This is a genomic window from Pseudomonas silesiensis (assembly GCF_001661075.1).
In the GTDB taxonomy this organism is placed as follows: Bacteria; Pseudomonadota; Gammaproteobacteria; order Pseudomonadales; family Pseudomonadaceae; genus Aquipseudomonas; species Aquipseudomonas silesiensis.
Window position 1 is genome coordinate 689080 of the sequence record NZ_CP014870.1, and the last position, 56697, is coordinate 745776.

Below are 56697 nucleotides of genomic sequence, written 5' to 3' on the forward strand. Positions count from 1 at the left end.
GCCGATTGTTGGGCTGACTGAGCGGCCGCGACGGCGCGGGGAAACAGCGCGCTGGGCACGATGCTCGGCAACAGGGCCTGGGTAGTCGGCATTTCGAAGGACCGTGCGGCACCGAGCAGGAACGCGAGGATGAAGATCATTTCCCGGGTGACCTGGTCGGTCGCACTGCCGATGGCCAGGGACAGGGCGATCAAGGCTTGCAAGGACTGGCAGATTGCCGCGACCTTGCGCCGGTCATAACGGTCCGCGACATGCCCGGTGTGCAGCATGAACAGCACCCGCGGGGCAAATTCCACCAGGCCGACCAGGCCCAGGTCGAGCACATTGCCGGTCAGCTGATACAGGTTCCAGCCGATGGCCACGGTGAGCATCTGAAAGCCGCTGGCGGTAAACACCCGGGCCAGCCAGAACGCGATGAAAGGGCGGTGATGACGTAACAGCAGTGGCGCTTGGTCAGGCATCTGAAGACGAATCCGGGCGAGGGAGGTGTCGAGATTATCACCAACCTGTAACCAGAAGTTGCAGGGCCGGGGAAATTAGTTAGCTAGACACCGATCCGCTGGGCAACGTCAGTGAGGCAACCTGTCACGCGGCAAAAGACCACAGCGTCCATCGCCAAAAAGCGGACTACTCTTTCAACGTTGCTTGATCCAGATCAAGACCCTTGGTGGAAATGATCCGGCGGCCAGATGGCCAGACTCCCTACGTTGTGATGTTTGCAAAAAAAGAACGAATTCGAATTCGCCACACTCCATATCCGTGGGGGCAGTGGGTGCAGGCCGCAGGCCTTCAGCCGGTATTACCTGACAGAGGAAGACTTATGTTCGGTTTGGAGGCTCTTGATCTCGCCCGAATCCAATTCGCGTTCACCATCTCGTTCCACATTCTGTTCCCGGCCATCACCATCGGCCTGGCGAGTTACCTGGCGGTGCTCGAAGGGCTGTGGCTGAAAACCAACAACAACACGTATCGCGACCTGTACCACTTCTGGTCGAAGATCTTTGCCGTCAACTTCGGCATGGGGGTGGTTTCCGGGCTGGTCATGGCTTACCAGTTCGGTACCAACTGGAGCCGCTTCTCGGACTTCGCCGGTGCCGTGACCGGGCCGTTGCTGACGTACGAAGTGTTGACCGCGTTCTTCCTCGAGGCCGGTTTCCTGGGGGTCATGCTGTTCGGCTGGAACAAGGTCGGGCGCAACCTGCACTTCTTCTCGACGGTCATGGTCGCCATTGGCACCCTGATCTCGACCTTCTGGATTCTTGCCTCCAATAGCTGGATGCAGACGCCGCAGGGCTACGAAATCGTCAATGGCCAGGTGATTCCGGTGGACTGGCTGGCCGTGATCTTCAACCCGTCGTTCCCCTACCGCCTGATGCACATGGCGACGGCCGCATTCGTTGCGACCGCATTCTTCGTCGGCTCCTCGGCGGCCTGGCATTTGCTTCGCGGCAAGGACAACCCGGCGATCCGCACCATGCTCTCGATGGCCATGTGGATGGCCCTGATCGTGGCGCCTATCCAGGCGGTCATCGGTGATTTCCACGGGCTTAACACGCTCAAGCATCAGCCGGCGAAAATTGCCGCCATCGAAGGACACTGGGAAAACCACGGTGATGAGCCGACCCCGCTGATCCTGTTCGGCTGGCCGGACATGAAAGAAGAGAGGACCAAATTCGCCGTCGAGATTCCGTACCTGGGCAGCCTGATCCTGACGCACTCACTGGACAAGCAGGTGCCGGCGCTCAAGGAGTTCCCGCCGGAGGACCGGCCGAATTCGACCATTGTTTTCTGGTCGTTCCGGATCATGGTCGGCCTGGGTTTCCTGATGATCTTCACCGGTTTGTGGAGCCTGTGGCTGCGCAAGCGCGACAAGCTGTATACCTCGCGACCGTTCCTGTATCTGGCGTTGTGGATGGGGCCGTCCGGCCTGATCGCGATCCTCGCCGGTTGGTTCACCACTGAAATCGGCCGTCAGCCGTGGGTGGTCTATGGCCTGATGCGCACGGCGGATGCCTCTTCCAATCACAGCTTCATGCAGATGAGCATCACGCTGGTCCTGTTCGTGGTGGTGTATTTCGCGCTGTTCGGCGCCGGTCTGGGCTACATGATGCGCCTGGTGCGCAAAGGGCCGAAGATCGACGAAGGCAAGGAAACCAACGAAGGGGGGCCTGGCCAGAAACGCACGCCGGCCCGTCCGCTGTCCGCTGCCGACGAAGACAACGACGACACTGACAACCGCCCCAGCCTGACCAAGGAGATTTGAAGCATGGGTATCGATCTTCCGCTGATCTGGGCCGTGATCATCATCTTCGGCATCATGATGTACGTGGTCATGGACGGCTTCGATCTGGGCATCGGCATTCTCTTCCCGTTCATCAAGGGCAAGACCGACCGTGACGTCATGATGAACACCGTCGCGCCGGTCTGGGACGGCAACGAAACCTGGCTGGTTCTGGGGGGCGCGGCGTTGTTTGGCGCGTTCCCGCTGGCCTATTCGGTGGTGCTCTCGGCCTTGTATCTGCCGCTGATTTTCATGCTGATCGGGTTGATCTTCCGTGGCGTGGCCTTTGAGTTCCGCTTCAAGGCCAAGGACCACAAGCGCCACCTCTGGGACAAGGCGTTCATCGGTGGCTCGATTGCCGCCACGTTCTTCCAGGGGGTGGCCCTGGGTGCGTTCATCGATGGGTTTCCGGTAGTGAACCGCCAGTTCGCCGGCGGCTCGCTGGACTGGCTGACGCCGTTCACCCTGTTCTGTGGCGCGGCGCTGGTGGTGGCTTATGCGCTGCTCGGGTGCACCTGGCTGATCATGAAAACCGAAGGCAAGTTGCAAGAACAGATGCATGACCTGGCGCGACCATTGGCGTTTGTGGTGCTGGCGGTGATCGGTATCGTCAGCATCTGGACACCGTTGGCGCACACCGATATCGCCGCTCGGTGGTTCACCCTGCCAAACCTGTTCTGGTTCCTGCCGGTGCCGATCCTGGTGCTGGTGACCATGTACGGATTGATTCGCGCCGTGGCCCGCAATGCGCATTACACGCCGTTCCTGCTGACACTGGTGCTGATTTTCCTCGGCTACAGCGGTCTGGGCATCAGCTTGTGGCCGAACATCGTGCCGCCCTCGATCTCGATCTGGGACGCCGCAGCCCCGCCGCAAAGCCAGGGCTTCATGCTGGTGGGGACGTTGTTCATCATCCCGTTCATCCTGGGTTACACCTTCTGGAGCTACTACGTGTTCCGCGGCAAGGTCACCCACGAAGATGGCTACCATTAAAGAGCACGATAATGGCGCAGGCCTGATACCTGCGCCGTTTCAGAGGAGATCACGATGATGGCAGGCAAACATTCCTTGCAGGAAATCGAAGCAGCAGAGAAGAAGCCGCTGTGGCAGCGGCTGGGCTGGCTGGCGATGATCTGGACCGGCAGCGTCGTGGCGCTGTTTATCGTCGCCAGCCTGATGCGCATGTTCATGAACGCCGCGGGCTTGTCGACACACTGATTGCGCAACATCCCGTCCCGTTGCCTTGCGGCACGGATTTACGACCCTCCACCCGCGGAGGGTTTTTTTTCGGGATTATTTTCGGGCTTTGAGGATCACGAACTTGGGTGTGGCGGCCACTTGTTCGACGCCCCGGAACAGGCGCGCGAGCTTGCTGTGATAACCCAGGTGACGATTGCCGACGATGTACAGCGCGCCGCCGACCACCAAGGCTTCACGTGCCTGCTGAAACATCCGCCAGGCCAGGAAGTCGCCGACCACTTGTTGCTGGTGAAACGGCGGGTTGCACAGCACCACGTCCAGAGACTGGGGTTCCTGCCCGGCCAACCCATCCCCGGCACGCACGGTGACTGGCCGATCACCCAAGGCCTTGTGCCAGTTTTCGGCAGCCGATTGCACGGCCATGTACGACTCGTCCACCAGTGTGTACAGGGCTTGCGGGTTTTGCAGAGCGCTGGCGATGGCCAGCACACCGTTACCGCAACCGAGGTCGGCGACCCGTGCCGCGCCGAGGTTCCCGGGCAAGTGCGGCAGAAAGGCCCGCGTGCCGATATCCAGCCCTTCACGGCAGAATACGTTGGCATGGTTGAGCAGTTCGATCGCCGGCTCGTCGAGTCGATAGCGCGTCGGGTAGGGGGAGACGGCAGGCACTTTGGCCTCCGCGTCAGCGATCAACAGCCGGGCTTTCTTCACCGCCAGCGAGGCGTGCACCGGCCCGATGTAACGCTCCAGCAGGTCGCCCGCAGCGCGGGGCAAATGCTTGATCATGGCGCCGGCAATCACTTGGGCGCCCGGTGCCAGCTGACCTTGCAGACGAATCAGTTGCTCCTCCAGCAAGGCCAGGGTTTTCGGCACCCGGACCAATACCCGGTCAAAGGGCCCGGTGAGCGCTTCGCTGGCAGGTACGCTCGGCACCGCATCAAATGCCTGGCCGTTACGGATCAGGTTCTTTTCCAGCCCTTGAAAGGCCAGGAACGAATCGCCGCTGCTGATCACCCGGACCTTGCCCTGCAGGCTGGCGGCCAATGCGCCGAAACTGTCGTTCAGCACCAGCACTCGAGAGTCTGCGCCCGGTTGCTGTTCGGCCAGAAAAGTGAGCAGGTATTCATCCGCGGCATCAAACGCCTGCAGCGGTTCGTTCTGCTGTTCGGGCTGGCGGATCAGGTCAAGTCGGGCGAAAGGTGTTTCGAGCAAGGGCATGGCGCGGGAACTCTGTGAAATCAACAGGGGCAATCAACAGGTCTCCCGCGACCCGGGGGCTTTTGTAGCGCGCGAGACCATCCGAGCGTACTTCGTCGTGAGCTTCGCACGTCATCACTCAGGAAGGACCGCAAATGGTACGTTTTTTTCTTTTGGATTACTCGCAGGTTTTATCGATCATCGCATCGCATTGCTGTTCAGATAGCCTTCCTTGGCAGCGGTGATGACTGCCGCAATCTTGTTGTTGACGCCGAGTTTCACAATCGCGCTTTGCACATGAAAATTGATGGTGCGCGGGCTGAGGTTGAGAATTCTGGCGCTCTCATACGCGGTCTTGCCATCGGCTGCCAGTTTCAATACGTCGATTTCCCTGGCGGATAAATGCGAAGCAGGCGGTGTCTCGGCTTTTTTGGGCAAGTTCTGCGTGATCAACGCATGCAGATGGCGGCCCATGAACACTGAAAAGCCAAGATTCTCATACAGCTCGAACGCAGTGATCGGGCAGTGGCTTCTGGCCAGACTCAGGATGCTGCAGAACCCGCTTCTTTCGTCATGAATGGCCTGTGACCATCCGTGCTGCAGACCTTGGGTTTCAAGCGCTTCCCATAGCGTTGGAACATGAGCGAAGAGCTCTTCGCTCCAAAGAATCGGCAACATCGAATGATTGCAATGAGCCACTACCGGGTCTACGGCTTTCATTTGTTGTTGTTCATAATCCTTGTTCCAGGCAGCCGGGTAGTTGTTAAGTTTGATAGTTTCGTATTGATCGAGTTTCGTCTGATAAGTTGTTGAAAATGCGAAAAATTTGAATCCTATATTTTTCGCAAAGCCGAGTGCGATACGGTAGGCGGTATCTATCTCCGTAGTGCACGACAGTTGGTTTAATTGTGACTCCATCCACCTTTCCATCATGGGTCTCCATTATCTTTTCGTTTGGTGCCAAATTGGATCCGAGATCCGGCACGTCCCGAGTGTAGGACGAATCCTACTTTGTTGTGAGAATTTTTAGCTTGTCGGCGCATTAAAATCTAAATATCCAGTTCTAATACAACACGGAGTTTGAATGTCGGGTTTAATATGAATTGCCTGTTACGCGTGGATGCAGGTAGTTGTGAAAAAAATGTGAATTGAGCTAGTTGGTCATCCCTTGTAAAGGCACTACAAATCGTAGGTGTTAACTTCCCGTGCTTTGCGGGACACTGGACGCTATCAGTTGTATGGAGCGACCCATGACCGCCAGTGTAGAAAAATTCACGCGCCAGACATTGCTCGACGTTCAGCCGTTGACCCCGAACCTGTTTACCCTGCGGACCACCAGGGATCCGGGGTTTCGCTTTCGAGCAGGGCAATTCGCCCGGCTAGGCGTGACCAAAGCCGATGGCGGCACGGTATGGCGCGCTTACTCCATGGTTTCGTCACCTTATGACGAATTTCTCGAGTTCTTCTCAATCGTGGTGCCGGGGGGGGAATTCACCAGTGAGCTGAGCCGGCTGGAAGTCGGCGATACGCTGCTGGTGGACCGTCAGGCCTTCGGTTACCTGACACTGGATCGCTTTATCGACGGGCGTGATCTCTGGTTGTTGTCCACAGGCACCGGCGTGGCACCGTTCCTGTCGATTCTGCAGGATTTCGAGGTCTGGGAAAAATTCGAGCGAATCATCCTGGTCTACAGCGTGCGCGAAGCCCGGGAACTGGCTTACCAAGCGCTGCTTGCAGGCCTGGCGCAGCGTGACTATTTATCGGAGCACGCACACAAGTTGCGGTTCATCGCCACTGTCACGCGCGAACAACATCCTGGTGCGTTGAATGGCCGGATCACCACCCTGATTGAAAATGGTGAGCTGGAGCAGGCGGCCGGGGTGAACCTGACAGCCGAGCATTCCCGAGTCATGCTTTGCGGCAACCCGCAGATGATCGATGACACGCGAAAGCTGCTTAAACAGCGTCACATGCACTTGAGTCTCAGCCGGCGACCCGGCCAGGTCGCGGTGGAAAACTACTGGTAACAAACGGCGCCTGTAGGAGCGAGCTCCTACAGTGGGCCGCATTACGCCAGAGGCGTCATTTTTCAATACCCACATCCGAAGGTCGATTGTTCTGGGCCTTCAGCAGGTCGCGGATCTCGCCCAGCAGCACTTCTTCCTTGGTCGGAACCGGCGGCAGGGTCGGTGCGACGGCTTCTTCGCGCTTCAGGCGGTTGATGGCTTTGACGCCCATGAAGATCGCGAAGGCGACGATGACGAAGTCGATCAGGGTCTGGATGAATTTACCGTACGCCAGCACCACTGCCGGGATGTCCCCGTTGGCGGCCTTGAGCGTGATGGCCAGGTCGCTGAAATCCACCCCGCCGATCAACAGGCCGATGGGAGGCATGATCACGTCGCCGACGAACGACGAAACGATCTTGCCGAAGGCGGCGCCGATGATGATACCGACAGCCATGTCTATCACATTGCCTTTGACCGCGAAGGCCTTGAACTCACTGATCACGCCCATTGGATATTTCCTTGTTACAGATGAGGTAGGTGCCAGCAGTGTAATTCAGCAAAAAGCTTCTTGCTCGAAACACCTGCTAACAGTGTTCGTTTGCTATCGACCGGGGCATCGGTGAAAAGTTTACAAAACGCCATCATTTGTGCGCGAGCAGAACCCGTGGAGCGGATCGTCCCCAGTAGTTTGCCACCTGCCCATGCGGTCATCTGTCCTTCGGTCAATGGCATCTGCTGGCCGCAGCGGCTCGATAGATAGAACCTGATTATGTCGGGGTAAGTGCAAGTGATGTTTCACTGATTGCTTTGCACGGTTTCGATAAAGGATTCCTCGCAATGTTCACGAGGGTCGGAGATCAGGATTACTGTCATATACCGATTAACATTTATCAATTCGATATAGTGTGCCGAGATTGTACGCTCGGAATCGAGGGTGTCAGGGTTTGTATAAGTATGATGGGTGTTTTATGGATTAAGGCTGCGGTTTGTATTGGGCGCAAGCGCAATACTGTATAAGTTTTGCCGGGCTGTAATCGAATTGTAATATGGCACATGCATCCAGGATGCCTGCAACTTGCTGTAGCCAATCCGCTGGGCAACTGTATCGCGCTGATCCAGTCCAGCTGAGCTATCATCGCGGTTTTTGCCGGGAGTTCAGATGGCCAAGGCCAAGCGCATGTATGGCTGCACCGAGTGCGGCTCAACCTTTCCCAAGTGGGCCGGCCAGTGCGGAGAGTGCGGGGCCTGGAACACCCTGACGGAAACCATGGTCGAGAGCGGCGGCGCCGCGGCTCCCAGCGGTCGCACCGGCTGGACGGGTCAGCAGGCGCAGATCAGGACCCTGGCCGAAGTCAGTGTCGAAGAAATCCCGCGCTTCTCCACCGCTTCCGGCGAACTTGATCGTGTCCTGGGCGGGGGGCTGGTGGACGGTTCGGTGGTATTGATCGGCGGCGATCCCGGCATCGGCAAATCGACCATTCTGCTGCAGACCTTGTGCAATCTTGCCAAGAGCATGCCCGCCCTGTACGTCACGGGCGAAGAATCCCAGCAACAAGTGGCCATGCGTGCCCGACGTCTGGGCTTGCCTCAGGATCAATTGCGGGTCATGACCGAAACCTGCATCGAAACCATCATCGCCACGGCCCGGCAGGAAAAGCCCAAGGTCATGGTGATCGATTCGATCCAGACGATTTTCACGGAACAACTGCAATCGGCGCCGGGGGGTGTCTCCCAGGTTCGCGAAAGCGCAGCGTTGCTGGTGCGCTATGCCAAGCAGAGTGGCACGGCGATTTTCCTGGTGGGCCACGTGACCAAGGAAGGCGCATTGGCCGGGCCGCGCGTGCTGGAGCATATGGTCGACACCGTGTTGTATTTCGAAGGCGAATCCGACGGGCGCTTGCGTCTGCTGCGGGCGGTGAAGAACCGGTTCGGCGCGGTCAACGAGCTGGGGGTGTTCGGCATGACCGACAAGGGTTTGAAAGAAGTCTCCAACCCGTCGGCGATTTTCCTGACCCGTGCCCAGGAAGAAGTGCCTGGCAGTGTGGTCATGGCGACTTGGGAAGGGACCCGGCCGATGCTGGTGGAAGTCCAGGCCCTGGTGGATGACAGCCACCTGGCCAACCCGCGTCGGGTAACGCTGGGGCTGGATCAGAATCGCCTGGCGATGTTGCTGGCGGTGCTGCACCGTCACGGCGGTATTCCGACTCACGATCAGGACGTGTTTCTCAATGTGGTCGGTGGGGTGAAGGTGCTGGAAACAGCCTCCGACCTGGCGCTGATGGCGGCGGTCATGTCCAGTTTGCGCAATCGGCCACTGCCGCATGATTTGCTGGTGTTTGGTGAGGTGGGTCTGTCGGGCGAAGTGCGTCCGGTGCCGAGCGGTCAGGAGCGCTTGAAGGAAGCCGCCAAGCACGGCTTCAAGCGTGCCATCGTGCCCAAGGGCAATGCGCCGAAGGAGGCACCGCCAGGGTTGCAGATTATTGCCGTGACGCGCCTGGAACAGGCCCTGGACGCGTTGTTCGAGTAGTTGACTGGTTGAACACAATCCCTGTGGGAGCGGCCGTCAGATTTCGATGAGTGCGCCCAGCTCCCGCTCCAACTCCTGCGGATCCCCCAGATTTAACTCGATCAACCGCCGCAGACGCTCAATCGATTCCAGGCTGATGTGCTTGCAGACAAATCCGAGCTGGCCGTAATCTTCGTGGGTCAGCTGCACATCCATCCTGATTTCGACGTCATCGCTCAGATGAATCTCGACGAAAAAATCCTGTTCCCGATCTCCCAGCCACGGTTCCGGCTTTTCGATCAACAGCCCCTTCAGTGACAAGTCGATCAGCTTCACCGGCCAGATAAATTCCCCCTGGCCCAGTTCGGTTCGGGCATTGAATGCAATACGTTTGAAGTGGCGGCGATCAGTGTGCTCGCTCATGGCGCGATCCTCGAAATGTCCGCTGACTATAGACCTGTAATGTCACAGCCTGCGACCAGGGCAGGCGTCCGGCCCATATCGGGGTATGGCCTTTGTTGTCAGGCAAGCTAAACTCGGGATGGCTGTCTTTCTTGTCCACCCTGGCTGGAATCATAAAATGAAAAATAATAATGGCCTGCTACGCCACATACCCTGGCTGTTGCTGGCAATCGTGGGGGCGTGCGCCCTTGGCGTCGTGGCACTGCGCCGAGGTGAGGCGATCAACGCCTTGTGGATTGTGGTCGCCGCCGTGGCCATCTATCTGGTTGCGTACCGTTACTACAGTTTGTTCATCGCTAACAATGTGATGCAGCTCGATCCGCGCCGGGCCACCCCCGCCGTGCTCAACAATGACGGCCTGGACTTCGTGCCGACCAACAAACACGTGCTCTTCGGTCACCACTTCGCGGCGATTGCCGGCGCAGGGCCCCTGGTCGGACCGGTTCTGGCGGCGCAGATGGGCTACCTGCCCGGTACGCTGTGGCTGATTGCCGGGGTGGTGCTGGCCGGTGCGGTGCAGGACTTCATGGTCCTGTTCCTGTCGACCCGGCGCAATGGCCGTTCCCTGGGTGACATGGTCCGCGAAGAAATGGGCCGCATCCCCGGCACCATCGCCTTGTTCGGGTGCTTCCTGATCATGGTCATCATCCTCGCGGTGCTGGCGCTGATCGTGGTCAAGGCCCTGGCCGAAAGCCCGTGGGGCATGTTCACGGTGATGGCGACCATCCCGATCGCGATGTTCATGGGCCTCTACATGCGCTACATCCGCCCGGGCCGCATCGGTGAAATCTCGGTGATCGGCGTGGCGCTGCTGCTCGGTTCGATCTGGCTCGGTGGGCAGATTGCCGCCGACCCGGTTTGGGCCAAGGCGTTCAGCTTCACCGGCGTGCAGATCACCTGGATGCTGATCGGCTACGGTTTCGTCGCCGCGGTGTTGCCGGTGTGGCTGATCCTGGCACCGCGTGACTACCTGTCGACCTTCTTGAAAATCGGTACCATCGTTGCTCTGGCGATCGGCATTCTGATCACCATGCCCGATTTGAAAATGCCAGCATTGACCCAGTTCATCGACGGTACCGGGCCGGTGTGGAAGGGCGGTCTGTTCCCGTTCCTGTTCATCACCATTGCCTGCGGTGCGGTTTCGGGGTTCCACTCGTTGATCGCTTCGGGCACCACGCCGAAACTATTGGCCAATGAAAGTCATGCCCGTTACATCGGGTACGGCGGCATGTTGATGGAGTCCTTCGTGGCGATCATGGCGATGGTGGCCGCTTCGGTGATCGAGCCAGGTGTGTACTTCGCCATGAACAGCCCGGCGGCGATCGTCGGCAGTGACGTGGTGTCTGTGGCTCAAACGGTCAGCAGCTGGGGTTTTGCGATTACCCCGGAAGCGCTGCAAGCGGTGGCCAAGGACATCGGTGAAACCACCATCCTGGCTCGCGCCGGCGGTGCGCCGACCCTGGCGGTCGGTATCGCGCAGATCCTGCACAGTCTCCTGCCGGGTGAAAACACCATGGCGTTCTGGTACCACTTTGCGATCCTGTTCGAAGCTCTCTTCATCCTCACCGCGGTAGACGCCGGTACCCGTGCCGGACGCTTCATGCTCCAGGATCTGCTCGGCTCCTTCGTACCGGCGCTGAAACGCACCGAATCCTGGACCGCCAACCTGATCGCCACCGCCGGTTGCGTGGCGATGTGGGGTTACCTGCTGTACCAAGGGGTGATCGATCCGCTGGGGGGCATCAACACCTTGTGGCCGCTGTTCGGTATCTCCAACCAGATGCTGGCCGGGATCGCGCTGATGCTGGCGACGGTGGTGCTGATCAAGATGAAGCGTCAACGCTACGTCTGGGTCACCATGCTGCCTGCGGTCTGGCTGCTGATCTGCACCACCACCGCCGGCTTCATCAAGCTGTTCGACGCCAACCCGGCAATCGGTTTCCTGGCACTGGCGAAGAAATACAGCGATGCCCTGGCCAACGGTCAGGTACTGGCACCGGCCAAGAACATCGAGCAGATGCAGCACGTGATTTACAACGCCTATACCAACGCCACGCTGACGGCACTGTTCCTGTTCGTGGTGTTCAGTATCCTGTTCTATGCGCTCAAGGTCGGCATTGCCGCCTGGGGCACCAAGGAACGTACGGATAAAGAAGCACCGTTCCAGGCCCTGCCCGATGCTTGATCGAGGATTGCAGCATGTTCAATGACCTGAGTCGCCTCGGTAAATACCTCGGTCAGGCCGCGCGCCTGATGGTCGGCATGCCCGACTACGACAACTACGTCGAGCATATGCAGAACAAACACCCGGACAAGCCGGTGATGAGCTACGAGATGTTCTTCCGCGAACGTCAGGAAGCCCGTTACGGTGGCAAGGGTGGGCCCAAGTGCTGCTAATGCAGTACTAGGCAATACAAACCTGTAGGAGCCGGCTTGCTGGCGATAGCGATCTCAAGGACGCCATCGCCGGCAAGCCGGGCTCCTACAGTTTTTTTTTAGCGCATGGGAGATTTTTGTTTTGCTCACACCAATCCCGGTAACGATCCTCAGCGGCTTCCTCGGCGCCGGCAAGACCACCTTGCTGCGCCACCTGCTCAAAGCCGAACACGGCCTGAAAATCGCTGTGATCGAAAATGAATTCAGCGACGCCGGCATCGACACCCAACTATTGGGCGATGAACCGGTGCAAGTCATGACGCTGTCCAACGGCTGCGTCTGCTGCACCATTCACACCGACCTGACCAAAGCGCTGTACCTGCTGCTGGAACGCCTGGACAGCGGCGAAATCGCCTTCGACCGCCTGGTGATCGAATGCACCGGCCTGGCCGATCCGGCACCGGTGGCGCAAACATTCTTCATCGACGAAGAGCTGCGCGAGCGTTACATCCTCGACGGCATCATCACCCTGGTGGACGCTGCGCACGCCGACACACACCTGACCCAGACCATCGCCCAGGCCCAGATCGGTTTCGCCGACCGCCTGCTGGTGAGCAAACGCGATCTGGTGGACGAGGCGACCTTCACCGCATTGAGCGAACGCCTGACCCGGATCAACCGTCGCGCGCCGATCCGGATAGTCGACCACGGCAAGATCGACCTGGCCGAATTGCTCGATGTGCGCGGTTTCAATCTCAACGCCGATCTTGGAGGCGGCGTGAGTTTACGGCCCGTCAGCAAGGCGCCTTCCATCGACCGCATTTCCAGCCTGGTGCTGCGGACCGACAAGCCGTTGGATATCGACAGGCTCAGCGAGTTCATGAACGAGTTGTTGGAAGAGCATGGCAAGCAATTGCTGCGCTACAAAGGTGTATTGAATATCCTTGGCGAGCCGCGGCGCATGGTGTTTCAGGGGGTATTGAAGTTGTACGGCTTCGATTGGGACACGGAGTGGGCTGACGATGAAACGCGCGAAAGCGTGATCGTGTTCATTGCCGATGATTTGCCGGAAGAGAAGATTCGTGAAGGGTTTGCGCGGGTTGCAGCCGATTAAGGGATCGGAACGCCCTTGTAGGAGCGAGCTCGCTCGCGATGGACGTAAGGATAACGCGTTCATTCAGAAGAAACGCGTAATCGTTGACGTACATCGCGAGCGAGCTCGCTCCTACGGCGATCTACCCGGCAGCACGGGTTCGAATGGTCGACGATCCAGCGTTCAGCAATCTTTCTTCAAGATGATCCAGACGCCGGCTCATCAACATTTCGGCCATTACTGCATCCTCACGCTCCACTGCATCGACAATCTCGGCGTGCTCCTGCCACACGCAATCACCGCCTGCCTGCGCATCAAACTGCGCAATCGCCAACGAAGTCAATGGCACCAGACTGCCAAGAAAATGCGCCAACGGTGCATTCCCCGCCATATCGGCCAACGCCAGGTGAAATTCCCCCGCCAACCGAATCGCCGGGCCACGCTGGTCGCGCTCCAGGCACTGGCGTTGGCGCTTGACCAGTTCACGCATGCGTTGCACATCCTTCGCTTGAGGCTGCTGGCAGGCTAGCTGTGCCAAGGTGATCTCGGTCAGCCGTCGGGCATGCAGCGTCTGCCGAGTCTGCTCGGCATCGGGCGCGGCGACTCGGGGACGATGATTGGTCCGAAGGATAATGATCTGCTGATGGGACAGCTGCGTCAGCGCGCTACGAATGTCACTGCGTCGAGCGCTGAACATCTGCGCCAGGCTGTCTTCGGTAAAGCGACTGGCTGCATGGATGCGCTGTTCGAGAATGGCATCGAATATCTGTGAATAGAGATCATCCGCTGCGGGTTTCCCGGTGTCCGCTCGCGGGAAGGGCAGGGCAGTGAGGATTTGCGGTGAGGCGAAGCTGTTCATGGCTTGTCTCCAGTTCGAAGCGGACTCAAGTGACGAGGTTGTCGTCCGGAATATTCAATTCGATGCCCATCCGCTGGCCTTCCCGAAGGATGTGCCGACGCATCTCGGCGCTGGCCTGGGCGCTGTTTTTGCTGCGAATAGCGCGTACCACGGCTTCGTTCTCCTCAAGGCGCTCAGCCAAATGCTCCGGGGAGTTGCGCAGCACCTCGGCGCTTTGCTTGAGGGCGTTACTGGTCTGCTGCACCACACTCTGGAAAATCGGGTTCGAGGTCAGGGTGAACAGTTCTTCGTGGAACGCGATGTAGGCGTTCACTCCGGCTTCGCTGTCGTTGGCCTCCAGGGCTTCGCGCATGTCCATCAGTGTCAGGCGCAGTTGCCCGATTTCCTTGCTGCTGATGGACTGTGCCACCAGGCCGACAATGAATGGCTCGAGGGTGTAACGCAGTTGCAGCACGTCTTCCAGGCTCGCCCCAGCCACCGCGCTGTCGTGAGTCTGGCTGTCACTCAGATTGGCTTCCAGCACAACCACGCCTTTGCCAGGCATGGAGCGCACCAGTCCGAGGGTCTCCAGCACGGTCACTGCTTCGCGCAGGCTCGGGCGGCTGATGCCCAGTTGTTCGGCCAGTTCCCGTTGCCCCGGCAGCATTTCACCCGAGCGCCACTGACCACGGGCCAGAGCGGCCCGAAGTTTTTCTACGACTGAATTCACGACGGTCGACGAGGTGATCACTGTTGGCTCCATGAGCATCCATAACGATTGAGGGCCGTGCCTGCCCGTGGGCAGGCACGGCGATTGTTCAGAATTCCTGCTGATGCGGAGGGCCTACCGGTTTCCTGGGCTGGAAGGTATACCCCACCTGGCCGGAAAGCACTTTGTTCGCCCGCTGGATATCGATGTCTTTTTCCCAGCGCGCGATGGCCACCGTGGCGACGCAGTTGCCGATCAGGTTGGTCAGCGCCCGGCCGATGCCCATGAACCAGTCCACTGCCAGCACCAGTACCAGGCCCACGACGGGAATTGCCGGAATGGCCGTCAGGGTTGCCGCGAGAATAACCAGTGCCGAGCCGGGAATGCCATGGGCGCCTTTGGAGGTGATCAGCGACACCAGCAGAATCGTCAGCAGGTCGGTCATGGCCAGCGGTGTGCCGGTGGCATTGGCGATGAACACGATGGCCAGGGTCAGGTAGATCGAGAAACCGTCCAGGTTGAACGAGTAACCCGTAGGAATCACCAGGCCGACCGTCGAGCTGCCGATGCCAAGGTGCTCCAGCTTGCGCATGATTTGTGGCAACACGGCATCGGACGAGGCGGTGCCCATGACGATCAGCAGTTCTTCACGCAGGTACTTGAGCAACGGCCACATCTTCAGGCCCGAAAGGCGCATCACCAGGCCGAGAATCAATGTCACAAACGCCACGCAGGTCAGGTAAAACAGGCCAACCAGGCTGCCCAGGTGCTGCAGCGAATCCAGGCCATATTTGCTGGTGGTGAAAGCGATGGCGCCGAACACACCGATCGGCGCCAGGCGCACGATCATGCCCATGATGCGGAAGATCACGTGGCTCAGTTCATTGATCAGCCGGGAAATACCCGACGCAGCTTCGCCCACCAGGTTCAGCGCACTGCCGAACAGCACTGAAAACAGCAGGACTTGCAGAATGTTGTTCTCCGCGAAGGCACCGATTACCGAGGTCGGGATCAGGTTCATCAGGAACTGGGAGGTGGTTTGCATGTGCTGACCGCGCTGGGCGATGTCGCCCATGTCGGCAGCGGAAAGCTGATCCAGATGAATGTTCGCGCCGCTGCCGATGCCGGTGGTGAAAGCGAACACCAGACCAATCACCAAGGCGATGGTGGTCAGGATTTCGAAATAGATGACTGATTTGAGGCCGATGCGTCCGACCTTCTTCAGGTCGCCGGCACCGCTGATGCCGCTGACCACTACGCAGAACACGATCAGGCCAATGAGCATTTTGATCAGCTTGATGAAACCGTCACCGAGCGGTTTGAGCTGAGCCGAGTATTCGGGAAGGGTCAGCCCGCAGACGATGCCGAGCACCAGTCCGAGAACCACTTGGAGGAAGATTGAACGCGAGCACCATCTGAGCATGGGAGGAATCCTGGTCGGTGTCCTGGCTGCCGAGGCTTGAGCGCATCAGATTCAGGACTTAATTATTGTGGTCTTACCGGTATGTCCAGTGCAGGCACAGTCTACGCTGGGTTTTTTCAGGATTACAAGAGCTGACGCAAAAAAATTGGCATGACCGGTCTGACCGGTTGTGCCGGCCCCCGTAGGAGCCAGGCTTGCCGGCGAAGGCGTCTTCATGGGCGGTGCAGGGCTCAAGGTCGCCTTCGCCGGCAAGCCGGCTCCTACAGGGAAATCGATAAATCGCGGACAAAAAAAACCGGCCATTCACTGGCCGGTTTTTTCGTTGCAACGGTTTTACGGGCTGATTAAGCGCCGTACACCGGCAGCTTCTTGCAGATAGCCTTGACCTTCTCACGAACGGCGTCGATCACCGCTTCGTTGTTCAGGTCCGCCAGGATGTCGCAGATCCAGCCGGCCAGTTCCTTGCACTCAGCTTCCTTGAAGCCACGAGTGGTCACCGCCGGGGTGCCGAAGCGCAGGCCGGAGGTCACGAACGGGGAGCGTGGATCGTTTGGCACCGAGTTTTTGTTCACGGTGATGAAAGCCTTGCCCAGCGCGGCGTCGGCGTCCTTACCGGAGATTTCCTGCTTGATCAGCGACAGCAGGAACAGGTGGTTTTCAGTACCGCCGGAGACCACGTCGAAACCGCGCTCGATGAACACGCTGGCCATGGCCTGGGCGTTTTTCACCACTTGTTGCTGATAGACCTTGAACTCAGGCTGCAGCGCTTCCTTGAAGCAGATCGCTTTAGCGGCGATCACGTGCTCAAGCGGGCCACCTTGGGCGCCCGGGAATACTGCGGAGTTCAGCTTCTTCTCGATGTCGGCGTTGGCGCGAGCCAGAATCAGGCCGCCACGTGGACCGCGCAGGGTCTTGTGGGTAGTGGTGGTCACGACGTCAGCGAATGGCACCGGGTTCGGGTAGACGCCAGCGGCGACCAGGCCAGCCACGTGAGCCATGTCGACAAACAGGTAGGCGCCGACTTTGTCAGCGATAGCGCGAAAGCGCGGGAAGTCCAGGATCTGCGAGTAGGCAGAGAAACCGGCCACGATCATTTTTGGCTTGTGCTCAACGGCCAGACGCTCGACTTCGTCATAGTCGATCAGGCCATTGCCGTCGATGCCGTACTGCACGGCGTTGTACAGCTTGCCCGAGGACGAAACGCTGGCACCGTGGGTCAGGTGACCACCGTGGGCCAGGCTCATGCCCAGGATGGTGTCGCCGGCTTGCAGCAGGGCCAGGTACACGGCGCTGTTGGCTTGGGAACCGGCGTGCGGCTGAACGTTGGCGTAATCGGCGCCGAACAGTTCTTTGGCGCGGTCGATGGCAAGCTGCTCGACCACGTCGACGAACTCGCAACCACCGTAGTAGCGCTTGCCCGGGTAGCCTTCGGCGTACTTGTTGGTCAGTACCGAGCCTTGAGCTTCCATCACCGCAGGGCTGGTGTAGTTTTCCGAAGCGATCAGCTCAATGTGCTCTTCCTGGCGCTGAGCTTCTTGCTCCATGGCGGCAAAGAGATCGGCGTCGTACTTGGCAATAGTCAAATCACGGCTGAACATGGCGGTCCTCAAGGATCGGGGGCAGAAAAGGGGGGCATTCTAACCCAATGGGTTTTAGATGGCATATGAAAGGACATCATGTCGCAGACAAGTGGGCTTCATGACCGGATATGCGGTGTCTGTGCAGGCCTCATCGCGGGCAAGCCCGCACAGTGGATCTTTGTCGATCACAAATGGTGTGTATACCCGAAGAACCCTGTGGGAGCGGCGGTGCGACGATTCGACTTGCCCGCGATGAGGTCATCAGCAGCGCCACACAGTTTCAGTCGAAAATGAACAGCGCATCATTACTGAACTGCGCTTCAAACCGGCTCGCCGGCATCGGACGCCCGAACAGATAACCTTGAACCTCATCGCAGCCATGTTCACGCAGGAAGTCGAGCTGTTCATGGGTTTCCACACCCTCGGCAATCACCGCCAGATTCAGGCTGTGGGCCATGGCGATGATCGCCCGGGCAATCTGCGCATCCTGCTCGCCCGACGGCAGGCCGTCGACGAAGGAGCGGTCGATCTTGAGCACGTCGATCGGGAATTGCTTGAGGTAGTTGAGCGATGAGTAACCGGTGCCGAAGTCGTCGACCGCGATGCTCAGGCCCAGGTTTTTCAGGCCGGCGAGGATCTGCATCGCTTCGCTGACTTCGCGCATCAGGATACTTTCGGTCAGTTCCAGCTCCAGGCACTCCGGTGGCAGGCCGGTTTCCTGGAGGATGGTGGCGATCCGCGTGCCGAGCTGGCCATCGGAGAACTGCCGGGTGGAAATGTTCACCGAAACCTTGGGCACCCGAACCTTGGCCTGATGCCAGCTCTTGAGCTGACGGCAGGCCTCTCGGATCACCCAGTCGCCGACATCCACCACCAGACCCAGCTCTTCGAGCACCGGAATGAAATCCCCCGGCGGTACCAGGCCGCGACGCGGGTGACGCCAGCGCAGCAGTGCTTCGGCGCCGGTCAGGCGTTTGCCGTCGCCGCTGAACTGCGGTTGGTAGTACAAAACGAATTCATTTTGCTCCATCGCGTGGCGCAAATCGCTTTCCAGCTCCAGGCGTTCCAGGGCGCTGGCGTTCATGTCCGCCTGGTAGAACTGGAAGTTGTTCTTGCCGCGCTCCTTGGCGTGATACATCGCGGTGTCGGCGTTTTTCATCAGCTGACTGAGCTCGTTGCCATCCTGAGGGCTCAAGGCGATGCCGATACTGGCCGTGACGAAGAATTCACGGCCTTCGAGGACGAAGGGTTTCACCAGGCTGGCGAGGATCTGTTCCGCCACATGAATCGCGCGGTTCAGCGCGGTTTCGCGGTTGACGCGGGGCTGCAGCAACAAGGTGAATTCATCGCCCCCCATGCGCGCCACAGTGTCGTCATCGTCGACGCAGCCGAGCAAACGCGTGGCCATTTCCTTGAGCATGCGATCGCCGGCGGCGTGGCCCAGGGAGTCGTTGATCGGCTTGAAGCGGTCCAGGTCGAGGAACATCAGCACTACCCAGGACTTCTGTCGCTCGGCCGATTGCAGTGCCGTGTGCAGACGATCCTGGAACAGGGTGCGGTTGGGCAGGTGGGTCAGGGCGTCGTAATAGGCGAGGCGGTGAATCCGCTGTTCACTGGCCTTGCGCTCGCTGATGTCGCTGAAGAAACACACATAGCTGGCCAGATCGCCTTCGTCGTCCAGCACCGCGGTAATCCCGACCCAGGCGGGGTAGTGTTCGCCATTGCGTCGTTTGAGCCAGACTTCACCTTCCCAGGTGCTGTGCTGGTGCAATTGCTTGAGTACATAGCGCAGATGGGCTTCCTGCTGCTCGTCGACGGTCAGCATGTTCGGCAGCTGATCGAGCACCTGCTCCACGGCATACCCGCTGACGCGACTGAACGCTTCATTGGCCTGGACGATATAGCCGGCCGGGTCGGTGATCAGGATCGCTGACGTCGAGTGCTCGAATACCGTCGCGGCCATGCGCAGGTCTTTCTCGGCCCGGCGTCGCTGGCTGATGTCACGACCCACGCCCAACACGCCTTCGAACCCGCCGAGTTCATCCCAGACCAACACCAGCCTCAGTTCGATCGGAATCTTGCGTCCGTCGGCCCGCAGGCAATCGAACAGGAACAACTGGGTCTGCACCTGGTTGCGCAACAGGGTCAGTTGCTCGGGTTTGTCCAGCGCCTTGCTGAGCCGGTCCATCAGGCTATGAATGCCGATCAGCTGTTGCGGGTTGGCGATGGTCGATTGCCAGCCGTGCTGGAAAATCCAGTCGACGTCGTAACCCAGCACGGCCTGTACCGACGGGCTGACGAAATTGAGGGCCATCTTGCTGTCGGTGGAGAAAATCACGTCGCTGATGCTTTCAGCGAGCATCCGGTAGCGCTGTTCGCTGTCGCGCAGGGATTCGCTGGCTTCGATCTGCTCGGTGATGTCCTTGGCGACGCCTATGATCCGGGTGACCTGACCCTGAGCATCCCGCGCCAGGGCCTGTTCGCGAATCTCGAACCGTCGCCAGCTGCCGTCCCGGTGCTGGAAACGCAGTTGGCACTGCAGCAATTGACTGTAACCGGCCTGTCGCTGGTGTTGACGCGAGCGATGATAGAAACCGGCGTCGTCGGCGTGCAGCAGGATCTCCCAGAAGTATTCGCCCATCTGATGCAATTCGGTACGGTTGTAACCGAGTGTCTGCCCCAGGTGGTGGTTGCTGAAGATCATTCGCTGGCTGATCACGTCCTGGACGTACAGGTGGTCCGGCACGGTGCGCACCACGTCGGACCAGAAACCTTCGCGCTCCAGCAATGACAGTTCAACGAGCTTGCGGCGGGTAATGTCGGTGATGCTCAGGATCAGCGCGTGGCAGTCGTCCTGGTCTTCCGGCAGGCGCAGCACCAGCCATAGGTGTTGGTCGCAATCATTGGCGTCCTGGAGCTTGATTTCCAGCTCAAGCTGCTTGTGCTGGTTGAGCACCGCCTCGAGCACTTGATCGCCGACGGCATTGCCATCCTGCGGATCGCCGTCGATCAGCAGTCTCCAGGCGTGTTCGGTGGATTTTACGTTGAGCAGTTGCAGGGCGACCTGATTGACTTCGGTGATGCGCAGTTCCCGCAGCAGTTGCTGACGTTGCTCCGGGATCTCCAGCCAGGCCTGCAATTGTTCGCTGCTGTGCAGCCGCGCCTTGTTGAAGAAGCTCTTGAGTCCGGACACATCGAGTACGCACAGGGCGACACCGGTGCCTTCGAAAATATCCTGATAGCGTCGGCGGCCTTCATGCAGCTGGCGCTGGCGGCGGCGCGAATTCAGCAGCGCGATGAACGGCAGCAGGGAGAGGGCCAGCCCCAGCAGGCATTTGCCGATGAACGCCGGCAACAGTTGTTCAATCGCTCGTAGTCGATCGAACAGCCCGCGCAGTTGCCAATCGCTGCTGCTAAGGGGAACTGTCAACACGCTGTTGGCCAACTCGTCCTGGGTCAGCGCGCTGGGCCTGGCCATGGGCAGCGTCTGATCGCGGCTGATGACCTGTTGATCGACGCGGTTTTCCACCAGCCAGAGTGGGCGGATGCCGGTTTCGTTTTGTTTGGTCAGTGCTGCGAAAAACGTCGGCGCCAGGCGCAAGGCCCAGTAGCCACGGGAGCTGCCGCTGGCTTGATGCAACAGCAGATACACTACTGAGCCATCGTCGGCATTGCTGAAATAATGGGCCTGGCGGCGGCTGCGGCGGACCAGGTCGCTCAGGTAGTCGGCGTCCTGACTGTCGGCGGCGCTGTCGCTGAGGATTTTTCCGGAAGGGCTGAGCAATGCCAGGCTGCGCAGGTCGGGTAACGACTGTCGCAGTTTGCGCAGCAGGGCCTGCTGTTCGTCGGCGCTTTGCGGTTGTTCGACGATCGGTAGCAGGTTGAGGGCGATCTGCGCATTCAGCCCCATGTTCAGACTGACTTGCGCAGCCAGGTCGGCGGTGTACTCGATGGTGTACTGACGCTGGTTTTTCTGGGTTTCGCCAAGCTGATCCAGCAACTGCCAGAACAGTAGTGCGAGCAGCAATAGAACCAGTGTCGCCAGTGCGCCCTTCAAGGTTCCGCGCAGGGGCGACGCGGTCGCAGGATCGAGTGGGCTCACGGAAGCTGGCGGGGTGGCGTTAGGCAAACTGTAATCCTGCTGTTTGGCTGGACTGACGCGACGTGCACTATAAGCCGGACGCCCGGAGGGCGGCTAGCATGCCTTGAGTTGTGGCAAAGTGCCAGTCCCGCCCGGCTGGACTGCCCTTCGTCATTCAGGTAGCTTTGCCGGTTACGCGGGAGCGTTCCAGCTCCTAGAATCAGACTTTTTCAGCGCGCACGCATTGGTCCACATCAAGCGGCAACGCGCACAGTCTGGCCGGGCATCGCCCGCGCTCCAATCATTCATCAGTCACTGACCCAAGGTTCTCCATGGCTCAATACGTCTTCACCATGCATCGGCTGGGTAAAGTTGTTCCGCCGAAGCGGGAAATCCTGAAAAACATTTCGCTGTCGTTCTTCCCGGGCGCCAAGATCGGCGTACTCGGCCTTAACGGCTCGGGTAAGTCCACGCTGTTGAAAATCATGGCCGGCGTCGACACCGAGTTCGACGGCGAAGCCCGTCCGATGCCGGACCTGAACATCGGCTACCTGCCACAGGAACCGATCCTGGACCCGACCAAGACCGTACGTGAAGTGGTCGAGGAAGCGGTCAGCGTGATCAAGAACGCCCAGGCGCGCCTGGACGAGGTCTACGCGGCTTACGCCGAGGAAGATGCCGACTTCGACAAACTGGCGGCAGAACAGGCCAAGCTCGAAGCCATCCTGCAAGCCAGCGATGGTCACAATCTGGATCGCCAGCTGGAAGTTGCCGCCGACGCATTGCGTCTGCCGGCCTGGGACGCCAAGGTAGAATTCCTGTCCGGTGGTGAAAAGCGTCGTGTGGCCCTGTGCCGCCTGCTGCTGTCCGCCCCCGACATGCTGCTGCTCGACGAACCGACCAACCACCTGGACGCCGATTCCGTCGCCTGGCTGGAGCACTTCCTGCACGACTTCCCGGGCACCGTGGTCGCGATCACGCACGACCGTTACTTCCTGGACAACGTTGCCGGCTGGATCCTCGAGCTCGACCGCGGCGCCGGTATCCCGTACGAGGGCAACTATTCGGGTTGGCTCGAAGCCAAGTCCGATCGTCTGGCTGCCGAATCCAAGCAGCAGTCGGCCCACGAAAAAGCCATGAAGGAAGAACTGGAGTGGGTGCGCAAAGGCGCCAAGGCCCGCCAGTCCAAATCCAAGGCTCGTCTGCAACGCTTCGAAGAAATGCAATCGCAGGAATTCCAGAAGCGCAGCGAAACCAATGAGATCTATATCCCGGCCGGTCCACGCCTGGGGGACAAGGTCATCGAGTTCAAGAACGTTTCCAAGGGTTACGGCGATCGCGTGTTGATCGACAACCTGTCGTTCTCAATGCCTAAAGGCGCCATCGTTGGCGTGATCGGCGGTAACGGTGCCGGTAAATCGACCTTGTTCCGCATGCTGATGGGCAAGGAAACACCGGATTCGGGCACCATCGAAGTCGGTGAAACCGTACAGCTTGCCTGTGTGGATCAGAGCCGCGAAGACCTGGACGGCAGCAAGACGGTGTTCCAGCAAATCTCCGAGGGCTCCGACCAGATCCGCATCGGCAACTACGAGATTCCGTCGCGTACCTACGTCGGCCGCTTCAACTTCAAGGGCGGCGATCAGCAGAAGTTCGTCAAGGACCTGTCCGGTGGTGAGCGCGGTCGCTTGCACCTGGCCCTGACCCTGAAAGAGGGCGGCAACGTCCTGCTGCTCGACGAACCGTCCAACGACCTCGACGTTGAAACCCTGCGCTCCCTGGAAGAAGCCTTGCTGGACTTCCCGGGCGCCGCCATTGTGATCTCTCACGATCGGTGGTTCCTTGACCGCGTCGCGACCCACATCCTGGCGTACGAAGACGACTCGCAAGCCGTGTTCTTCGAAGGCAACTACACCGAGTACGAAGCCGATCGCCGCAAGCGCCTTGGCGAAGCGGCTACCCAGCCGCATCGTGTACGGCACAAGAAGCTGGCCTGATTTCGGGTTGGTTGCATAAAAAACGGAGCCTTCGAGGGCTCCGTTTTTTTTTGCATTTTTTCAGGCGCACCGAGGTGTATTCATCGCAGGCAAGCCAGCTCCCACAGGGAATGAGTAATGCCCAGAATGTGTGTGCACCACTAAAAACTGTGGGAGCTGGCTTGCCAGCGATGGCGGTGCCGCTTGTGGTGCGAAACTCTGGTTGTGAATCCCTATTCAGGTGCAAAATCAGCCAGAAAACAGTATTAATTTATATCCTGTGCACCATTTAATTTCACAAATGCGACATATTGCTCTGTTCCTGTGCGCAACCAGTTTGTTAAAGTCCGGCCCAATCTATTCCTACGACAATAAATTTGCCGAGACTTTTCCATGATCGAATCCGTCGAATCCTTCCTTGCCCGCCTGAAAAAGCGCGACCCTGACCAACCCGAATTCCATCAGGCCGTGGAAGAAGTCCTGCGCAGTCTCTGGCCGTTTCTTGAAGCCAATCCGCACTATCTGACCTCCGGCATCCTGGAGCGCATGTGCGAACCGGAGCGGGCAATTGTTTTCCGGATTTCCTGGGTCGATGATCAAGGCAAGGTCCAGGTCAATCGCGGTTTCCGTATCCAGATGAACAGCGCCATCGGCCCTTACAAGGGCGGTTTGCGCTTCCATCCTTCGGTGAACCTCGGCGTATTGAAGTTCCTCGCATTCGAACAAACCTTCAAAAACTCGCTGACCTCGTTGCCCATGGGTGGCGGCAAGGGTGGTTCGGACTTCGACCCTAAAGGCAAAAGCGACGCTGAAGTCATGCGTTTCTGCCAGGCCTTCATGAGCGAGTTGTATCGTCACATCGGCGCGGACGTCGACGTTCCCGCCGGTGATATCGGCGTCGGTGCCCGGGAAATCGGTTTCCTGTTCGGCCAGTACAAGCGCCTGAGCAACCAGTTCACCAGCGTGCTGACCGGCAAGGGCCCGAGCTACGGTGGCAGCCTGGTCCGTCCGGAAGCCACCGGTTTCGGCTGTGTGTACTTCGCTGAAGAAATGCTCAAGCGCAGCGGCGAAACCGTCGAAGGCAAGCGCGTCGCCATCTCGGGTTCCGGCAACGTTGCCCAATACGCAGCACGCAAGGTCATGGACCTGGGCGGCAAAGTGATCTCACTTTCGGACTCCGAAGGCACCTTGTACTGCGAGGCGGGTTTGACCGAGGAACAATGGCTGGCGTTGTTGGAGTTGAAGAACGTCAAGCGTGGACGGATCAGCGAGCTGGCCAGCAGTTTTGGCCTGGAGTTCCGTGCCGGCCAGTGTCCGTGGGAGTTGGCCTGCGATATCGCGCTACCGTGCGCCACCCAGAACGAGCTCGACCTCGAGGCCGCCCGAGCGCTGTTGCGCAACGGTTGTGGCTGTGTGGCGGAAGGCGCGAACATGCCGACCACCCTGGAAGCGGTGGATCTGTTCATCGAGGCGGGTATTTTGTTCGCGCCGGGCAAGGCCTCCAACGCCGGCGGTGTCGCGGTGAGCGGACTTGAGATGTCACAAAACGCCATGCGCTTGCTGTGGACCGGTGGTGAAGTGGACAGCAAGCTCCACGCCATCATGCAATCGATCCACCATGCTTGTGTGCATTACGGCGAAGAAAACGGCCGTATCAACTACGTCAAAGGCGCGAATATCGCCGGCTTCGTCAAAGTCGCCGACGCCATGCTCGCCCAGGGCGTGGTTTAAGCCGGCTCGATGCGGATGATCTCGATCAGCTGATCGCCGGCCGGGCGTTGCCACAGCACCTCGTCACCGAGTTGCGCCCCGAGCAACGCCCGACCCAGCGGCGAGCCCCAGTTGATCAGGCCTGCCGAGGCGTCGGCCTGATCCTCACCGACCAGTTGTACCCTTTGCTCATTATCGTGTTCATCGGCGAACGTCACCCGGCTGCCGATCTGCACTTTTTCTGTCGAGCTGGCGGCGGTCACCACCTGAGCGCTGTGCAGCCGCTGGTTGAAATACCTCAAATCTCGCTCAAGGTCGGCCAGGCGCTGTTTGTCTGCCTGTTCGCCTTTGGCCGATTGCTCACTGTGCAGCTGTTGCAGTTCAGCGACTTTCGCCTGCAACTGGGCCAGGCCCGAGGGTGTGACGTAATTGGGCTGATCGCTGACCTGCCGTTCGACCGGCTGGTCGGCTTGCGCTGCGGCGTTATCTTCATTGACGAAGGCACGGCTCATGGTTTTCTCCCGTTATAGGGGTTGGGCCATGGTCGCAGGCTTTTAGTTTCGATGGATGCCTGTCAGCGACTTATTGCGAGCGATAGGCGCGGGCGGCGTCCTGATCTTTTTGCTGTTGCCAGGCTTTTTCCCGCTCATCCCAATGCTGGCTGCGATAGTCTTCGCGGTCCTCGCTTTCGCGCATGGCCTGGCATTGGCGAAAGCCATCGCTCCAGCCTTCGGCGTAGTTCTTGTCCTTGAGGTAGCGCGGGACGTTCTTGCGGAACTCACCGGTGATTGCCCCGGCGGCTTGCCGGCCGCTGCTGCAGCCATCATCGAAGCCATCGGCGAATGCCGGCGGGTAACCCTTGGCGATCAAGTCTTCATGGGTCGTCTGGCAACCTGCGATCAACATCAACAACCCCACCATACCCACGCAACGCCACATCTCGGACTCCCGGGCCGTTCAACGGCCTATGAGCGAAGTCTAGGAGTGGATTCGTCAGGCGATTGTGCAAGGGCTGTGAAAAATCCATTGAACGCCACAAAAACCTGTAGGAGCGAGCTCGCTCGCGATGGACGTTAACGATGATGCGGGCTGCCTGGATGAACGTGGTGGGCTTACGTCCATCGTCGGAACGCCGCCCGGAGCAAGCTCGCTCCTACAGGGGGGGCGGTCAGTAGTGATACCACTTCAGCTCAAGCATCACTTCGTTCTCGGGTGAGGCCAGGTGGCTGAATTCGCGCTGTGCGCTCAGGCGAAGCCCCAGGTTGCGCGACAATTCCCACTGTTGATTCAGGCTCACGCTGCGACGCACTTCACCATTGGTGAAGAAATCGCCCTTGGCCTCCAGGCTGAAATTGCCCAGCCGGTTGTTCCACAGCAGCCCGGTGTTGAAACCGGCCGCTGGCGCAAAGAAGCCTGCAAAGTCATTGTTGTGTTCCACGCGTACGGTGCCCAAGGCGAAACCGAGCATGTCCTCGCCCAGTTGCCAGGTACCGCCGCCACCGCCGTTGACATGGCTCACCAACGTTTCGTCGTCATGCTTGCCCGGTACGCGCTCCAGGCCGCCGGTGACTTGCCACGAGAGCGGTTGCAACAGCTCGTTGCGCGGGGTCAGGGAGCGGATGGTCGCCAGGTCCAGTTGCTGCAACTGCCACTGGTTGCCTTCGTACTGACGCAATTTCATCTGCAGGATTTCAATCTGCGCACCGAGCGGGAAACTCTCGGAGTTGTCATTGAGGTCGTGATAGGCCATGCGCAGGCCGTATTCCCCAAAAGCCTTGTCGCCCCGCGTGCCGATACCCGCCTGCCAGGTGCGGGACTCATGGCCGTCCTCGGGCAGGCCGGGTTGGGGGATGTCCAGCTCCGGTGCCGGATTCCGGTTGATCGCCCGCAGCAGTTCGAAACTGCGCTGTGCCCGTTGCGGGTCGCGTTCCTGGCCGTTGGCGCGGTAGCGCTCCAACCGGTACGCGGCATCGATGATCAGCGCCTGGCGGTCGCGGGCTTGAGCCTTGAACGCCGGGGTTTGCAATTGCTGCTGGTCGGCGCTGACGTTCAACACCCACTGCTGCTCTTCATCGGTCAAGGGTTCGGCGCGGCTGAGCAACTCACGCTCCCGGGACGGACGATACTCAATGGATTCCACCAGCCCGGCTTCTTTCACCGCCTTGACGGTGTCGGTGGGGATCGCGGTCAGCGGGAATTGTCCGGTCAGCCGCAGGCTCGGGCGGGCCACCTGCAGCAGTTCCAGCAGGCGATAAGAGCAGTTTTCGTCGAAGAAGAAATAGTCGAACTGGATCTGTTTCAGTTCCCAGACATGCTCGACCATGCGTTCGGTTTCTTGTTGAGTCAGGTTCAATCGGTATTCCCACAGATCACGATTTTCCAGGCTGCGGTATTCCGAGAGTTTTTCCTGGTAAGGCACCAGCGCGAATAGCCCCGGATAGCCGCCCATCAAGCCCTTCCAGGCATACAGGATGCTGTTGTCCGAGCCTTCGATGTAAGCACCGAAGTTGATCGCGTAACTGAGCAGGGCGGTTTGATCGCGCTGCACGTCCGCCTGGTCTATGCGCAGCAGGGTGTGGCCGAACATCGATGAAGGGCTGTTCAGATAGGCCGCAGGGAAAATCATCACCGCGCTGTGGGGCGAGACATCCTTGAACCATTGCTTGAATTCGCGGCAGTCCGGCGCCGGCAGATCGTTCAGCTCGAGTTGCGCCTTCAGCCAGCGGGTGCGGGCGGGGTAGACGCATTGTGCATGCTGTTCGCCGGCACTTGCGGGGGCATACAGCGCCTGGAGCGTCGCGGTCAGCTCGCGGTCGGGGTGTTCGTTGCCGTCGGGCGCGAGAAAGAATTTCCTGTCACTGACATAGCTGCGCCAGCCGCCGAGCTTGGCGGTTTCGTAATGGCCCAGGGAGATCCAGAAAGGGTCGTTGGCCAGTTGCTGCAAACGTTGATTGTCGATGTGTGGCGCGGCGGACAGCGGGGCACAGACACAGAGCGCCAGCCAGGCAAGGCGTTTGAGCATAGTGAGCAACTTAAGTCGAAAGGAACAAAGACCCAAAGGAGGGCAGGCCAAAAAGGGCCAGGTTCAAAAAATAAAGCCCGCTCCCGAATAGGTGCGGGCGGGTCGAGCTTAAGCTTGAGTGGCGTACTTGACCAGACGCGGATCGTTTTTCAGGACTGCCAGGGTGTTGGTATGCACGTCTTCAGCGGTGACGTCCGCCTTGCTGAAGATCTGCTGGAAGTGCTCGTGAGTCACGGCGGCGAAGTGCGCACGGTCTTCCGGCGCCACGCCCAGTACCACGGCATAGGTCGTCAGCGCTTCGCCCTGACCTTTAGCCATGTCTTCGGACAGCTCGTTCATCATGCCATTCATGGCCAGCCAGGATTTGCCGCCATAGGTCAGCGACGCATTCGTCGAGCAACCGTTGGTGCCCGAGGTCATACCGAAGGTTGCGTTGCCGGAGGTGCCGTTGGTGGTGGATGCCAGGAAGTGAGCCGGGGTGCCACGCTGACCTTCGAACAGCATGTTGCCCCAACCGCAATCCGGGCCGCCTGGCGCCTGAGCCATGGCGTTGATGGATACAGCGGTGAAGAGAGTACCGAGAAGAATCCGTTTCATAGCTATGTTCTCTTTGTGTGCATTCCAATGGACAGGGTCTGGCCCGATCTGGCGCCAGTGGGCCGGTTATTGTTCCAGCCGCGCAGTTTGGAGTTTAGGCACGTTCCAGGGGTTCCGTGATTTTTTGCAATATATTCGCTGAAAACCTTGATTTAGACCCGGCCTGCCTGGAGATGCCGCTTTGACTATGCTTTCGCTTGAGGCGCGCCTTGCAAGTGATGCATGGGCAGCGCCAGAATGCCGCTATCTGCCCCGCCTGATGTAAGGAAGCCCGATGCCTGATCCTGTTGCTGCCAGCTTGCGTCTAGCGCCCGAAGCGCTGACCCGTCCGTTTTCCGCTGAACAGTTCAGCTTCTCTACCACCAATGATCTGGAGCCCTTTCGCGGTGTGCTTGGCCAGGAACGTGCGGTCGAAGCCTTGCAGTTCGGTGTGGCCATGCCACGCCCCGGTTACAACGTATTCGTCATGGGCGAGCCCGGCACTGGCCGGTTTTCGTTCGTCAAACGCTACCTGAAAGCCGAAGGCAAACGCCTGCAGACCCCGGCGGACTGGGTCTACGTCAACAATTTCGAGGATCCTCGCGAGCCGCGCGCCCTGGAATTGCCCGCAGGTACCGCCGGTGCCTTCATCGATGACATCAACGGTCTGATCGATAACCTGCTGGCGACGTTCCCGGCCGTGTTCGAGCACCCGTCGTACCAGCAGAAAAAAAGCGCCATCGATCGCGCGTTCAATCAACGCTATGACCGCGCGCTGGATGTGATCGAGCGCCTGGCACTCGAGAAAGACGTCGCGCTGTATCGCGACAGCAGCAACATCGCGTTCACCCCGATGTTTGAAGGCAAGGCGGTGGACGAAGCGGAATTCGCCCAGTTGCCGGAAGCCGATCGCGAGCGCTTCCACGACGACATTTCGTGGCTGGAAGAGCGGCTGAACGAAGAGCTCGCCAGCCTGGCGCAGTGGAAGCGCGAGTCGAGCAATCAACTGCGCCAGCTCAACGAAGAAACCATCACCCTGGCCTTGCAGCCATTGCTCGCGCCGCTGTCGGAAAAATACGCGGAAAACGCCGGTGTCTGCGGCTACTTGCAAGCGATGCAGGTGTACCTTCTCAAGACCGTGGTCGAGCAACTGGTGGATGACAGCAAGCCTGACGCGGTCGCGCGCAAACTGCTGGAAGAGCAGTACGCGCCGAGCCTGGTGGTCGGTCATCCGGCCAGCGGCGGTGCGCCAGTGGTCTTCGAGCCGCACCCGACTTACGAAAACCTGTTCGGCCGGATCGAGTACACCACCGATCAGGGCGCGCTGTACACGACCTACCGGCAATTGCGACCGGGGGCCTTTCACCGGGCCAACGGCGGGTTCCTGATCCTGGAAGCGGACAAAATGCTCAGCGAGCCGTTCGTATGGGATGCGCTCAAGCGCGCCCTGCAATCGCGCAAACTGAAAATGGAATCGCCGCTGGGCGAGATGGGGCGTTTCGCCACCGTGACCCTGACACCGCAACACATTCCGTTGCAGGTTAAAGTCATCATCATCGGCGCCCGGCAGCTGTACTACACGCTGCAAGACCTCGATCCGGACTTCCAGGAAATGTTCCGCGTCCTGGTGGATTTTGACGAAGACATCCCGATGGTCGACGAGAGCCTGGAGCAGTTCGCCCAGTTGCTCAAGACCCGCACCTCCGAAGAAGGCATGGCGCCGCTGACTGCCGATGCGGTGGCGCGCCTGGCGACGTACAGCGCGCGCCTGGCCGAACACCAGGGGCGTTTGTCGGCACGGATCGGTGATTTGTTCCAGCTGGTCAGCGAGGCGGATTTCATTCGTCACCTGGCGGGGGACGAGATGACCGACGCCGGGCACATCGAACGTGCGCTGAAAGCCAAGGCCACCCGCACCGGGCGCGTCTCGGCGCGGATTCTCGATGACATGCTGGCCGGGATCATTCTCATCGACACGGACGGTGCAGCCGTCGGCAAGTGCAACGGGCTGACGGTACTGGAAGTGGGCGACTCGGCCTTTGGTGTGCCGGCGCGGATTTCCGCCACGGTCTACCCGGGTGGCAGCGGCATCGTCGACATCGAGCGCGAGGTCAACCTCGGCCAGCCGATTCACTCCAAGGGCGTGATGATCCTCACCGGGTATCTGGGCAGCCGTTACGCCCAGGAATTCCCCCTGGCGATTTCCGCCAGTATCGCCCTGGAGCAATCCTACGGTTATGTCGATGGCGACAGTGCCTCGCTGGGCGAGGCCTGCACCCTGATCTCGGCCCTGTCGAAAACCCCGCTCAAGCAGTGCTTTGCGATTACCGGCTCGATCAACCAGTTCGGTGAAGTGCAGGCGGTGGGCGGGGTCAACGAGAAAATCGAAGGCTTCTTCCGACTCTGCGAAGCCCGCGGGTTGACCGGTGAGCAGGGCGCGATCATTCCGCAGGCCAACGTTGCCACGCTGATGCTCGACGAGAAAGTGCTGGCCGCGGTGCGCGCGGGGCAGTTCCATGTCTACGCGGTACGTCAGGCGGACGAGGCGCTGAGCCTGCTGGTCGGTGAACCGGCGGGTGCGCCGGATGAGAATGGCGAATTCCCTGAAGGCAGCGTTAACGCGCGGGTGGTGGAGCGTTTGCGCGTGATCGCGGAAATGATCAGCGAGGAAGACCTCAAGGAGGCCGAGAAGGAAGCTGCGCTGGAAGCCTTGGTCGAGGCCAAACCGGCCTGACGTACACCTGCCTGGAGTTATGTAGAGCCCCTGTGGGAGCGAGCTTGCTCGCGATAGCGACCTGACATCCAACATGTGTGTTGTCTGAAGGTCCGCAATCGTCGGAACGCCGCCCGGAGCAAGCTCGCTCCCACAGGTTTTTGTGTATTGGCAAAATCGACATTCCATCCCAGAAAGTGCCATCACTCTGACGTCAATATTCACACAATGACCATTCGGCGCCTTGTGGTCTAACTTGACGTGCTAGTCAGACTTTTCTTCTATGATCAGGTCAAGGATATCGACAGTAATCACTGGATCGAGACAGCCTTCCTGTGGGGGCTGAATACCGGATCTACCGAGGGTCGCCGCCATGTCGCGCAACCTCTGCCTCACCCGTCAATGCCTGGGTCTTGTGACCCGTATCGAATGTTCCATCCGCCCATTGGCGGGGGATACGGGCATGTGGACCTTGCTTTTCGCCGCCGGAATGGCGGGCGAACAACCTTCAGCCATCAAAGCTCAGGGCCCCTTCCATGGCCCCTTCGTGGCTGAATCAATCCTCGACACCATTGTTGAAAGCCTGACCCTGCATGGCTATGAACTGGCTGATGACCCGCAAATCTGGTGCCTGCACCTGCAAGCCCAGCTGCGGGAAATCAATGGTGGCCGTTCGCGCAATCTCGGCTTTGAGTTCCGGCCCGACCGCTGAGTCGACTATCGGGCAAGGTCAGCCTTGTCCAGTTTGACCTCGAAACCGTACTGCACGGTGACGAGGTCAGTGCGCTGGTAGGTTTCCAGTTGGGTGGGCTGGCCGTAGAAGTAATGCACCGCGAATATCGCCGGGCCTTCTGCGCCCGCATCGTGGCTGACCGACAGGATCTCCTTCAGATAATGGCCGCTGCCGTCCCTGGCGAAGAAACGCCAGTCCTGGGCGGGGAACAATTTCGAATCAACCACCAGTGCGTTGCCTTTGATCTTCAGTCCCTTGGGTAACTGGCGGGCGTCGATGGTTTTCTTGTCGACGGTGGCCATGAACAGGGGAAAGGAGCCGACCGCATAAGCCGGTGTTTCCGGAAACAGGTTCAGGTCATAGGTGATAGTGCCGCGCGGAGGGTCGACCTGGTACGCCTGCGGCGGCAATTCAATCGGCCCATCCCGTTTGCCGTCAGCGTCTTCGGTGAAGAAAGTGACCGGGCTTTTGCCGACGTTCAAGGCGGTGCCGAGCAATTCATCATTGAAGCTTCTGGGGTGATCGAACTCAATGCGCGCGGCACTCGGGTCATCGACTGACTGACTGATGCTGACACTCTTCTTCAGTTGTTCCTCGCCCAGCGTCGCCCCCTGGAGCCAGGTCGGGGCCTGGTCGTCATACACCACCACCGGCAACGTCAGCGGCTGGATGGATTTCGCCGTGGTGTGCCGGTCGAAGCGGCGTACCGGCAGATTCAGGTTCTTGCGGGTCACCGTGGCAGCCGAAAAATCCAGAACGCTGACGTCCAGCGTCTCGATCGGCCCGTTGAAGTACACCTTGGAGTAATGCTGTTTCTGTTGCTGCTCAAAGGCGCGTTGCTCTTCATTGAGCTGCTTTTCAAATGTCTCGGTCCAGGTCTTCTGCTGTTGCATGTTCGCCAGTTGCTTTTGATAGAAGGCTATTTGCGCAGCGGTTTCATTGATCGAGCCTGATCGCGAGAGGAATTGCCCGGTGCTGTCCCTGGCCTGGACGATCAACGGGTTCAATGTTGTGTCGTTGAGCTCGGCGGCCAGGGGCGCGCTGTTGCTGAATTCGATTTCGGCGTAGTTGCTCTCCAATTTCAGCAGGGTGACGCTGAGATTGTCGTTGGTACGAGTCTGGCCAACGTCCTTTTTCGTCAGATCGAAGCTGTAGAGCCGGCGCGGCGCGATGACTTCCACTTTGCCCTGCAGACTCACCGGTTGCGGCTGGTTCTTGTTTTCGACATCCAGGCCATCAATGAACGGATAGGTTACCGTCAGGTCATCGGGGTTGGTCAGGTTGGAGCTGGAGGGACTGAGCTGTATGCCAGGATCGGTTTCCGACCATTCCGGCTGGAACGGGATGACGCGCTTGTTGCTCAGGGTTACCGACTGCCATTCCACGCCGTGGGGAAAAACAAACGCGGCAGGGCTGTTGAAGTTGAAGGGGAAAACCGGCTGCAGATCGGTCAAGTAGTCGGAGCTGGAGTCTTTGTGCAGCACGAACAGACCGTTGATGTAGGTATCGACCAGATCCTGGGGCGTGGGGTAGTGCTTGAGCACGGCGAGGACGTCTTCGTCGTATTCGGTTTCCACAGGTTTGCTCTCAAGCTTGAGCTGAGCACGCTCGAGCAACAACAGTGAGCCGCCAAGTTCGGCCACGGCATCCTTGAGTTTCGGATCCTGAATCGCGTCCAGGGACTTCTCGAACTGCGCCGTCTTTTCCTCGAGGCTGACCGGGTGCTTCGCATCACTGGGTGAGCAACCACTCATCAGCAGAACCAGGCACATTCCGGCGCTCGTTAAAGGCAATCGCACATCCATTTTCCCGTCTTCCTGTCCGATGTCGCTGAGCTGTCAATAGTTTGGACACTAGCAGAAAAACCTTGTCACACACGCGCAGGTTACGGATTTTTCGGTTGTTTCTGGGTGTAACAGGTGGCTGGTATACTCGCGTTCATTTCCAGCCTACCTGTGAGATTCAATGGAACGCTTTATCGAAAATGCAATGTATGCCTCCCGCTGGCTGCTGGCGCCGATCTACTTCGGTCTGTCCCTTGGCTTGTTGGCCCTGGCGCTGAAATTCTTTCAGGAAGTGTTTCACGTCATCCCCAACGTGTTTTCGATGGTCGAGTCGGAACTGATCCTGGTGCTGCTGTCGCTGATCGACATGGCGCTGGTGGGCGGTTTGCTGGTGATGGTGATGATCTCCGGGTACGAAAACTTCGTTTCCCAACTCGATATCGATGACGACAAGGAGAAACTCAACTGGCTGGGCACCATGGATTCGTCTTCGTTGAAGATGAAAGTGGCGGCCTCCATCGTGGCGATTTCCTCCATTCACCTGCTGCGGATCTTCATGGATGCACAGAACATCGATCCCGCGCATTTGATGTGGTATGTGATCATTCACATGACCTTCGTGATCTCGGCATTTGCCATGGGCTACCTGGACAAGCTGACCAAGCACTGAGATCCCACACCCCCCTGTAGGAGCGAGGCTTGCCCGCGTAGAGGTCGTGTCAGACCACATAAATGTTGCCTGTAGCGCCGCCTTCGCGGGCAAGCCTCGCTCCTACAGGGGAGGGTGAACCAGACGGGCGGTATCGTTGGCGGCTTGTGCTTTGTTGCGCCGAAGCCTATGCCTGTAAGAATCCTGGCTCGCCACAGTGTGAGGTATGTTCATGAACCTGCAAGAATTGAATGCCTATGCCATCGCCGGCAAAGTCGATGAGCTCAATCTGATCTCGATGGAAGGGGGGATCTATCTGCTGGAAGCGCGCATGCACGGCGCGGCCTATCCCCTGAGCGATAAGCACGGCGAGTCGTTTCATCTGCGCTCGGTCGAGCATGCCCGTGAGGTGCTTCGCGACTTTCCCACCTTGCAGTTCAACCTGGTGCACACCTCGGTGCATGACGAAATGTGCGGGCTTGGTGCCAGTTCGGAAGAAAGCCTGAAGGTACCGATCGCCTTCCGTACCGGGTGGCAGCACTGACCCCCTGATCAACGCGATGGCATCTGTGCTAGTCTGCTGGCCCTTTTTTATGAAGGGCTTTTCTGAAAGCTGAACGAAATTTGCCTTTCAGGGATGCCCCCCAGCGGAGCAGTGTCATGTCCGAAGTAAATCTGTCCACCGATGAAACCCGCGTCAGCTACGGCATTGGCCGTCAGCTGGGTGACCAACTGCGTGACAATCCGCCACCGGGCGTAAGCCTGGATGCGATCCTGGCGGGTCTGACCGACGCTTTTGCCGGCAAGCCAAGCCGTGTGGGCCAGGAAGAAATGTCCGCCAGCTTCAAGGTCATCCGCGAAGTCATGCAAGCCGAAGCGGCAGCCAAGGCTGAAGCGGCGGCGGGCGAAGGCCTGGCCTTCCTGGCTGAAAACGCCAAGCGTGACGGCATCACTACCCTGGCTTCCGGCCTGCAATTTGAAGTGTTGACCGCAGGTGAAGGCGCCAAGCCATCCCGTGAAGACACCGTGCGCACCCACTACCACGGCACGCTGATCGACGGCACTGTGTTCGACAGCTCCTACGATCGTGGCCAGCCTGCAGAATTCCCGGTTGGCGGCGTGATCGCTGGCTGGACCGAAGCCCTGCAACTGATGAACGCCGGCAGCAAATGGCGTCTGTACGTGCCGAGCGAACTGGCTTACGGCGCTCAAGGCGTTGGCAGCATTCCGCCGCACAGCGTACTGGTATTCGACGTCGAGCTGCTTGACGTTCTGTAAGCGCTTGATCCTGTAGGAGCGAAGCTTGCTCGCGAATGCATCACCTCGGTTTCAAGTCGGAACCGAGTTGCCTGCTTCGCGAGCAAGCTTCGCTCCTACAGGGTTTTGTGGTGTTTCTCATAGTTCGATCTTATGTTGCAGATCGCTGGTCGGGCGCAACGCCCTGGCATAGCAGAACAGAAACAGATTACGCACCAGTTCCTTGAGCACCACCGGCTCGCTGGAACTCAAGCCGTTGACGTCCAGATCACCCTGATCCTGCAGCTCGTTCAAGGCTTCTTCTTCAAGCACTGCACAGACTTCCCCGGTTTCCCGATGCAGGATCCTGAGGTAAGGGTGTGGGCGGTCCAGCCAGGCGTCGATCAAATAAGTCATGGTTCTCATCTCCATTGAAGGGTTCAATGAGAATAATTCTTATTCATCAAATAGCAAGGGTCTATTGGCCGTTTGTGCTTTTTTCCAGATGAAGATTGCGTAAGGTCAAAACGGCTGGCGTTTGGCTACTGTGAGGAAATGCTGGGCGAGGCAGGTGAGGGAGAGGCACCATCCCACGCAGGGCGCAGGATGGTAATACAACAGAATCAGACTTTTCTGACGAACTCGGATTTGAGTTTCATCGGGCCGATGCCGTCGATTTTGCAGTCGATGTCGTGATCGCCATCGCACAGGCGGATGTTCTTGACCTTGGTGCCGACCTTGACCACCAGCGACGTGCCCTTGACCTTGAGGTCCTTGATCACGGTGATGGTGTCGCCATCCTGCAGGACGTTGCCGACCGAATCTTTCTTCACGGTGTCATCGGACGCTGCTTCGGCTTCGCCACCCGCGGACCACTCGTGGGCGCACTCGGGGCAGATCAGCTGGGCGCCGTCTTCGTAGGTGTATTCGGAATTGCATTTCGGGCAGGGTGGCAACGTGCTCACTAAAGCTCCTTGGATTGAGGATGGCTAAAAGTCGCACATTATATAGGGTTTTAGGCCGGAGAGGGCTGGACGCTGATAAACCTGTGGGAGCGAGCTTGCTCGCGATTGCGGCGTGTCAGTCAGCAACAGTGTCGACTGGCAGATTGCAATCGCGAGCAAGCTCGCTCCCACAGGGGATTGCAGCGCTGTTAGTGAGTACGAGCGACCGCAAACTCGCTCAACTCGACCAGCGCATCGCGATACTCGCTGGCAGGCAGCGCATCGAGGCACTTGATCGCACGGGCCACGTAGTCGCGGGCCAGCTGCGCGGTGTACTCAAGGGAGCCGGACGCTTCAACGGCCTCGCGGATGCTTTCCAGGTCTTCGATGCCGCCTTTCTGGATCGCCTTGCGCACCAGTGCCGCCTGTTCCGGCGTGCCTTCGCGCATGGTGTAGATCAGCGGCAGGGTCGGCTTGCCTTCGGCCAGATCGTCACCGACGTTCTTGCCGAGGGTTTGCGCATCCCCTTTATAATCCAGCAGGTCATCGACCAGCTGGAAGGCGATACCCAGGTGATCGCCGAAGGTGCGCAACGCTTCGCTCTGTTCCGCTGTGGCGCCGGCCAGGGCCGCGGCACTGTGGGTCGAGGCTTCGAAGAGCATCGCCGTCTTGCCGCGGATGACTTCCATGTAGATTTCTTCGGTGGTGCTGGCGTCACGGACCTTCGACAGCTGCAGCACTTCACCTTCGGCAATGATCCGTGTGGCTTGCGAAAGGATCTTCATCACCGGCATGGAGCCCAGTTCGACCATCATTTCGAAGGAACGCGAATACAGGAAGTCGCCGACCAGCACGCTCGGAGCGTTGCCCCACATGGCGTTGGCGGTCGAGCGGCCCCGGCGCATGCCGGACATGTCGACCACGTCGTCATGCAGCAGGGTGGCGGTGTGCAGGAACTCGATGGTCGCGGCCAGCAGGCGCATGTCATCGCCTTCGCGACCCAGGGCCTTGCCACACAGCAGCACCAATAACGGGCGCAGGCGTTTACCGCCGGCCGAGGTAATGTAGTCGCCGATTTTCGACACCAGCGGCACTCGGGAAGTCAGCTGCTTCTTGATGATGCCGTCGACGGCTTTGAAATCGTCCGCCACCGCGCGGTAGAAAGCTTGGGGTTGCATCAGAGACAGTTGCTCCAGAAGGGTTGCGCGGCATGCTAGGACCCACGTCGGCGGGTGTCAAGGTACGATGGACGGCCTCTTGCATCGCCCCGGCAGCTTGCGTACAATCGCGCACCCTGAACTTCCTGGGCAGCACCTGCCTTACGCAATTGCAAACAGGCCTTCCAGCCCAATGCAGCCATGCCAGCCAATACCTCTTCTTATAAAGAGCTGGGTGAGCAGGATTATCGGAGAAATACCATGTCGTACGCAGTAATTGTTACTGGTGGCAAGCAATACAAGGTCGCCCCAGGTGAATACCTGAAGATCGAAAAACTGGAAATCGCTACCGGCGAATCCGTTACTTTTGATCGCGTTCTGTTGGTCGCCAATGGCGATGACGTGAACATCGGCGCTCCAGTTGTTGCTGGCGCTACCGTTGTGGCTGAAGTGATCTCCCAAGGTCGTCACGATAAAGTCCGCATCATCAAGTTCCGTCGTCGTAAGCACCACATGAAGCGTATGGGCCACCGCCAGTGGTACACCGAGATCAAAATCACCGGTATTCAGGCTTAATTTCAGCCTAATTCCTCACTAGGAGAATTGACTCATGGCACACAAAAAAGCTGGTGGTAGTACCCGTAACGGTCGCGACTCAGAAGCCAAACGCCTTGGCGTGAAGATGTATGGCGGCCAGGTTATCATTCCGGGCAACATCATCGTGCGTCAGCGCGGCACCCAATTCCACGCCGGTTACGGTGTTGGCATGGGTAAAGATCACACTCTGTTCGCTAAAATCGACGGCGTGATCAAGTTTGAAGTAAAAGGCGCTTTCAACCGCCGTTACGTGAGCATTGTCCCGAAGACTGAAGTCGTCGCGGCATAATTACGTAGTTGCTGGAAAAGCCCTGTCTCGCGACGGGGCTTTTTCGTTTGTGGGGTGAGTCTCTTGCAAAGCTGTTTGTGATGGGCTCCAGCGCTGGATTTGCGGTCGTTGATTGAGGTCGCTGCGCTCATTTTTGCAAGAGTCTTATGTCTTAGTGTTTTTCGGCTCGTCCGTATGACGAGAGGCGTTTTGTTATGAAGTTTGTTGATGAAGTATCGATTCGAGTAAAGGCCGGTGACGGCGGCAACGGTTGCATGAGCTTCCGTCGCGAGAAATTCATTGAAAACGGTGGCCCGAACGGCGGCGATGGTGGTGATGGCGGCTCGGTCTACATGATCGCCGACGAAAACCTCAATACCCTGGTGGACTATCGTTACACCCGGCACTTCGATGCCGAGCGTGGTTCCAACGGCGGCAGCACCGATTGCACAGGTAAAAAAGGTGAGGAGCTGGTGCTGCGTGTACCGGTCGGCACCACTGTTATCGACGCTGGCACCCAGGAAGTGATCGGCGACCTGACCAAGGCCGGCCAGAAACTGCTGGTGGCTCATGGCGGCTGGCACGGCCTGGGCAACACCCGCTTCAAGTCCAGTACCAACCGCGCTCCGCGTCAGACCACTCCGGGCAAGCCGGGTGAGGCGCGTGACCTCAAGCTGGAAATGAAGGTGTTGGCTGACGTCGGCCTGCTGGGCTTGCCGAACGCTGGCAAAAGTACCTTCATTCGTTCGGTATCGGCCGCCAAGCCGAAGGTCGCCGACTACCCGTTCACCACGCTGGTGCCAAACCTGGGCGTGGTCAGCGTCGATCGCTGGAAGAGCTTCGTGGTCGCGGACATTCCGGGCCTGATCGAAGGCGCTTCCGATGGCGCGGGCCTGGGGATTCGCTTCCTCAAGCACTTGTCGCGTACCCGTCTGCTGCTGCACCTCGTCGACATGGCGCCGCTGGATGACGCCAGTGCCCCGGATGCGGCTGAAGTGATCGTCAGCGAGCTGACCAAGTTCAGCCCGTCCCTGGCTGAGCGTGACCGTTGGTTGGTGCTGAACAAGTGCGACCAGATCCTTGAAGAAGAGCACGACGCTCGCGTCAAGGAAATCGTCGATCGCCTGGAATGGACGGGTCCGGTCTACGTGATCTCGGCCATCTCCAAGCTGGGTACCGAGCGTCTGTGTCACGACATCATGCGCTACATGGAAGATCGTGCCGATCGCCTGGCCAACGACCCGGCCTACAAGGAAGAGCTGGCCGATCTCGATCAGCGCATCGAAGACGAAGCCCGTGCCCAGCTGCAGGCCCTGGATGACCAGCGTGCCCTGCGCCGCAGTGGCGTGAAGTCGGTCCATGACATCGGCGACGATGATTGGGATGAAGAAGATGTGGATGACGAAGACGGTCCGGAAATCATTTACGTGCGTGATTGATTCGTTGCGATAAACTTAAGCGCCGCTCACCTGAGCGGCGTTTTAGTATCTGGAAATCGATCGTTGGTCACAAATAACCACGATTAACGTCACGGGCAGTGCCAGGTCGCGCTGTCCTCAAGCTAAGGTTGAAGATGATGCGGAGCAAGGTGGCAGGTGCGCAGCGTTGGGTCGTGAAAATCGGCAGCGCTTTGCTGACGGCGGACGGCAAGGGCCTGGATCGCGCGGCAATGGGAGTCTGGGTCGAACAGATGGTGGCCTTGCATGAGGCGGGCGTTGAACTGGTGCTGGTGTCCTCCGGGGCGGTAGCGGCAGGCATGAGCCGTCTGGGCTGGACCGTGCGACCCAGTGCGATGCACGAACTTCAGGCGGCTGCCGCCATCGGCCAGATGGGCCTGGTGCAGGCCTGGGAGTCGAGCTTTGCCGAGCACGGCCGGCATACCGCGCAGATTCTCCTGACGCACGATGACCTGTCTGACCGCAAACGCTACCTGAACGCCCGCAGTACCTTGCGTGCGCTGGTCGAGCTCAAGGTTATCCCGGTCATCAACGAGAACGACACTGTGGTCACCGATGAGATTCGTTTCGGCGACAACGATACCCTGGCGGCGCTGGTGGCCAACCTGGTCGAAGCTGACTTGCTGGTGATCCTCACCGATCGCGATGGCATGTTCGACGCCGATCCGCGTAACAACCCTGGCGCCAACCTGATTTACGAGGCCCGTGCCGATGATCCGGCGCTGGATGCGGTGGCCGGCGGTACCGGTGGTGCGCTGGGGCGCGGCGGTATGCAGACCAAATTGCGCGCTGCGCGACTGGCGGCCCGCTCCGGTGCGCACACGATCATTGTGGGTGGGCGCCTCGAGCGGGTGCTGGATCGTCTCAAGGCGGGCGAGCGCATCGGCACCTTGCTGTCGCCTGAGCGCGGCATGCTGGCGGCGCGCAAGCAATGGCTGGCGGGGCATCTGCAGACCCGCGGCACGCTGGTGCTCGATGCGGGCGCGGTGGTGGCGTTGTCCCAGGGTAACAAGAGTTTGCTGCCGGTAGGCGTCAAGCTGGTCCAGGGTAGCTTCCGCCGTGGCGAAATGGTGGTTTGCGTTGCGCCGGACGGTCGTGAAATTGCTCGTGGCCTGGCCAACTACAGCGCGCTGGAGGCACAAAAAATCATTGGTCAGTCGTCTGAGGCGATTGTCGGTCTGTTGGGTTACATGGCAGAGCCGGAACTGGTTCACCGCGATAACCTGATCCTGGTCTGAAGGAATACCTGAATGCGCGTGGCAAAAGGATGGTTGGGTCTGTTGTTGGCGATGCCGCTGCTGGCCTCGGCCGAGGAGATCGGTCAGGTGTCGACAGTGTTCAAGTTTGTCGGTCCGAACGATCGTATCGTGGTCGAGGCCTTTGACGACCCGAAAGTGGAGGGCGTGACCTGCTATCTGTCCCGCGCCAAGACGGGCGGGGTGAAGGGCGGTCTGGGGTTGGCTGAAGATCGCGCCGAGGCGTCTATCGCTTGCCGTCAGGTCGGCCCGATCAGCTTCAAGGGTGAGCTCAAGGATGGCGACGAGGTGTTCAAGGAGCGTACCTCGCTGGTGTTCAAGACCATGCAGGTGGTGCGGTTCCTCGACAAGAAGCGCAATACACTGGTTTATCTGGTGTACAGCGATCGTTTGATTGAAGGCAGTCCGCAGAATGCGGTCACTGCGATCCCGATCCTGCCGTGGGCGCACGCCCAGTAATCTAGCGAAAATCAAAATTGTGGGAAGAGCCGGGCGGCGTTCGTCTGCTCGCGAAAGCGGTGTAACAGTCAGCGATTAGGTTGAATGTAGCGGCCCCTTCGCGAGCAAGCCCGCTCCCACATTTTTTTGCGATGTACCTATTAAATCCCAGGCAATAAAAAACCGACCCTAAGGTCGGTTTTTTAACGAGCTTATCGCTTATGCGGCAACAGCAAGGTTCAGAGCCTTGACGTGACCGTTCAGGCGGCTCTTATGACGAGCGGCCTTGTTCTTGTGGATGATGCCTTTATCGGCCATACGGTCGATAACTGGCACGGCCAGAACGTAAGCAGCTTGAGCTTTTTCAGCGTCTTTTGCGTCAATGGCCTTAACTACATTCTTGATGTAGGTACGAACCATGGAACGCAGGCTGGCGTTGTGGCTGCGACGCTTCTCAGCCTGTTTTGCACGTTTTTTGGCGGAAGGTGTGTTGGCCACCGTCGAGCTCCTCGAAAGACTTTTTAGGAAATAGCAAACAAAATAGGCCGCGAATCATGCCGATGAGTTGATGTCTTGTCAAGGGCGGTTGAGACGGTCCGCTAAGTGGTAGGTATAAAGAGGCGGGATATTTATTTCCGGCGCTTGACCTGTAAACTCGCGAGCTTTGGCTCTGTGCTGCTGCGGCGCGGAGTATCGCATAAGTGGGCGCTTTGTTCGCCTGCTGTTTATCGACAGGCACAAACTCTTTCAATGAATCTGCTCAAATCGTTGGCCGCCGTCAGCTCTATCACGATGATTTCCCGGGTTCTGGGGTTCGTCAGGGACACTCTAATCGCACGGGCATTTGGTGCCGGGATGGCGACCGACGCCTTCTTTATCGCCTTCAAACTGCCCAATCTACTGCGGCGAATCTTCGCCGAGGGGGCATTTTCCCAAGCCTTCGTGCCGATTCTGGCCGAATACAAGAACCAGCAGGGCGAGGAGGCGACGCGGACCTTTGTCGCCTATGTCTGCGGCCTGCTGACGCTGGTGCTGGCGCTGGTCACCGTGCTGGGCATGGTTGCCGCGCCGTGGGTCATCTGGGCGACCGCGCCGGGTTTCACCGACACTCCGGAAAAGTTCGAGCTGACCGTGAGCCTGCTGCGGGTGACGTTCCCCTATATATTGCTGATCTCCCTGTCTTCATTGGCCGGCGCGATCCTCAATACTTATAACCGTTTCTCGGTGCCGGCCTTTGTGCCGACGCTGCTCAACGTCAGCATGATCATCTTTGCGGTGTTCCTGACGCCGTACTTCGATCCGCCGGTCATGGCCCTGGGTTGGGCGGTACTGGTGGGTGGCCTGGCGCAATTGCTCTATCAACTGCCGCACCTGAAAAAGATCGGCATGCTGGTACTGCCGCGCCTGAACCTGCGCGACAGCGGGGTCTGGCGGGTATTGAAGCAGATGGCGCCGGCGATTCTCGGCGTTTCGGTGAGTCAGATTTCGCTGATTATCAACACCATCTTCGCCTCCTTCCTGGTCGCCGGTTCCGTGTCCTGGATGTATTACGCCGACCGTCTGATGGAATTGCCGTCCGGTGTATTGGGTGTTGCGTTGGGCACTATCTTGCTGCCGACCCTGGCCAAGTCCTACGCCAGCAAGGATCGTCAAGAATATTCGCGAATCCTCGACTGGGGGCTGCGGCTGTGCTTCATACTGGTATTGCCGTGCTCGCTGGCGCTGGGGATCCTGGCGGAGCCGCTGACGGTTTCACTGTTCCAGTACGGACAGTTCAGTGCATTTGATGCGGCCATGACCCAGCGCGCACTGGTCGCTTATTCTGTCGGTCTGCTGGGAATTATTGTCATCAAAGTATTGGCGCCGGGCTTTTATGCGCAACAAAACATCCGCACTCCGGTAAAAATCGCAATTTTCACTTTGATCGTTACTCAGCTGTTCAACCTGGTGTTGATCGGCCCGCTGGCCCACGCCGGCCTGGCGTTGGCCATCAGCGCCGGTGCCTGCCTCAACGCCGGCCTGTTGTTCTATCAGTTGCGCAAGCAGCAGATGTACCAGCCGCAGCCTGGCTGGGCAAAGTTCGGGGTTAAACTGGTGGTCGCGGTGCTGGTGATGTCCGCGGTGTTGCTGGGCGCGATGCATTTCATGCCGGCCTGGGATCAGGGGCGCATGCTCGAACGATTCCTGCGTCTGGGTGCGCTGGTCGCTGCTGGCGTGGTGGCTTACTTTGGTATGTTGCTGTTGATGGGCTTCCGTTTGCGCGACTTCAATCGCAAGGCGTTGAGCTGAGGTTGCGACCTCGATAAACACGGGCGAGCCGGCGGTTTTGTCGGTTCGATCACTTTGGTTACGGTGTTGCCTGTCGTCGGCCGCCGTGTGTGGTTATAATCGACCACTTTATGAGCAAGAAGCGCGTTATGCAGCTGGTTCGAGGCCTCCACAACCTGCGCCCCCAGCATCGGGGCTGTGTCGCCACTATTGGCAACTTTGACGGTGTTCACCGTGGTCACCAGGCAATCCTGGCGAGGCTGCGTGAGCGTGCGCTCGAGTTGGGCGTGCCCAGCTGCGTGGTGATTTTCGAGCCGCAGCCGCGTGAATTCTTCGCCCCGGACACGGCGCCCGCCCGTCTGGCCCGCCTGCGAGACAAATTGCAGCTGCTGGCGCTGGAAGGGGTCGACCGGGTGTTGTGCCTGGCGTTCAACCAGCGCCTGAGCAAGCTCAGCGCCAGCGAATTCGTCGATACGATCCTTGTGGACGGCCTCGGTGTCCAGCATCTGGAGGTCGGTGATGACTTCCGGTTCGGCTGTGACCGGGTAGGGGATTTCGTTTTCCTGCAGCAGGCCGGCGTCCTGCAAGGCTTTACCGTCGAAGCGGCGCAGACGGTCGAACTGGACGGCATACGCGTCAGCAGCACCCAGGTCCGCAATGCCCTGGCCGCTGCCGATTTTGCCTTGGCCGAGCAGCTGCTTGGTCGCCCGTTCCGAATTGCCGGACGGGTCTTGCACGGCCAGAAGCTGGCCCGCCAGTTGGGTACGCCCACGGCCAACATACAACTCAAGCGTCGTCGCGTGCCGTTGACCGGGGTTTACCTGGTCAACGTCGACATCGACGGCAAGACCTGGCCAGGCGTCGCCAATATCGGCGTGCGACCAACGGTCCAGGGTGATGGCAAAGCCCACCTTGAAGTCCATCTTTTAGATTTTGCCGGCGATCTGTATGACCGGCGTTTGACGGTGGTTTTCCACCACAAGCTGCGTGAAGAGCAGCGTTTCGCCTCTCTGGAGGCGCTTAAGACGGCGATCAATGCGGATGTTGCCGCCGCCCGTGCCCTGTCGCACCTAGCGCCAATCGCTAATGAAGAGCCTTAAATGACCGACTATAAAGCCACGCTAAACCTTCCGGACACCGCCTTCCCTATGAAGGCCGGCCTGCCTCAGCGCGAACCGCAGATTCTGCAGCGCTGGGACAGCATTGGCCTGTACGGTAAGTTGCGCGAGATTGGCAAGGATCGTCCGAAGTTCGTCCTGCACGACGGTCCTCCGTACGCCAACGGCACGATCCACATCGGTCATGCACTGAACAAGATTCTCAAGGACATGATCATCCGTTCGAAAACCCTGTCGGGTTTCGACGCGCCGTATGTACCGGGCTGGGACTGCCACGGCCTGCCGATCGAGCACAAAGTCGAAGTGACCCACGGTAAAAACCTGGGCGCGGACAAAACCCGCGAACTGTGCCGTGCCTACGCGACGGAACAGATCGAAGGCCAGAAGTCCGAATTCATTCGTTTGGGCGTGTTGGGCGATTTCGCCAACCCGTACAAGACCATGGACTTCAAGAACGAGGCCGGTGAAATCCGTGCCTTGGCAGAAATCGTCAAGGGCGGTTTCGTGTTCAAGGGCCTCAAGCCTGTGAACTGGTGCTTCGACTGCGGTTCGGCCCTGGCTGAAGCGGAAGTCGAGTACGAAAACAAGAAGTCCTCGACCATCGACGTGGCGTTCCCGATTGCCGACGAAGCCAAGCTGGCTACCGCTTTCGGTCTGACATCGCTGGGCAAGCCGGCTTCGATCGTGATCTGGACCACCACCCCGTGGACCATCCCGGCCAACCAGGCGCTGAACGTTCACCCGGAATTCAACTACGCCCTGGTCGACGTCGGCGACAAGCTGCTGGTACTGGCTGAAGAGCTGGTCGAGTCGTGCCTGGCGCGTTACAGCCTGGAAGGCTCGGTCGTTGCGACCACCACCGGTAAAGAACTGGAACTGATCAACTTCCGTCACCCGTTCTACGATCGCCTGTCGCCGGTTTACCTGGCCGAGTACGTTGAACTGGGCGCTGGCACCGGCGTGGTTCACTCCTCGCCCGCCTATGGCGTAGACGACTTCGTGACCTGCAAGAAGTACGGCATGGTCAACGATGACATCCTCAACCCGGTACAGAGCAACGGCGTATACGCGACGTCGCTGGAATTCTTCGGCGGCCAGTTCATCTGGAAAGCCAACCCGGCCATCGTCGACAAGTTGACCGAAGTGGGTGCGCTGCTGCATACCAGCATAATCGAACACAGCTACATGCACTGCTGGCGTCACAAGACCCCGTTGATCTATCGCGCCACCGCGCAATGGTTCATCGGCATGGACAAAGAACCTGTGACCGGCGACACCCTGCGCAAGCGCGCGATCAAGGCCATCGAAGAGACCAGGTTCGTTCCGGCCTGGGGCCAGGCGCGCCTGCACTCGATGATTGCCAACCGTCCGGACTGGTGCATCTCCCGTCAGCGCAACTGGGGCGTGCCGATCCCGTTCTTCCTGAACAAGGAAAGCGGCGAGCTGCACCCGCGTACCGCCGAACTGATGGAAGAAGTCGCCAAGCGCGTCGAAGTCGAAGGCATCGAGGCCTGGTTCAAGATGGACGCCGCCGAGCTGCTCGGTGACGAAGCGCCGCAGTACGACAAGATCAGCGACACCCTGGACGTCTGGTTCGATTCGGGCACCACGCACTGGCACGTCCTGCGCGGTTCGCACCCGATGGGCCACGAGACCGGTCCACGTGCCGACCTGTACCTGGAAGGTTCGGACCAACACCGTGGCTGGTTCCACTCGTCGCTGCTGACCGGTTGCGCCATCGACAACCACGCGCCATATCGCGAACTGCTGACCCACGGCTTCACCGTCGATGAGTCCGGCCGCAAGATGTCCAAGTCCCTGGGCAACGTGATCGCGCCGCAAAAGGTCAACGACACCCTGGGCGCCGACATCATGCGCCTGTGGGTGGCTTCTACCGATTACTCGGGTGAAATGGCGGTTTCCGAGCAGATCCTGCAACGCAGTGCGGACGCCTACCGGCGGATCCGTAACACCGCGCGCTTCCTGCTCTCCAACCTGACCGGTTTCAACCCGGCCACCGACATCCTGCCGGCCGAAGAAATGCTGGCGCTGGACCGTTGGGCCGTGGACCGCACCCTGCTGCTGCAACGCGAGCTGCAAGAACACTACAGCGAATACCGTTTCTGGAACGTCTACTCCAAGATCCACAACTTCTGCGTGCAGGAGCTGGGCGGTTTCTACCTGGACATCATCAAGGACCGTCAGTACACCACTGGCGCCAACAGCAAGGCCCGCCGTTCGGCGCAAACCGCGCTGTACCACATCTCCGAAGCGCTGGTGCGCTGGATCGCGCCGATCCTCGCGTTCACCGCCGACGAGCTGTGGCAGTACCTGCCGGGCGAGCGCAACGAATCCGTGATGCTCAACACCTGGTACGAAGGCCTGACCGAACTGCCGGAAGGCGTCGAGCTGGACCGCGCCTATTGGGAGCGGATCATGGCGGTGAAGGTTGCGGTCAACAAGGAAATGGAAATCCAGCGCGCGGCCAAAGCCGTCGGTGGTAACCTGCAAGCCGAAGTGACGCTGTTCGCCGAAGAGGCGCTGAGCGCCGACCTGGCCAAGCTGAGCAACGAACTGCGCTTCGTGTTGATCACCTCGACCGCCACCGTTGCGCCTTTTGTTCAGGCTCCAGCGGACGCGGTAGTCACCGAAGTCACCGGTTTGAAACTGCAAGTGGTCAAGTCGAGCCACGCCAAGTGCGCCCGTTGCTGGCACTGCCGTGAAGATGTCGGCGTGAACCCGGAGCATCCGGAAATCTGCGGTCGTTGCGTCGACAACATCAGCGGCGCCGGCGAGGTTCGTCATTATGCCTAATGGCGTTGGCCGTTTCGGACGGCTGAGCTGGCTCTGGTTGAGCTTGCTGGTCCTGGTCATTGACCAGGCCAGCAAGATCTACTTCGAAGGCAAGCTCGAAATGTTCCAGCAGATCGTGGTGATCCCCGATCTGTTCAGCTGGACCCTGGCCTACAACACGGGCGCGGCATTCAGTTTCCTCGCCGACAGTTCCGGCTGGCAGCGTTGGCTGTTCGCATTGATCGCGATTGTGGTCAGTGCAGTGCTGGTGGTCTGGCTCAAACGCCTTGGCCGCAACGAAACCTGGCTGGCTGTCGCGTTGGCGCTGGTGCTGGGTGGCGCGCTGGGCAACCTGTATGACCGCATTGCTTATGGCCATGTGATCGATTTCATCCTGGTGCATTGGCAGAACCAGTGGCACTTCCCGGCGTTCAACTTCGCCGATAGCGCGATTACTGTAGGTGCTGTCATGCTGGCGCTGGATATGTTCAAAACCAAGAAAACCGGAGAAACCGTTCATGACTGAACAGGTATTGGCTGAGCAACGCATCCGCCAGAACACGGAAGTCACCTTGCACTTTGCACTGCGCCTGGAGAACGGCGACACCGTCGACAGCACCTTCGACAAAGCCCCGGCGACCTTCCAGGTCGGCGACGGTAACCTGTTGCCGGGTTTCGAAGCCGCGCTGTTCGGCTTCAAGGCGGGTGACAAGCGTACACTGACGATTCAACCGGAAAACGCTTTTGGCCAGCCCAACCCGCTGAACGTGCAGATCATCCCGCGCTCGCAGTTCAAGGACATGGAACTGTCACCGGGTTTGCTGGTGATCTTCAACGATGCGGCCAATGCTGAGATGCCGGGCGTGGTGAAGGAATTCGATGACGAGCAAGTGACCATCGATTTCAACCATCCGTTGGCCGGCAAGACATTGACCTTTGACGTCGAGATCATCAGCGTCAAATCGCTGTAACTTGTGGGAGCGAGCTTGCTCGCGATGAGGACCTGACATTCGGCATTGATGTCGACTGATACTCCGCCATCGCGAGCAAGCTCGCTCCCACAATGGTTATCCATTGTTTTTGCGCAAGACACGAGGCACAGCATGCAAATCAAACTCGCCAACCCCCGTGGCTTCTGCGCCGGAGTGGACCGGGCGATCGAAATCGTCAACCGCGCCCTGGAAGTCTTCGGGCCGCCGATCTATGTGCGCCACGAAGTGGTCCACAACAAATTCGTCGTCGAAGACCTGCGTGCTCGTGGCGCGATTTTCGTCGAAGAGCTGGATCAGGTGCCGGACGACGTCATCGTGATCTTCAGTGCCCACGGTGTTTCCCAGGCTGTACGTACCGAAGCGGCCGGCCGTGGCCTCAAGGTATTCGACGCGACCTGCCCGCTGGTGACCAAGGTGCACATCGAGGTGGCGCGCTACAGCCGCGACGGTCGTGAATGCATCCTCATCGGCCACGCCGGTCACCCGGAAGTCGAAGGCACCATGGGCCAGTACGATGGCAGCAATGGTGGCGCGATCTACCTGGTCGAAGACGAAAAAGACGTCGCTGCGTTGCAGGTGATCGATCCCGAAAAACTGGCGTTCGTGACCCAGACCACGCTGTCCATGGATGACACCAGTCGCGTCATCGATGCCCTGCGTGCGCGCTTCCCGGCGATCGGCGGTCCGCGCAAGGACGACATCTGCTACGCCACGCAAAACCGTCAGGACGCGGTCAAGCAACTGGCCGACGAATGCGACGTGGTGTTGGTGGTCGGCAGCCCGAACAGCTCCAACTCCAATCGCCTGCGTGAACTGGCCGAACGCATGGCGACCCCGGCTTACCTGATCGACGGCGCCGAAGATCTGCAGAGGAGCTGGTTCGAAGGTGTTCAGCGCATCGGCATCACTGCGGGCGCCTCCGCGCCGGAAGTCCTGGTGCGTGGCGTGATCCAGCAATTGCAGGCGTGGGGCGCTACCGGGGCAGATGAGCGGGCGGGGCGCGAAGAGAACATCACGTTCTCCATGCCTAAGGAATTACGCGTCCGCTCTTTGCTCTGAGTCATTTCCTCCCGCGCACAAAGCCTGTTCAGTTTTTTGACTGCGCAGGCTGACACGACCGTTCGAGGCCAGCACCACCTGGTGTTGGCTAACCGGCTCGCGGGCCGCGCACACATGCAGTGTCCCGGCCTGAAAGCCATTGTGCAGCGGTTCGCCCAGATTACTGAAGCGTATGGACGTCCTGACATATCGATTACCGAAGATCGGCACCCGGGTGCCACTCCGGCGTTCGACCAGCAACGGATTGCTGCTGTCCTCGTAACCCTTGCCGTTAACATCCACAATGATCCGCCAGCCTTGGCTCCAGTCGCCGTCGATGGCGTGAATCATGACAGTCTGGCTGCGTGTGATCGCTTCGCTCCTGGCGCTGCGCAGGCCAGCGACCAGCGAATTTGCCGCCGCCTCGCGATGGTTCGTCTCGGTCAGTGCCGCTAAAGCCGGACTGACCAATGACAGAACAATCCCCGTAATCATCAGTCCCATAAGCAATTCGATCAGGCTGAAACCTTGCTGACGCATGACATCTCCCTCCATGGAGCGGTGGCTCGCGCGATCCCTGCGCAAGTAATGGCAAATCAACCGAACATCTGCCGGTCGAATGTTCTAGCGTGTAGAAGCAGGTATAGCCGAAGGCTACGGAGGGCAACGATGGATCATCGTACAAAAGGTTTCACGCTGATCGAGTTGCTGGTTGCGCTCGCGGTTTTTCTGATCCTGATCACGATGGCCGTTCCGGCATTTACCCGTTCAGTGCAAAGCACCAAGGCCGACACCGAAATGGGTGATCTGCAACGCGCTCTGAATTTCGCGAGACTGGAAGCCATCGGCCGGGGTATTACTACCCGGCTTCGTCCGACAGAAACAGGCAAAGTCTGGACCGGTGAGCTGGCTGTTTACGACACTAGTGTCAATCCGCCCATTGTATTGCGGGTTGTTCCGGCAATGAGCAGCGGGGCGACTCTGACGCTAACCTCAGGTGTGGCCCCGATCGATTTCAATAATCTGGGCGGGTTGTCGGCAGCCTCTACGCCGGTGGTGATCAGCTACGTATGGGGGGCGCAAAGCAGGACGCTGAATGTGTGTTTGAATGGACGAATTCTATTGGGTGGAAGTTGCGGATGAGGGGATGGAGCAAGCGTGCACAGGAAGGCATGACGCTGATCGAGGTCCTGGTGGCGTTGCTGATTCTGAGCGTTGGCCTGTTGGGGGCGGCGGCGATTCAGCTCAATGCGCTGAAATACACCGACAGCTCGCGGATGACCAGCCAGGCCAGTTTTATCGCCTACGACCTGATGGACCGCATTCGAGCCAACTCCGCGGCCGATTACACCGTCACGCCACCGACCTCGGGCAACCTCGGCGTCGCCCGGGATCAGGACTTGTACGATTTCACCTCCAACATCGTCAACGCCCTTGGCGCCACCGCGACCGGCAGCGTCACGCGTAATCAGCGGGTGTACACCATCACCATCACCTGGGACGACTCGCGGGCGGCCAATACCGCCAATTCGCGGCGCAGCTATGTGTTGACCAGTCGCGCCACCGTCGACCCGGTGTCGACGCCATGAATAACACCAGCAAAGGTTTCGGCCTGATCGAATTGCTGATCGCCCTGGCGTTGAGCCTGATCGTGGTGTTGGGCGTTGCGCAGGTTTTTATTGCAGCCAAGAACACTTATGTCAGCCAGAACGCATCTGCCGTCATGCAGGAAGACGCACGATTCGTGTTGAGCAAGATGATTCAGGAAATCCGCATGGTCGGCATGTTCGGTTGCCTGGGAACGATCACCGACGCCAGTTCGGCGGGCGACTTCACAGCCAGTCAGGCAACACCGATCAGTTGGGACAATGCCAATCTCAAACTGACCCTGGTGACTGCCGATGTGGGTGGTGCTGGAGGGACACCGACGTGGACCGTGGTATCTGACTGTAGGACCGTGGCGACGGCTTATAAGGACCTGCGATCGCCAGCAACGGGACAGCTGGCGTTTCCGATCCGGCGGCTGGTCTACAGCCTTAAAAATAACCAATTGACCATGGGAGTCGGCCCCGGTACGCCGACCCAAGTGGTACTGGTCGATAACGTCAGTGCCTTCAATGTGAGCTTCGGCCTCGCCAGTTCAGCCACCGATGTGTCAGCTTCCAGCTACAGCAGCAACCCGTCGGACCCTGCGCGAATCCGCAGCGTCCGTCTGACGTTGACCCTCAGAGACCCGAACGCCCGGGTGCGTGAGCAAACCTTCAACGTGGTTGCCGCTTTGCGCAACCGGTTGCCATGAGGAGAGGGCCGATGAGTTTCTCTCCCGTGAGCGCTCGCTCCCAGCACGGCATGGCCCTGCTGGTGAGCCTGGTGTTCCTCTTGCTGCTGACATTGATCGGTATTTCGTCGATGCAGAACGCTACCCTGCAGGAAAAGATGGCCGGCAGCGTGACCTTGCGCAATCAATCGTTCCAGGCCGCCGAAGCCGCGCTGCGTATCGGGGAAAGTGCCGTGCAGCTGGAGACCTACTCGTTGCCGGTCTGCAGCGGCACCAGTCAATGCGCGCCGCCGGGGGAATCTTCGACGATCACCGGCGCCGGATTCAACTCCACCTCGGGGGTGACCTGGATCGCCGCTGGCGGTGGCTTCTATGGGGTGCAAAACATCGGCACCACCTTGAACGCCGTGAATGTGCCCAGCAACACCTCGGCAACACTGTACCGGGTGACCGCAGTCGGCATCGCGGGCAACTCGCGCAGTGTGGTGGAGAGTATCTATGCGAAATATTGAGGCGCGCACAGGTTGGCGCCATCGGTTGTTGCAGTTGTTCTGCGGCGCGGTGTTGAGCCTTTATCTGGCAGCGCCGGCTTACGCCTTCACGCCCTCTGATTCGCCGATGTTGAACGCCGCCGCCGTGGCCCCCAATGTGATGCTGTTACTCGACGACTCGGGGAGTATGAACAACATTATCTGGGCGGCAGGCTTCGACCCGACTATCGCGCGTCCTCAAGTGACTATTTGCCTCTCGAACGGTTCGTGCTTGAAAGGCCGGGAACTCGACATGAGCGATAACAATATTTCCTTGTCGAGTTTGACTCGTGGAACATGCGAAAGGGATGGATGGTACGGTTTTTATAAGAACAGTTTTTTTGGTTGGGATTCGCTTTGCCTGAAACTTCCCGATCCGGTGGGGCGCGAGGACACTCGCTATTCTGCGAAATACTTGTCGTATCTGATAAGCCTGGCCAACAATTCCGACCGGAATTTCACCGATGGCTCGATCCCCAATGATTACCGGATGAATGTGGCGCGCAACGTTTCAAAGGCATTGGTGGCCGGTAATCGCTCGCTGCGTATCGGCCTGGCGACGTTCAACCTGGCTGTCGGCAACCATAAGAATGACGGCGGTTACATCGCCCGCTCGGTCAGTGATTTGTCGGCAGTCAGCGGCACCGTGACTCAGGCTCAGGCCAATACCAACTACAACGCATTGATCGCCGGAATCGACGAACTGAGCGCGGAGGCCAATACGCCCCTGGCAGAAGCCTATTACGAGATCACCCGCTATTTCCGCGGCATGGCGCCATACAACAACTCGAAGCCCACCACCTACACCAGTCCGATCCAGTATCGCTGCCAGAGAAACTACGGGGTGGTGATTACCGATGGTCTACCGACCTACGACCGAACCTTTCCGACCGACGATCCATTGGGTGGCAGCTCCTTACCCAACTGGGACGGTATCAGCAATAACGATGGCGCCAACCGCTTTGGCGACGACGAGGGCGACACCCTGTACCTGGATGACATCGCCAAGTTCGCCTTCGACATCGACATGCGCTCCACGGGCTTCGATGCCGCGGGCAAAAGCTGGAACGCTCCGGATTTTCCCAGGCAGAACATGAACACCTACACCGTAGGTTTCGCCGCCGCGAACCAGATGTTGTCGGATGCCGCCAGGTATGGACAGGGCAAGTACTATCAGGCGACCGACAGTGCCGGCCTCAATACGGCATTGTCATCGGCGCTGAGCGACATCACGTCCAAGGCCGGTTCCGGGGGCAGCGGCATCACCAGCAGCTCGATCGTCGGGGTCGGCGCCTCCTATTACCAGACCAGCTATGACCCCAAGGACTGGCGCGGCACGATCAAGTCCTATGGCTTCACCTCCAGCGGCGAAGTGAATACCGCCTCGGTACTCTGGACGACCGATACGGCCATCGTGCCCGGCGCCACGGCGCCGACCTATCAGTCGTGGAACACCCTGACCAATGCGCCAGTGACCCTGGCCAATGCCAACTTTTCCCCGGCGCAGCAGGCGATCCTCAACCAGGGTTTGCCTACCGGCATCACCGGAAGCGATCTGGTGGAATGGAGCAAGGGCATCAACAAAACCGGGTTGAAACCGCGCAGCGTGTTACTCGGCGACATCATCAATTCACCCCTGGTCCTGGCGTCGCCGTCGGACAAGACCGCCGCCGACCTGGTGGGCGACACCAGCTACAGCACCTACCTGGCCACCAAGGCCGCCAACATGACCGCCAGTCTGGTGGTCAACGCCAATGACGGCTTTGTAAGCGTCATCAACCCGGCCAACGGCACCAGGCGTTATGCCTACATGCCGTCGAGTGTGCTGCCCACCCTGCGCAATATCGCCGACACCGCCTACCTCAATGGTGTCGGTCACGAATTTCTGGTCGATGGTCAGCTCGGGGTGTTCGATGCCCAGCTCAACAGTGCCTGGAAAACCCTTGCACTGGGCGGTACCGGCGCGGGCGGCAAGGCGTTTTACGCCGTGCAGCTGTACGACGCTGCGGTTGGCAACGTGACCAAGGCATTATGGGAGATCAGTGCGCCAACCACGGCCAATACCGCGAACGTGTTCAATGACCTGGGTTATGCCTACGCCCGCCCGGAAGTGGCACGCTTGGCCGATGGACGTTGGGCGGCTTTCATCTCCAACGGCTATGGCAGCAGTTCAGGGGTGGCGGCGTTGTACGTGGTGGACATTCGAGATGGGTCGCTGATCAAGAAGATCGTTATCGACAGTAGCGAAACCACCAACGGCCTGTCCTCGGTAAAACTCAAGGTCGACTCGCAGAATGTGGTGCAGGCCGCCTATGGTGGCGACCTGAAAGGGCGGTTGTGGAAGTTTGATCTGAGCGGCGTTACCACGGACACCTGGGGCGTGGCGTTTGCCGGCAAGCCGTTGTTTACCACTGCGGGCGGCGCCACTCAGCCGATCACTGCGCAACCGCTGCTGGCGGACAATTCCCTGGGCGGCAAGGTGGTATTTTTCGGCACTGGAAAATTCAACGAGACGGCTGACAAGACCAACAAGGACCTGCAAGCATTCTATGCGGTGTGGGACGCCAACGGTGGCGCCGGGCAGATCACCACGTCCAGTTTGCAGGCCCAAGCGATAACAGGCGTGTTTTCGGGAAGCTCGGGGCAGTTCATCACCACAAGTCAGAATGAAGTGACCTACCCGGCCGAGAAGGGCTGGTACCTGCCACTGGTCTACAACAGTGTGTTGAGCGGTGAGCGGGTGATCAACCAGGCGGCTTTGGTTCTGGGGCGGATCGTATTTACCACCGCCAGTGTCGACACCACGGACCCTTGTGCCAGTTTCGGCACCGGCAAACTGATCGAACTGGATGCATTCAGCGGTAAAATGTTCAACTACGCGGTACTCGACACCAACGGCGATAACCTCGTCGACAACAGCGATACGATTTCCAGCGGGGTGATTTTCACGGGTGGGATACCGGTATTGAACGCCATCGTCAACAGTGGCACCGCCAAGATCGTGGGCGATTCCAGTGCGACGGTGACCAGGCTGACTGAAAAGGGCGGCGGCAATGACGGCCGTCGCATCATGTGGCGACAAATACAGTGAGTGAGAGTTGAGGCATGCGCAGAACCAGTAGAGGTTTTACCCTGATTGAAATCATGATCGTGATTGCGATCATCGGGATCGTCATCACCATTGGCTACCCGAGCCTCACCGAGTACGTGAAGAAAGGCCGTCGGACTGAAGTGGCGGGTTTGCTTTCCGAGCAGGCGCAGATTCTCGAACGGTTTTATTCGAAGTCGAATGTCTACACCGGTGCCACCGGCCTGAGCGTCGGCAATGATTTCTACACGATCACTCCGGCCTTGACCGATCAGGCCTTCAAATTGACGGCTGTGCGCAAGGCCGGCAGCGCCATGGCGA

The 56697-nt window shown here is 59.2% G+C and carries 52 protein-coding genes (2 of these 52 cut by a window edge); 32 read left to right on the top strand and 20 right to left on the bottom strand.

Features of this window, described 5'->3' with window-relative positions; all coding sequences use genetic code 11:
* Positions 1-461, bottom strand: the 5' portion of a protein-coding gene (locus PMA3_RS03010; protein ID WP_064675785.1) for an MFS transporter. 778 nt of this gene lie to the left of the window's left edge; the window shows 461 of its 1239 coding nt (coding positions 1-461); its start codon is at positions 459-461; its stop codon lies beyond the left edge, outside the window.
* Positions 462-820: 359 nt separating this feature from the next.
* Here PMA3_RS03010 and PMA3_RS03015 point away from each other — a divergent pair, with 359 nt between their 5' ends.
* From PMA3_RS03015 to PMA3_RS03025, 3 genes are read left to right on the top strand one after another with little or no spacing between them, the layout of a single operon-like run.
* Positions 821-2263, top strand: coding sequence for a cytochrome ubiquinol oxidase subunit I (locus PMA3_RS03015; RefSeq protein WP_064675786.1), 1443 nt, complete (start codon positions 821-823; stop codon positions 2261-2263).
* Between the two features lie 3 nt (positions 2264-2266).
* Positions 2267-3274, top strand: a complete 1008-nt coding sequence (cydB, locus tag PMA3_RS03020) for a cytochrome d ubiquinol oxidase subunit II (RefSeq protein ID WP_064675787.1) — start codon at positions 2267-2269, stop codon at positions 3272-3274.
* A 57-nt stretch (positions 3275-3331) separates the two neighbouring features.
* Positions 3332-3499, top strand: coding sequence for a DUF2474 domain-containing protein (locus PMA3_RS03025; protein ID WP_064680606.1), 168 nt, complete (start codon positions 3332-3334; stop codon positions 3497-3499).
* Between the two features lie 75 nt (positions 3500-3574).
* Here PMA3_RS03025 and PMA3_RS03030 read toward each other — a convergent pair whose 3' ends face one another.
* Together PMA3_RS03030 and PMA3_RS03035 are read right to left on the bottom strand one after the other, a co-directional pair.
* A complete protein-coding gene (locus tag PMA3_RS03030) occupies positions 3575-4699 on the bottom strand; it encodes a methyltransferase (RefSeq protein ID WP_064675788.1) in 1125 nt (374 codons plus the stop codon).
* A gap of 177 nt (positions 4700-4876) precedes the next feature.
* Positions 4877-5608 carry an autoinducer binding domain-containing protein gene (locus PMA3_RS03035; protein ID WP_064675789.1) on the bottom strand — a complete coding sequence of 244 codons (732 nt, stop codon included), beginning with the start codon at positions 5606-5608 and terminating at the stop codon, positions 4877-4879.
* 320 nt (positions 5609-5928) lie between these two features.
* Between PMA3_RS03035 and PMA3_RS03040 the strand changes: the two genes are divergently transcribed.
* The gene (locus tag PMA3_RS03040; protein ID WP_064675790.1) at positions 5929-6705 is read left to right on the top strand and encodes a ferredoxin--NADP reductase; all 777 of its coding nucleotides are present in this window, start codon (positions 5929-5931) and stop codon (positions 6703-6705) included.
* A 55-nt stretch (positions 6706-6760) separates the two neighbouring features.
* Here PMA3_RS03040 and mscL read toward each other — a convergent pair whose 3' ends face one another.
* Positions 6761-7195 (bottom strand): large-conductance mechanosensitive channel protein MscL, encoded by a 435-nt coding sequence (mscL, locus tag PMA3_RS03045; RefSeq protein ID WP_064675791.1) that lies wholly within the window; start codon positions 7193-7195, stop codon positions 6761-6763.
* 651 nt (positions 7196-7846) lie between these two features.
* Here mscL and radA point away from each other — a divergent pair.
* Complete coding sequence (gene radA, locus PMA3_RS03050) at positions 7847-9214, top strand: DNA repair protein RadA (RefSeq protein ID WP_064675792.1); 1368 nt, start codon at positions 7847-7849, stop codon at positions 9212-9214.
* A gap of 36 nt (positions 9215-9250) precedes the next feature.
* Here the strand turns inward: radA and PMA3_RS03055 are convergent, their stop codons facing one another.
* A complete protein-coding gene (locus tag PMA3_RS03055; RefSeq protein WP_064675793.1) occupies positions 9251-9616 on the bottom strand; it encodes a PilZ domain-containing protein in 366 nt (121 codons plus the stop codon).
* Positions 9617-9773: 157 nt separating this feature from the next.
* Here PMA3_RS03055 and PMA3_RS03060 point away from each other — a divergent pair, with 157 nt between their 5' ends.
* The 3 genes from PMA3_RS03060 (at position 9774) to yjiA (ending at position 13145) form a co-directional block, all read left to right on the top strand.
* Positions 9774-11840: a carbon starvation CstA family protein gene (locus PMA3_RS03060; protein ID WP_064675794.1), complete on the top strand. Its 2067-nt coding sequence runs from the start codon at positions 9774-9776 to the stop codon at positions 11838-11840.
* A gap of 14 nt (positions 11841-11854) precedes the next feature.
* A complete protein-coding gene (locus tag PMA3_RS03065; RefSeq protein ID WP_054616680.1) occupies positions 11855-12052 on the top strand; it encodes a YbdD/YjiX family protein in 198 nt (65 codons plus the stop codon).
* Positions 12053-12173: 121 nt separating this feature from the next.
* On the top strand, positions 12174-13145 hold the full coding sequence (gene yjiA, locus PMA3_RS03070) for a GTPase (RefSeq protein ID WP_064675795.1): 972 nt from the start codon (positions 12174-12176) through the stop codon (positions 13143-13145).
* A 121-nt stretch (positions 13146-13266) separates the two neighbouring features.
* Here the strand turns inward: yjiA and PMA3_RS03075 are convergent, their stop codons facing one another.
* The 5 genes from PMA3_RS03075 to PMA3_RS03095 all read right to left on the bottom strand — a co-directional run bounded on the left by PMA3_RS03075 (position 13267) and on the right by PMA3_RS03095 (position 21803).
* The gene (locus PMA3_RS03075) at positions 13267-13983 is read right to left on the bottom strand and encodes a GntR family transcriptional regulator (protein WP_064675796.1); all 717 of its coding nucleotides are present in this window, start codon (positions 13981-13983) and stop codon (positions 13267-13269) included.
* Positions 13984-14008: 25 nt separating this feature from the next.
* The gene (locus PMA3_RS03080; protein ID WP_064675797.1) at positions 14009-14713 is read right to left on the bottom strand and encodes a FadR/GntR family transcriptional regulator; all 705 of its coding nucleotides are present in this window, start codon (positions 14711-14713) and stop codon (positions 14009-14011) included.
* Between the two features lie 67 nt (positions 14714-14780).
* Positions 14781-16094 carry a C4-dicarboxylate transporter DctA gene (locus PMA3_RS03085; protein ID WP_064675798.1) on the bottom strand — a complete coding sequence of 438 codons (1314 nt, stop codon included), beginning with the start codon at positions 16092-16094 and terminating at the stop codon, positions 14781-14783.
* A gap of 344 nt (positions 16095-16438) precedes the next feature.
* Entirely contained in the window at positions 16439-17692 is a 1254-nt protein-coding gene (gene glyA, locus PMA3_RS03090) for a serine hydroxymethyltransferase (protein WP_064675799.1), read from the bottom strand.
* A 262-nt stretch (positions 17693-17954) separates the two neighbouring features.
* Complete coding sequence (locus PMA3_RS03095; protein ID WP_064675800.1) at positions 17955-21803, bottom strand: sensor domain-containing protein; 3849 nt, start codon at positions 21801-21803, stop codon at positions 17955-17957.
* A gap of 284 nt (positions 21804-22087) precedes the next feature.
* Here PMA3_RS03095 and ettA point away from each other — a divergent pair, with 284 nt between their 5' ends.
* Positions 22088-23752 carry an energy-dependent translational throttle protein EttA gene (gene ettA, locus PMA3_RS03100; RefSeq protein WP_064675801.1) on the top strand — a complete coding sequence of 555 codons (1665 nt, stop codon included), beginning with the start codon at positions 22088-22090 and terminating at the stop codon, positions 23750-23752.
* A gap of 372 nt (positions 23753-24124) precedes the next feature.
* On the top strand, positions 24125-25462 hold the full coding sequence (gene gdhA, locus PMA3_RS03105) for an NADP-specific glutamate dehydrogenase (protein WP_064675802.1): 1338 nt from the start codon (positions 24125-24127) through the stop codon (positions 25460-25462).
* Here the strand turns inward: gdhA and PMA3_RS03110 are convergent.
* The 4 genes from PMA3_RS03110 to PMA3_RS03125 all read right to left on the bottom strand — a co-directional run bounded on the left by PMA3_RS03110 (position 25459) and on the right by PMA3_RS03125 (position 29060).
* Entirely contained in the window at positions 25459-25953 is a 495-nt protein-coding gene (locus PMA3_RS03110; protein WP_064675803.1) for a GreA/GreB family elongation factor, read from the bottom strand. The two genes, gdhA and PMA3_RS03110, sit on opposite strands and share 4 nt — an antisense overlap.
* Before the next feature lie 70 nt (positions 25954-26023).
* Positions 26024-26380: a hypothetical protein gene (locus PMA3_RS03115; RefSeq protein WP_064675804.1), complete on the bottom strand. Its 357-nt coding sequence runs from the start codon at positions 26378-26380 to the stop codon at positions 26024-26026.
* A 229-nt stretch (positions 26381-26609) separates the two neighbouring features.
* Positions 26610-28463: an Lnb N-terminal periplasmic domain-containing protein gene (locus PMA3_RS03120; protein ID WP_064675805.1), complete on the bottom strand. Its 1854-nt coding sequence runs from the start codon at positions 28461-28463 to the stop codon at positions 26610-26612.
* 108 nt (positions 28464-28571) lie between these two features.
* Positions 28572-29060, bottom strand: a complete 489-nt coding sequence (locus PMA3_RS03125; protein ID WP_064675806.1) for a DUF3015 domain-containing protein — start codon at positions 29058-29060, stop codon at positions 28572-28574.
* Positions 29061-29334: 274 nt separating this feature from the next.
* Between PMA3_RS03125 and PMA3_RS03130 the strand changes: the two genes are divergently transcribed.
* On the top strand, positions 29335-31773 hold the full coding sequence (locus PMA3_RS03130) for a Lon protease family protein (RefSeq protein ID WP_064675807.1): 2439 nt from the start codon (positions 29335-29337) through the stop codon (positions 31771-31773).
* A gap of 352 nt (positions 31774-32125) precedes the next feature.
* On the top strand, positions 32126-32464 hold the full coding sequence (locus PMA3_RS03135) for a PA4575 family protein (RefSeq protein ID WP_064675808.1): 339 nt from the start codon (positions 32126-32128) through the stop codon (positions 32462-32464).
* Positions 32465-32469: 5 nt separating this feature from the next.
* Here the strand turns inward: PMA3_RS03135 and PMA3_RS03140 are convergent, their stop codons facing one another.
* Positions 32470-34290: a hypothetical protein gene (locus tag PMA3_RS03140; RefSeq protein ID WP_064675809.1), complete on the bottom strand. Its 1821-nt coding sequence runs from the start codon at positions 34288-34290 to the stop codon at positions 32470-32472.
* Between the two features lie 160 nt (positions 34291-34450).
* On the opposite strand from PMA3_RS03140, the gene PMA3_RS03145 reads away from it, so the two are divergent.
* From PMA3_RS03145 to PMA3_RS03155, 3 genes are all read left to right on the top strand, one after another.
* Positions 34451-34939 (top strand): TIGR00645 family protein, encoded by a 489-nt coding sequence (locus PMA3_RS03145; RefSeq protein ID WP_064675810.1) that lies wholly within the window; start codon positions 34451-34453, stop codon positions 34937-34939.
* 211 nt (positions 34940-35150) lie between these two features.
* Entirely contained in the window at positions 35151-35462 is a 312-nt protein-coding gene (locus PMA3_RS03150) for a DUF6482 family protein (protein WP_064680607.1), read from the top strand.
* Positions 35463-35578: 116 nt separating this feature from the next.
* Positions 35579-36196 (top strand): BamJ family beta-barrel-assembly machinery protein, encoded by a 618-nt coding sequence (locus tag PMA3_RS03155; protein WP_064675811.1) that lies wholly within the window; start codon positions 35579-35581, stop codon positions 36194-36196.
* Between the two features lie 117 nt (positions 36197-36313).
* Here PMA3_RS03155 and PMA3_RS03160 read toward each other — a convergent pair whose 3' ends face one another.
* From PMA3_RS03160 to PMA3_RS03170, 3 genes are all read right to left on the bottom strand, one after another.
* Positions 36314-36571 (bottom strand): PA4570 family protein, encoded by a 258-nt coding sequence (locus tag PMA3_RS03160; protein ID WP_064675812.1) that lies wholly within the window; start codon positions 36569-36571, stop codon positions 36314-36316.
* Positions 36572-36777: 206 nt separating this feature from the next.
* On the bottom strand, positions 36778-37119 hold the full coding sequence (locus PMA3_RS03165; RefSeq protein ID WP_064675813.1) for a zinc ribbon domain-containing protein YjdM: 342 nt from the start codon (positions 37117-37119) through the stop codon (positions 36778-36780).
* Positions 37120-37307: 188 nt separating this feature from the next.
* On the bottom strand, positions 37308-38276 hold the full coding sequence (locus PMA3_RS03170; RefSeq protein WP_064675814.1) for a polyprenyl synthetase family protein: 969 nt from the start codon (positions 38274-38276) through the stop codon (positions 37308-37310).
* A gap of 240 nt (positions 38277-38516) precedes the next feature.
* Between PMA3_RS03170 and rplU the strand changes: the two genes are divergently transcribed.
* From rplU to PMA3_RS03195, 5 genes are all read left to right on the top strand, one after another.
* On the top strand, positions 38517-38831 hold the full coding sequence (rplU, locus tag PMA3_RS03175) for a 50S ribosomal protein L21 (RefSeq protein WP_003176051.1): 315 nt from the start codon (positions 38517-38519) through the stop codon (positions 38829-38831).
* 34 nt (positions 38832-38865) lie between these two features.
* Positions 38866-39141, top strand: a complete 276-nt coding sequence (gene rpmA, locus PMA3_RS03180; RefSeq protein ID WP_003215862.1) for a 50S ribosomal protein L27 — start codon at positions 38866-38868, stop codon at positions 39139-39141.
* A 194-nt stretch (positions 39142-39335) separates the two neighbouring features.
* Positions 39336-40559 (top strand): Obg family GTPase CgtA, encoded by a 1224-nt coding sequence (cgtA, locus tag PMA3_RS03185; RefSeq protein WP_064675815.1) that lies wholly within the window; start codon positions 39336-39338, stop codon positions 40557-40559.
* 137 nt (positions 40560-40696) lie between these two features.
* A complete protein-coding gene (gene proB / locus PMA3_RS03190) occupies positions 40697-41815 on the top strand; it encodes a glutamate 5-kinase (RefSeq protein ID WP_064675816.1) in 1119 nt (372 codons plus the stop codon).
* A 12-nt stretch (positions 41816-41827) separates the two neighbouring features.
* Positions 41828-42292 carry a CreA family protein gene (locus PMA3_RS03195; RefSeq protein ID WP_064675817.1) on the top strand — a complete coding sequence of 155 codons (465 nt, stop codon included), beginning with the start codon at positions 41828-41830 and terminating at the stop codon, positions 42290-42292.
* A gap of 198 nt (positions 42293-42490) precedes the next feature.
* Here the strand turns inward: PMA3_RS03195 and rpsT are convergent, their stop codons facing one another.
* Positions 42491-42769 carry a 30S ribosomal protein S20 gene (rpsT, locus tag PMA3_RS03200; RefSeq protein ID WP_008154937.1) on the bottom strand — a complete coding sequence of 93 codons (279 nt, stop codon included), beginning with the start codon at positions 42767-42769 and terminating at the stop codon, positions 42491-42493.
* Between the two features lie 252 nt (positions 42770-43021).
* Between rpsT and murJ the strand changes: the two genes are divergently transcribed.
* The 6 genes from murJ to ispH all read left to right on the top strand — a co-directional run bounded on the left by murJ (position 43022) and on the right by ispH (position 50501).
* Positions 43022-44560 carry a murein biosynthesis integral membrane protein MurJ gene (gene murJ, locus PMA3_RS03205; RefSeq protein ID WP_064675818.1) on the top strand — a complete coding sequence of 513 codons (1539 nt, stop codon included), beginning with the start codon at positions 43022-43024 and terminating at the stop codon, positions 44558-44560.
* A gap of 128 nt (positions 44561-44688) precedes the next feature.
* Complete coding sequence (ribF, locus tag PMA3_RS03210; RefSeq protein ID WP_064675819.1) at positions 44689-45639, top strand: bifunctional riboflavin kinase/FAD synthetase; 951 nt, start codon at positions 44689-44691, stop codon at positions 45637-45639.
* The gene (ileS, locus tag PMA3_RS03215) at positions 45640-48471 is read left to right on the top strand and encodes an isoleucine--tRNA ligase (RefSeq protein WP_064675820.1); all 2832 of its coding nucleotides are present in this window, start codon (positions 45640-45642) and stop codon (positions 48469-48471) included.
* Complete coding sequence (lspA, locus tag PMA3_RS03220) at positions 48464-48976, top strand: signal peptidase II (protein ID WP_064675821.1); 513 nt, start codon at positions 48464-48466, stop codon at positions 48974-48976. The genes ileS and lspA overlap by 8 nt, the downstream gene beginning before the upstream one ends.
* A complete protein-coding gene (fkpB, locus tag PMA3_RS03225) occupies positions 48969-49421 on the top strand; it encodes an FKBP-type peptidyl-prolyl cis-trans isomerase (protein WP_064675822.1) in 453 nt (150 codons plus the stop codon). The genes lspA and fkpB overlap by 8 nt, the downstream gene beginning before the upstream one ends.
* Before the next feature lie 132 nt (positions 49422-49553).
* A complete protein-coding gene (gene ispH, locus PMA3_RS03230) occupies positions 49554-50501 on the top strand; it encodes a 4-hydroxy-3-methylbut-2-enyl diphosphate reductase (RefSeq protein ID WP_064675823.1) in 948 nt (315 codons plus the stop codon).
* On the opposite strand, the gene PMA3_RS03235 is transcribed toward ispH, so the two are convergent.
* Positions 50478-51020: a GspH/FimT family pseudopilin gene (locus tag PMA3_RS03235; protein ID WP_064675824.1), complete on the bottom strand. Its 543-nt coding sequence runs from the start codon at positions 51018-51020 to the stop codon at positions 50478-50480. The two genes, ispH and PMA3_RS03235, sit on opposite strands and share 24 nt — an antisense overlap.
* A 129-nt stretch (positions 51021-51149) precedes the next feature.
* Here PMA3_RS03235 and PMA3_RS03240 point away from each other — a divergent pair, with 129 nt between their 5' ends.
* The 6 genes in view from PMA3_RS03240 to PMA3_RS03265 are tightly spaced (at most 14 nt apart) and all read left to right on the top strand, a layout consistent with a single transcriptional unit that may run on beyond the window.
* Positions 51150-51623, top strand: a complete 474-nt coding sequence (locus PMA3_RS03240) for a GspH/FimT family pseudopilin (protein WP_064675825.1) — start codon at positions 51150-51152, stop codon at positions 51621-51623.
* Positions 51620-52069, top strand: coding sequence for a type IV pilus modification protein PilV (gene pilV, locus PMA3_RS03245; protein WP_064675826.1), 450 nt, complete (start codon positions 51620-51622; stop codon positions 52067-52069). Before PMA3_RS03240 ends, pilV begins: the two co-directional genes overlap by 4 nt.
* On the top strand, positions 52066-52779 hold the full coding sequence (locus tag PMA3_RS03250) for a PilW family protein (RefSeq protein ID WP_064675827.1): 714 nt from the start codon (positions 52066-52068) through the stop codon (positions 52777-52779). The genes pilV and PMA3_RS03250 overlap by 4 nt, the downstream gene beginning before the upstream one ends.
* 11 nt (positions 52780-52790) lie before the next feature.
* Positions 52791-53270 carry a pilus assembly PilX family protein gene (locus PMA3_RS03255; protein ID WP_064675828.1) on the top strand — a complete coding sequence of 160 codons (480 nt, stop codon included), beginning with the start codon at positions 52791-52793 and terminating at the stop codon, positions 53268-53270.
* Complete coding sequence (locus PMA3_RS03260; protein WP_064675829.1) at positions 53257-56379, top strand: pilus assembly protein; 3123 nt, start codon at positions 53257-53259, stop codon at positions 56377-56379. Before PMA3_RS03255 ends, PMA3_RS03260 begins: the two co-directional genes overlap by 14 nt.
* 14 nt (positions 56380-56393) lie before the next feature.
* A protein-coding gene (locus PMA3_RS03265; RefSeq protein WP_064675830.1) for a type IV pilin protein crosses the window boundary here: on the top strand, positions 56394-56697 show its 5' portion. 98 nt of this gene lie beyond the right edge of the window; 304 of the gene's 402 nt are visible here — the first part of the coding sequence; its start codon is at positions 56394-56396; its stop codon lies off the right edge, out of view.

Excerpts from the sequence above, each read along its gene's own strand:
- PMA3_RS03015 (WP_064675786.1), top strand. The coding sequence starts at position 821 with ATGTTCGGTTTGGAGGCTCTTGATCTCGCCCGAATCCAATTCGCGTTC.
- cydB (WP_064675787.1), top strand. The coding sequence starts at position 2,267 with ATGGGTATCGATCTTCCGCTGATCTGGGCCGTGATCATCATCTTCGGC.
- PMA3_RS03025 (WP_064680606.1), top strand. The coding sequence starts at position 3,332 with ATGGCAGGCAAACATTCCTTGCAGGAAATCGAAGCAGCAGAGAAGAAG.
- PMA3_RS03030 (WP_064675788.1), bottom strand. The coding sequence starts at position 4,699 with ATGCCCTTGCTCGAAACACCTTTCGCCCGACTTGACCTGATCCGCCAG.
- PMA3_RS03035 (WP_064675789.1), bottom strand. The coding sequence starts at position 5,608 with ATGGAAAGGTGGATGGAGTCACAATTAAACCAACTGTCGTGCACTACG.
- PMA3_RS03040 (WP_064675790.1), top strand. The coding sequence starts at position 5,929 with ATGACCGCCAGTGTAGAAAAATTCACGCGCCAGACATTGCTCGACGTT.
- mscL (WP_064675791.1), bottom strand. The coding sequence starts at position 7,195 with ATGGGCGTGATCAGTGAGTTCAAGGCCTTCGCGGTCAAAGGCAATGTG.
- radA (WP_064675792.1), top strand. The coding sequence starts at position 7,847 with ATGGCCAAGGCCAAGCGCATGTATGGCTGCACCGAGTGCGGCTCAACC.
- PMA3_RS03055 (WP_064675793.1), bottom strand. The coding sequence starts at position 9,616 with ATGAGCGAGCACACTGATCGCCGCCACTTCAAACGTATTGCATTCAAT.
- PMA3_RS03060 (WP_064675794.1), top strand. The coding sequence starts at position 9,774 with ATGAAAAATAATAATGGCCTGCTACGCCACATACCCTGGCTGTTGCTG.
- PMA3_RS03065 (WP_054616680.1), top strand. The coding sequence starts at position 11,855 with ATGTTCAATGACCTGAGTCGCCTCGGTAAATACCTCGGTCAGGCCGCG.
- PMA3_RS03075 (WP_064675796.1), bottom strand. The coding sequence starts at position 13,983 with ATGAACAGCTTCGCCTCACCGCAAATCCTCACTGCCCTGCCCTTCCCG.
- PMA3_RS03085 (WP_064675798.1), bottom strand. The coding sequence starts at position 16,094 with ATGCTCAGATGGTGCTCGCGTTCAATCTTCCTCCAAGTGGTTCTCGGA.
- glyA (WP_064675799.1), bottom strand. The coding sequence starts at position 17,692 with ATGTTCAGCCGTGATTTGACTATTGCCAAGTACGACGCCGATCTCTTT.
- ettA (WP_064675801.1), top strand. The coding sequence starts at position 22,088 with ATGGCTCAATACGTCTTCACCATGCATCGGCTGGGTAAAGTTGTTCCG.
- gdhA (WP_064675802.1), top strand. The coding sequence starts at position 24,125 with ATGATCGAATCCGTCGAATCCTTCCTTGCCCGCCTGAAAAAGCGCGAC.
- PMA3_RS03110 (WP_064675803.1), bottom strand. The coding sequence starts at position 25,953 with ATGAGCCGTGCCTTCGTCAATGAAGATAACGCCGCAGCGCAAGCCGAC.
- PMA3_RS03115 (WP_064675804.1), bottom strand. The coding sequence starts at position 26,380 with ATGTGGCGTTGCGTGGGTATGGTGGGGTTGTTGATGTTGATCGCAGGT.
- PMA3_RS03120 (WP_064675805.1), bottom strand. The coding sequence starts at position 28,463 with ATGCTCAAACGCCTTGCCTGGCTGGCGCTCTGTGTCTGTGCCCCGCTG.
- PMA3_RS03125 (WP_064675806.1), bottom strand. The coding sequence starts at position 29,060 with ATGAAACGGATTCTTCTCGGTACTCTCTTCACCGCTGTATCCATCAAC.
- PMA3_RS03130 (WP_064675807.1), top strand. The coding sequence starts at position 29,335 with ATGCCTGATCCTGTTGCTGCCAGCTTGCGTCTAGCGCCCGAAGCGCTG.
- PMA3_RS03135 (WP_064675808.1), top strand. The coding sequence starts at position 32,126 with ATGTCGCGCAACCTCTGCCTCACCCGTCAATGCCTGGGTCTTGTGACC.
- PMA3_RS03140 (WP_064675809.1), bottom strand. The coding sequence starts at position 34,290 with ATGGATGTGCGATTGCCTTTAACGAGCGCCGGAATGTGCCTGGTTCTG.
- PMA3_RS03145 (WP_064675810.1), top strand. The coding sequence starts at position 34,451 with ATGGAACGCTTTATCGAAAATGCAATGTATGCCTCCCGCTGGCTGCTG.
- PMA3_RS03150 (WP_064680607.1), top strand. The coding sequence starts at position 35,151 with ATGAACCTGCAAGAATTGAATGCCTATGCCATCGCCGGCAAAGTCGAT.
- PMA3_RS03155 (WP_064675811.1), top strand. The coding sequence starts at position 35,579 with ATGTCCGAAGTAAATCTGTCCACCGATGAAACCCGCGTCAGCTACGGC.
- PMA3_RS03160 (WP_064675812.1), bottom strand. The coding sequence starts at position 36,571 with ATGACTTATTTGATCGACGCCTGGCTGGACCGCCCACACCCTTACCTC.
- PMA3_RS03170 (WP_064675814.1), bottom strand. The coding sequence starts at position 38,276 with ATGCAACCCCAAGCTTTCTACCGCGCGGTGGCGGACGATTTCAAAGCC.
- rplU (WP_003176051.1), top strand. The coding sequence starts at position 38,517 with ATGTCGTACGCAGTAATTGTTACTGGTGGCAAGCAATACAAGGTCGCC.
- rpmA (WP_003215862.1), top strand. The coding sequence starts at position 38,866 with ATGGCACACAAAAAAGCTGGTGGTAGTACCCGTAACGGTCGCGACTCA.
- cgtA (WP_064675815.1), top strand. The coding sequence starts at position 39,336 with ATGAAGTTTGTTGATGAAGTATCGATTCGAGTAAAGGCCGGTGACGGC.
- proB (WP_064675816.1), top strand. The coding sequence starts at position 40,697 with ATGCGGAGCAAGGTGGCAGGTGCGCAGCGTTGGGTCGTGAAAATCGGC.
- PMA3_RS03195 (WP_064675817.1), top strand. The coding sequence starts at position 41,828 with ATGCGCGTGGCAAAAGGATGGTTGGGTCTGTTGTTGGCGATGCCGCTG.
- murJ (WP_064675818.1), top strand. The coding sequence starts at position 43,022 with ATGAATCTGCTCAAATCGTTGGCCGCCGTCAGCTCTATCACGATGATT.
- ribF (WP_064675819.1), top strand. The coding sequence starts at position 44,689 with ATGCAGCTGGTTCGAGGCCTCCACAACCTGCGCCCCCAGCATCGGGGC.
- ileS (WP_064675820.1), top strand. The coding sequence starts at position 45,640 with ATGACCGACTATAAAGCCACGCTAAACCTTCCGGACACCGCCTTCCCT.
- lspA (WP_064675821.1), top strand. The coding sequence starts at position 48,464 with ATGCCTAATGGCGTTGGCCGTTTCGGACGGCTGAGCTGGCTCTGGTTG.
- fkpB (WP_064675822.1), top strand. The coding sequence starts at position 48,969 with ATGACTGAACAGGTATTGGCTGAGCAACGCATCCGCCAGAACACGGAA.
- ispH (WP_064675823.1), top strand. The coding sequence starts at position 49,554 with ATGCAAATCAAACTCGCCAACCCCCGTGGCTTCTGCGCCGGAGTGGAC.
- PMA3_RS03235 (WP_064675824.1), bottom strand. The coding sequence starts at position 51,020 with ATGCGTCAGCAAGGTTTCAGCCTGATCGAATTGCTTATGGGACTGATG.
- PMA3_RS03240 (WP_064675825.1), top strand. The coding sequence starts at position 51,150 with ATGGATCATCGTACAAAAGGTTTCACGCTGATCGAGTTGCTGGTTGCG.
- pilV (WP_064675826.1), top strand. The coding sequence starts at position 51,620 with ATGAGGGGATGGAGCAAGCGTGCACAGGAAGGCATGACGCTGATCGAG.
- PMA3_RS03250 (WP_064675827.1), top strand. The coding sequence starts at position 52,066 with ATGAATAACACCAGCAAAGGTTTCGGCCTGATCGAATTGCTGATCGCC.
- PMA3_RS03255 (WP_064675828.1), top strand. The coding sequence starts at position 52,791 with ATGAGTTTCTCTCCCGTGAGCGCTCGCTCCCAGCACGGCATGGCCCTG.
- PMA3_RS03260 (WP_064675829.1), top strand. The coding sequence starts at position 53,257 with ATGCGAAATATTGAGGCGCGCACAGGTTGGCGCCATCGGTTGTTGCAG.